Here is a 56291-nt window from a genome sequence, read left to right as displayed (position 1 = left end):
CGACCGTGACGAGGTCGACGTGCTGCTCGTCTCGCCCGAGCGACTCAACAATCCGAGCTTCCGCGACGAGCAGCTGCCCCGGCTCGTGGCGCGCATCGGGCTGCTGGTCGTCGACGAAGCGCACTGCATCAGCGACTGGGGCCATGACTTCCGGCCCGACTACCGGCGGCTGCGCGATCTCATCGCCCGCATGCCTGCCGGCGTGCCGGTCCTCGCGACGACGGCGACGGCGAACAGCCGCGTCGTCGCGGACGTCGCCGAGCAACTCGATGCGGGCCTGACGGGGGAGGACGCGGGGGTTCTGACGATCCGCGGTCCGCTGGCGCGCGCCTCCCTGCGACTCGGCGTCCTGCGCCTGCGCGATTCGCCGTCCCGCCTCGCGTGGCTGCTCGGCCACCTGAAAGACCTGCCCGGGTCGGGCATCATCTACACGCTCACCGTCGCGGCGGCGGAGGACACGGCGCGGCTGCTGCGCGAACGCGGCTACGACGTGCGGGCGTACACCGGCCAGACCGACACCGATGAGCGCGAAGAGTCCGAGGCGCTGCTGAAGGACAACAAGGTCAAGGCGCTCGTCGCGACGAGCGCACTCGGGATGGGGTTCGACAAGCCGGATCTCGGCTTCGTCGTGCACCTCGGCGCGCCGTCATCCCCGGTGTCGTACTACCAGCAGGTCGGCCGTGCCGGTCGCGCCACGGCCTCCGCGGATGTGCTCCTCCTCCCGGGGGCCGAGGACCGCGACATCTGGCACTACTTCGCCACGGCGTCGATGCCGGACTGCGAGCGGGCCGAGCGGGTCATCTCCGCGCTGGCGGAGGCGGGTGCGCCTCTGTCGACGCCCGCGCTCGAAGCGATCGTCGACATCCGCCGCACGCCGCTCGAGCTGCTGCTGAAGGTGCTCGACGTCGACGGCGCCGTCGCGCGCGTGAAGGGCGGCTGGGTCGCGACGGGCAGCGCGTGGACCTACGACGAGGAGCGCTACCGGCGCATCGCCGCCGAGCGCCTCGCCGAGCAGGACCACATGATCGAGTACGAGCAGACCGCGGGCTGCCGCATGGAGTTCCTGCAGCGCTCGCTCGACGACCAGACGGCTGCGCCGTGCGGGCGATGCGACAACTGTGCGGGCCCGTGGTTCGAGACCGCGATCGCGGCTGAGGCGACGGATGCCGCGTCCGCGGCGCTCGACCGCGTCGGTGTTCCGATCGATCCCCGCCGCCAGTGGCCGACGGGCGCCGACCGACTCGGTGCGGCGGTGCGCGGGCGGATCCCGGCGGACGAGCAGGCGAGCGAAGGCCGCGCGCTCGCGCGCCTGACCGACCTCGGCTGGGGCGGGCCGCTGCGCGAGCTGTTCGCCGCCGGCGCTGCGGATGCGCCGGTCCCGCCGAACCTCCTCGCCGCGTGCGTCCGCGTGCTCGCCGGCTGGGGCTGGGATGAGCGGCCGATAGCAGTGGTCGCAGTGCCGTCCCGCTCGCGACCACAGCTGGTGGATTCCCTCGCGCGCGGGATCGCCGAGATCGGACGCCTGCCGTTCCTCGGTTTCCTGGACACCGTCGACGGAGGACCCATGGGACAGCCCGGGGGCAACAGCGCGTTCCGCGTGGCCGGCGTCTGGGGCCGGTTCTCCGCGGCGGCGCTCGACGTCCCGTCCGGTCCCGTCCTCCTCGTCGACGACCGCGTCGACAGCGGCTGGACGCTGACGGTCGCCGCCGGGGTTCTCCGTCGCGCCGGGGCGACGGCGGTGCTGCCGTTCGCGCTGGCTCTGCGGGGCTGAAGCCGGCGATCGCGCCGGAGCCCGGGAATGCGAAGTGCGCCGCATCCGTTCGTTCCATGCGTGAGCATGCATCTCGTGGACGTCGTCGTGATCGGCGCGGGCCAGGCGGGCCTCTCGGCCGCGTATCACCTGCGCCGCCGCGGGTTCGTCCCGGAATCCGAGGGCGGCGCGCGCACGTTCGCAGTGCTCGATGCGAACGACGCACCCGGCGGAGCGTGGCAGCACCGCTGGGAGTCGCTCACGATGGCGACCGTGAACGGCATCTACGAGCTGCCTGGCATGCCCGTGCCCCCGGCGGACCCGTCCGCGGCGAGCCGCGACATCCTGCCGCCGTACTTCGCGGCGTACGAAGAGCGCTTCGCCCTCGACGTGCAGCGTCCCGTCAAAGTGAGTGCGGTGCGCCGCGCCGACGACGACCCGGACGGGCGGCTGCTGGTGGATGCCGACACCGGCACCTGGGCCGCTCGCTACGTCATCAACTCCACCGGCACGTGGACGCGGCCGTTCGTCCCCTACGTGCCCGGCGCGCAGGCGTTCCGCGGACAGCAGCTGCACGTCGCGGACTACGTCTCCGCCGAGGAGTTCGCGGGGAAGCGAGTGGTCGTGGTCGGCGCCGGGGTGTCGGCGATCCAGCTGCTCGAGGAGATCTCCCGCGTCGCCGAGACGGTGTGGGTGACCCGCCGCGAGCCCGCGTGGATCGAGGAGGACTTCGACGTCCCCGCCCGCCTCGAGGCGCTCGCCGGTGTCGAGGACCGCGTGCGCCGCGGGCTCCCGCCCGGGAGTGTGATCTCCGTCACAGGGCTCCACTGGACGCCGTGGGCGCGCGAGGCGCAGGCTCACGGCATCCTGAACCGCCATCCGATGTTCACGGCCATCGAGCCCGACGGCGTGCGCCTGCCGGACGGTTCCTTCGTCCGCGCCGACGTCATCCTCTGGGCGACGGGGTTCCGGGCCGCGATCGACCACCTCGCGCCGCTGCGCCTGCGGACGTCCGCCGGAGGCATCCGTGTGGCCGGCGGCCGCGCGATGGACGAGCCGCGGCTCTTCCTGATCGGCTACGGGCCGTCGCAGTCGACCGTGGGTGCCAACCGCGCCGGGCGGGATGCGGTGCGCGCCATCGTCGCGGAGGAGACGGCGGTCGCCGCGTGACTCACGCGATCCGGGTGAAGAGCCGGGACCGCGTGCTCCACTAGGCTCCTGTCCATGGCTTCAACCCAGCGAAAGGAAGAACCCCACGGCGGCGTCCTCAGCGAGGACACCGGTCACTCCGGGATGTGGGGATTCCTGATCGGCATCATCGTCGCGGCGTTCATCGCCGTTCCGCTCTCGGCTGCGGTCGCGTTCGCGACCCACCCGACCACGCAGGCGATGTTCGGCGTGCATCTGAAGAACGCCAGCTCGGGCGGCTACGCGGCGTTCTGGTGGACGGTGGCGCTGTTCCTGCTCGCGCTTCCCTTCCTCATTGGGTTCGGCGTGGCGAAGCTCTCGGGGCGCACCCTCGGCATCATCGCCGGGATCGTGATCCTGTTCATCATCGCGTTCGTCATCCTCGGGCAGCTGTTCCTGTTCTGAGGCTCGGCGGCAGCTGACGTCACGCGGTCTCCACCGAGACCTCGACGCCCGCGAGTCCGCGGCGGATCCGCCCGTCGTCGGCGACGAGCAGCACGCTGCGGGCCGCCGCGGGAAGCGGCGCATCGAAGCCCGCGACGACGGATGCGGTGGCCCACACGTCCGCGACTTCGAGCGTGTCGGCCACGACGGTCGCACTGGCGACGCCGCGGACGGGACGACCTGTCCGCGGGTCGAGGATGTGCGCACCCCGCTCGGCGGTTCCCGAGGTCGCGATCGCTCCGCTTCGCAGCGGCACGGTGGCCAGTACGGTGCCCGGACGGTGCGGATCGGCGATGCCGATCGACCAGGGACGGTCGAGGTCGTCGTGGGTGAACACGAGGACGTCCCCGCCGGCGTCGATGCCGATCCCGGCGATCGCTTCGCCGTCGATGAGAGGCTCCAGATGCCGCGCAGCGGCGCGGTCGATGCCCCAGCCCTTGACGAGGCCGGTCGGATCGAATCGGCCGTTCCACGCCGCGCTGAACAGTCCGCCGGTCTCGCTCTCGTACCGCGTGCAGCGTTCCGCGACCTCCCGGACGAGCGGATGCGCGTCATCCACCGTCAACGTGCCGTCCGCGATGCGGGAGACGTCGGAGTCGACCCGGAACGGCGAGAAGATGCGGTCGATCTCGTGGAGCTCGGCGAAGAACGCCGCGAGCGCCTCGGGATGCGGGGTGCCGATCGTGTGCACGCTGACGACGGTGCCCCAGACCTCCTCCACGGCCGCGTGCGTGTTCATGCGCGCGCCTGGTCGATCGCGCTCTGCAGGGACGTCGTGTATCCCTCGCTCGTGTAGGTGGCCCCCGAGACCATGTCGATCTGCGCGCTCTGCGCCTGGATCGTCTCGGAGACGAGCTGGGGGATCGCGTACTGGTTGATCTCCTGGTCGCGCGGGTTGTTCTGCGGGTAGTCCACTGCGTCGGCTGCGGTGATCCTCCCCCCGGAGACGGTGATCTCCACCTGCACCGGCCCCCAACGGGTGTCGGTCGACTGCCCCGTGTACGTGCCGTCCTTGAGGGACGAGGATGCGGACCCGCCCGAGCCTGAGGACCCGCTCGAGCCGCTCGAGGCGCTCGAGGACGATCCGGTCGAGGAAGACCCGGTCGACGAGGACCCCGACGACCCGGTCGATGTGCCGCCGGCCGTGCCGCCGCCGGCCGTCGGCGCGACGACGTCGAGCGACGTGCGGTAGCTGAACAGCAGGACGAGCCCCGCGACGGTCGCGAGGACCGCGTACACGATGCGCTTCATGTCAGACCTCGAAGGACTCGGTGTGGATGCGGACGCGGTCCAGGCCCGCGGCGCGGAGATCGGCGGTGACGGCATCCATCCATGCGGGCGGCCCGCAGACGTACGCGTCGTAGGCCGCGAGGTCGGGTGCGACGTACGCGACGAGCTGCGGGCCCGTCCACGCGTCGTGCGTGCGGGGGAACCACGACCGTCCTCGCGGACCGTCGAGGGCGATGTGGCGCAGTCCGCGGCGGGCGACGAGCGCCCGGATCTGCGGGGCGCGCAGGGCGTCGCCCGGTCCGCTGTCGCGGGTGATCAGGACGGCGTCGCCGGGCGCGTACTGCTCCTCCTCGAGGAGCGCGACGAGTGGGGCGACGCCCGCCCCGGCACCGAGCATGAGGAGCTTCGTCCCGACGCGGGCATCCCCGGTCATCGTGCCGTACGGGCCCTCGATGTGGACCCGTGTCCCCGGCCGCAGCCGCGTCAGGCGACCCGATCCGTCGCCGGCGAAGCGGGCGCTGAGAACGAGGTCGCGGCCGGGAGCGCCCGCGAGCGAGAACGGGTGCCCGCGCGTCCAGCCGGGGCCGTCGAGGAAGCGCCACACGAAGAACTGGCCGGCACGCGCCCGTGGCGCCCCGTTCGGGCCGGCGACGCGCACCGAGACGCCCCGATCGCCGTCGCGCTCGACGGACACGACGCGCAGGCGGTGACGGGCCGACCTGATCGCGGGCACGCCGAGTCGGAAGACGAGGACGGATGCGGCCGCCGCGGCCCACAGGGCCCACCAGTACGCCGTGCCGATCGGGGAGGAGAGGAAGTCCGCTCCGGTCCAGAGCTCATGGGGCAGGGCCAGGCCGACGCCCACGTAGGCGTAGAGGTGCAGCAGGTGCCACGACTCGTAGCGCAGGCGCCGCCGCGCGCGGCGGATGCTCGTGACGACGACCAGGACGAGAAGCACGGTGCCTGCGGTCGCGAGGAGCATCGCGGGGTAGTCGACGATGAGCTCCCAGGTCTGCACGATGACGTTGATGTGGGCGGCCGCGGCATAGCCGATGACGATGAGCACGATATGGGCGAGCATCAGCCAGAACGACCAGAAGCCGACGAGCCGGTGCATCCGCGTCATCCCGTCGCGGCCGAACCCGCGTTCGAAGAGCGGGATGCGCGCCATCAGCAGCACCTGGTACAGCAGGAGGTTCGCCGCGACGAGGCCGGTGATGCGCCCGAGCGTCGTGACGCTCTCCGCGTCGAACGCGAGGAGGTCGCGGATGCCGCCGCCGGCGATCCAGAGGGCGGCGACGAAAAGGCTCGTCAGCCAGATGACCGCCACGGCGCTCAGGTGCCACGCCTCGCGCGTGCGCAGGGCCCGGGGGCGGCCGGTGAGCGTCGTCATGCGACGAGTCTCGTCGGCCGTCCTATGCGGATCCTATGGCGGTGATGCAGGCGTGCTGTACGGCGCGGCGGGCTACTGCGGCGTGATGTGGGAGGCCGTGAGCGTCTGCGCGCCCGCGTCGAAGTACACGAGCTCGACCGTGACGTCGGTGAAGGGCGGCATGGGGAAGTCGACCGGCGGCGGCGAGGAGATGTCCCAGTGCAGCGGAAGGATCCCGAAGGCCTTGCCCGAGAACGAGGCTGCATAGAAGTGGATGGGGCCCGCGACATCCAGCTGTGACGCGTCGATGCCCGCGCCGTGATGCGCGCCCGAGCCGTGCAGCCGTACGTCCTTCAGGAGGCCCGCGTCGCCGAGGATCTTCAAGGCGGGCACGGTGGTGCCGTCGGGACGGCGAAGCAGCACGGTCTCGACGTACCGGCCGTTGGTCTGCTGCAGGTAGCTCGCGGTGAGGGTCGCCGACTCCGTCGCGACGATCGGCGCGGAGCTGTCGATCGCGACGTTCGGGTCCGCGGTCTGGGGCGCGATGAGTGCCCCCGCCGACGGTGGCACGCCGGGCGGGAGTGTGGGAGTCGGTGTCGGCTGGGGGGCCGCCGCTCCCGGATCGGCGGGCGCAGGGGCCGACGGCGCGCCGGGGGATGCGGGTGCGGCGCTCGTCGCCGACGGGCTCGCGGACGGGGCCGGCGACGGGGTGCCCTCGGGCGGGCACAGGAAGCCGAGGAAGCTGGAGCAGAATCCCGATTCGGCGTGCGCGGGCTGCGCGGGCGCCACGGCGACGAGCCCCGCACCGCCGATCGCGACGGCACCCGCGAGGGCGAGGGTGCGCACGCCCCGGCGACGGGTCCGGCCGGTGTCAGCCGGCCGATCCGCGAAAGGGCGCGGCTCCGCGGGTGCCTCGTCGTCGCGGTTCAGGAGCACCGCGAGGTCGGTGTCGAGATCATCCCCTGCACCGTCGGCATCCGCCGGCGCAAGGGCTGCCTTCGACGGTGCGTCTTCGGTATCGCCATCGTCGGAATCCGCATCGGACGCGCGCGGTCGCATCCACGACAGGGCGACGACCGCGCCCGTGATGCCGAGTATCGATCCCACCATGAAGCCGCCGAGGTTGACGCCCGCGAGGGCGTAGATGGCGATCGCGAGGGTGATGACGCCGTAGAAGATGCGGTGGCCGGGGTCGGCGATCACGAGTGCTCCGAGCGCGACCAGCGCGATGGGGATGATCAGCCCCTGGAAGCCCTCGATGCCGACCTGGACGTGGATGCGCCCGAGGTCCAGCTGCGTCGACAGGAAGATCTCGATGCCGGAGATGACGATGAGCGCGCCCCCGACGAGCGGGCGCGAGCGGTAGAAGCGGGCGAAGCGGGTGCGTGCGCTGGGGTTCACGGTTCCTCGTTCGGTCATGCGGACGGACGGAGAGCGGGGCGTACCCCGCCCTCCGACCGGATCGCGAAGGTCAGTAGCACTCCTGGCCGTTGGTCAGCTGCAGGTGCATCCCCGTGAGGGTGAAGGTGCCGGCGGTCGTGCTCCACGCGGTCTGCTTGAGGTTGTCGATGTCCATCGAGGTGGCATCCTGGGCAAAGTCGCCCGCGGTGCCCTTGGCGCTCGTGATGACGGAGGATGCGTCGACCCCGATGCGGATGTTCTTGAAGGTCGCGTCGCCCTGGAGGTCGGTCATGCCGATCTGCAGATCCGAAGCGGTGGCGGGGTTGCCGCCTCCGCCCGCGTTGATGAGCAGCCCGAGCTTGCCGAGCGGGGTGTCGGCGACGACGGACTGGCAGAGGTTCGCCAGGGATGCCGAGGCGATGTTGGCGATGGCGACCGGGTGGACGGCGCCGCCCTTCTCCTGCGCGACTCCGCTGTACTGCGAGAATCCCTCGCCGTGCAGGTGGGAGGCGCTGATCTTGAACGGCGTCCCGGAGACGGCGAACGACACGGGGACGGCCCCGTAGGCGACGCCGGTCATGAGGGCGCTGACGGCGAGCGTCGCGGGCACGGCCGCGAGCGCGACCCGGCCGCCGCGGGAACGGGTGAGGCGTGACAGCTTCATCGATCTCCTTCGATCAACGGGGGATGCGGCGCGCCGTGATCGGCGGCCATTGCGAGGCTAGAGGTCTTATTGACGGAGTGTCAATAAGCAATTGGCGCGCCGCCAATACGTCGCTGGATCGAGCGACTCTATGCTCGACCCATGGGGCGCAGCAGGCTGAGTTCGGACGAGCGGAGGGCGCAGCTGGTCGCGCTGGGGGTCGCGGCGCTCGCCGACCGTCCGCTCGAGGACCTGACGACCGAGCTCATCGCCCGCGAAGCAGGCGTGTCGCGGGGACTGTTCGCCTATTACTTCGGATCGCGCGACGGATTCCATCGCGAAGTGGTGCGGACCGCGGGGGAGGCGCTCCTGCACGCGACCGAGCCGCGCGGAGAGCTCGGCCCGGTCGACCGCCTGCGCGACACGCTGCTGCGACTCGTCGCGTTCGTCCAGGAGCACCAGGGGACGTTCTTCTCGCTCGTGCGCGGTACGGCCAGCGGTGACGACGAGGTGCGCGAGATCGTGGAACGCGTCCGCGAGGTCGAGACGGAGCACGTCATGACGGTCGTCGCCGAGCTCGGCGTCCCCGACTCGACGACACTGCGGATCACCCTGCGATCGTGGGTCGCCTTCGCCGAGCAGCTGCTCATCGAGGGTGTCATCACGAACCGGATGGACAGCGGCGTCCTCGTCGACCTCCTCGTGCGCAGCCTCTTCTCACTCGTGGTCACGGTGGAGCCGGAGCAGGCCACGGCTCTCTCCGGATTCATCCACTGACGTCGGCGGCCCGCTCGGTGAGCGCCTCGTGGATGCGGCGCAGATCCTCCAGCAGTGCGCCCACCAGGAGCCAGTGCTCCGGAGGCCGGCTGACGACGAGGGGACGGGTCAGGGCGGGGTCCTCCGCCTCCACCGTGAGATCGTCAGCCGTCGCGCCCGGCAGGTCGCGCCGCACGTCGTGCGCCGCCCGGCGGAGCTGGGTCGCGATCGCGCGCAATGCGGGGTCGGCGGGCACGCTCTGCTCGTAACGGTCGTAGACGGCGCGCGTCATCCCGATGATCTGCGTGGCCATGGGGCCGTACAGGGCGAGCCGGTCCGCGGTCGCCGACAGGTCGATCCGCCGCTTCGCTCCGCGCGGATTCAGCGCGAGCGAGTCGGTCGCCGCCAGGATCGCCTTGTCCGCCGCATCCTTCATCGGACGCATGAGGCGCGCCTGCAGCAGCATCTCATCGAGCTGCACCCGCGTCTTCGCCGTGTCCAGGGCGTCGGCGAGGCGCTCGAGCGACGACGCCAGTTCGCCGCCCAGACGGTCGACGGCGTCGCGGGCGGGGGAGACCTGCAGCGGCGGCACGATCGCGATGTTGACGAGGAACCCGACGACGGCGCCGATCAACGTCTCCACGATCCTGTCCACCGCGTAGCCGGGCGTCGCGGTCCCGAGCGCCAGCACGAGCATCGCGCTGATCGCGACCTGGTTCGAGGTGCCCGGGGTCATCTTCAGCGCCCACGCGAGCAGAAGGGCGACGACGATCGACGCGAGGATCACCCACGTGCCGCCGCCGAACGCGATGCCGAGGAGCGACGCGACGAGGACGCCCGCGATGACGCCGACCGTGCGTTCGATCGCCTTGGCGAGGGACTGGTTGAGACTCGGCTGGACGACCAGCAGGGCCGCAATGGCCGCGAAGACGGGCAGTGCTCCGTGCACGAGCCACGATGCCAGCAGCCATGCGGCGATCGTCGCCACCGCCGACTTGCCGACTTGGAGGAGGGGTGCGCGCCCGGGCGCGCGGATCGCTGCGGCCATGCCCATACCGCGAGCGTACGGCGCGCGGTGGGCGCGCCGAAGAAGCTACGCGGCGGCGCGTCCGGCGCGACGTCGCGTGAGCAGGCGCGCCGCGAACCGCCAGCCCACGAGGAACACGAACAGCACGACGGATGCGACGATCACGAACGCGAGGACGACCCCCTGGCCGCTGATCGCGCGCAGCAGCATGCCGCCGGCCACGGTGACGGCCCACACCGGGATGCCGGTGCGCACGGGCGCGAGCGGTGCGCGCCACGCGAGCGAGACGAGCCATCCCACCGCGAGCGCGACGAGGAACGGCCATGCGGTCACGAAGAGCCCGGACAGCACCTCCTCCTTGTGGCTGGCCCGCCCGATCGCGGCGAACACCACCACGAGGACGGCGTCGGCGGCGAAAGAGAGGAGGACGGTGCGGAGGGGATGACGCATCCCTCCATCATCTCAACCGACGAACCGGCATCACGGCGCGCCGCGTGTCTGGCGGATGCGTCGGGGTGCACCCGGTATAAATAGAGATTGCGTTCTGGGGGGATCGCTGTGCACCGACGGGGACTCGACCGGGAAGGAACTCGCCGTGAAGATCATCAAGCGCATCGCCATCGTTTTCGTCGTCGCGTTCGCGCTGTTCTTCGTCGCGACCCGTCCGCAGGAGGCCGCAGCGGCGGTCCAGGGCGCGGTCGGCATCGTGTGGGGTGCGGGACAGGCCGTCGTGCACTTCTTCTCCTCGCTCGCGGCCTCTTGACCGAGGACGCGCGATGATCGACGTCGACCCGCGCACGCAGAAGCACCTGATCTCCGACCAGGGCGAGATCGTCATCGACGAGGTGCGCAAGCACTGGGCTGCGCTCGTGAGCGCCTGCCTCGAACTGGTGGCGGGCCTGCTGGTCGCGTGCCTCGCGCTGGCGATGCCGAAGCTCTGGTGGCTTCCGGTGCTCGCGGGCGCGGCCCTCGTCCTGCACGCGGGATGGCGCATCCTCGATCGACGGCGCGACACCTTCGTCATCACGAACATGCGGGTGTTCCGCATCCACGGGATCCTCGCCGAGCACATCGCGACGATGCCCCTCTCGCGCATCCTGGACATCTCGGTGGACAAGCCGTTCATCGGACGCATCTTCGGCTACGGTCACTTCGTCTTCGAATCGGCGGCGCAAGACCAAGGGCTGCGCGACATCCGGTACGTCGGGCGGCCCGATGAGCGGGGCCTGACGATCCAGCGGGTCATCGCGCAGGCGGGTCTGCGCGGGATGGCGGGCCGTTTCGCCGGCCACGGCACCGGAACCCCCATGGTTCCGGCCGCGACGCCTGAGCTCGCCTACGACACCACGCCCTTCGACCCGATCACGCCGTTCGAGTCGGTCAAGCCGTACGACCCCGACAACACATCGACCGATCCGATCCGCCTTCCGCGCTGAGCGCTCTCACCGCCGCAGCGGGAACATGGAAGGGGCCCGCCGGGTTCTGATAGTCTTGAGTGTCACTCGTGGCGGCGGTTCGGCGTGCGCGGGTGACGAAATCACGAAATCCACCTGCTCCGCCGTGCTGTCGTGCGCGCGCGGGGCCCGACAAAACCATCCAAGGGACTACCCACTACATGACTACCGCAACGACCGCCCCGGCCACCAAGCAGGTCGCGATCAACGACATCGGCTCTGCTGAGGACTTCCTGGCCGCGGTCGAGAAGACCCTGAAGTTCTTCAACGACGGCGACCTGATCGAGGGCACCGTGGTGAAGATCGACCGCGACGAGGTCCTCCTCGACGTCGGCTACAAGACCGAGGGCGTCATCCCCTCGCGCGAGCTTTCCATCAAGCACGACGTCGACCCGAACGAGGTCGTCAAGGTCGGCGACCACGTCGAGGCGCTGGTTCTCCAGAAGGAGGACAAGGAAGGCCGCCTCATCCTGTCGAAGAAGCGCGCCCAGTACGAGCGCGCCTGGGGCGACGTGGAGAAGATCAAGGAGAACGACGGTGTGGTCACCGGTCAGGTGATCGAGGTCGTCAAGGGCGGCCTCATCGTCGACATCGGCCTGCGCGGCTTCCTGCCCGCGTCGCTCATCGAGCTGCGCCGTGTCCGCGACCTCACGCCGTACCTCGGCCAGGAGATCGAGGCGAAGATCCTCGAACTCGACAAGAACCGCAACAACGTCGTGCTCTCGCGCCGCGCCCTGCTCGAGCAGACGCAGTCCGAGTCGCGCACCACGTTCCTCAACAACCTGCACAAGGGCCAGGTCCGCAAGGGCGTCGTCTCGTCGATCGTCAACTTCGGCGCGTTCGTCGACCTCGGCGGCGTCGACGGCCTCGTGCACGTCTCCGAGCTCTCGTGGAAGCACATCGAGCACGCTTCCGAGGTCGTCGAGGTCGGCCAGGAGGTCACCGTCGAGATCCTCGAGGTGGACCTCGACCGCGAGCGCGTCTCGCTGTCGCTGAAGGCCACCCAGGAGGACCCGTGGCAGGTCTTCGCGCGCACGCACGCGATCGGCCAGGTCACCCCGGGCAAGGTCACGAAGCTCGTTCCGTTCGGTGCGTTCGTGCGCGTCGCGGACGGCATCGAGGGCCTCGTCCACATCTCGGAGCTCTCGGGCAAGCACGTCGAGCTCGCCGAGCAGGTCGTGTCGGTCGGCGAAGAGGTCTTCGTCAAGGTCATCGACATCGACCTCGAGCGTCGCCGCATCTCGCTGTCGCTCAAGCAGGCCAACGAGTCGGTCGACCCGTACGGCACCGAGTTCGACCCGGCCCTCTACGGCATGGTCACCGAGTACGACGAGAACGGGGAGTACAAGTACCCCGAGGGCTTCGACCCGGAGACCAACCAGTGGAAGGAAGGCTTCGACGAGCAGCGCGAGAAGTGGGAGCAGGAGTACGCCGCCGCCCACGCGCGCTGGGAGGCGCACAAGGCCCAGGTCGCCAAGACCCTCGAGGCCGAGGCGAACAACGTCGGCGGCGCCGACGTGCCGTCGTCCTTCTCGAGCGACTCGACCCCGGCCGGCACGCTCGCCGATGACGAGGCTCTCGCGGCTCTCCGCGAGAAGCTCTCGGGTCGCTGAGTCCAGCCGAACCGCACAATGCGGGGCCGGAGCCTTCGGGCTCCGGCCCCGCGTCGTTCATCCGAGGCGTTGCGCGCGGTACCGTCATCCCATGACCGCGGTGACCGACCATGCAGATGCGTCCGCGCGCGCATCCGTGCGAACAGGGCGCCGACCGCCGGTGCTGCCGGATCGCACCCGCAGCCGCGCGGCCGTGCTGAATCAAGGTCTGCTCGGGAGCGTCGTGCTCGTGCTCTCCGCCATGGTGGCGTTCGGCACGTTCCCGGGGGACGGGACGCTGTTCTTCGCCGGGGCGCTCATCGTCTTCGGCGCCCTCGCCGCGGCCCTCCTCGTCCCGTGGGACCGGCTCCCGTACGGATTCATCGCCGTCATCCCGGCGATCGACGTCATCGCGATCACCGTCATGCGTGTGTCGAGCCCCTCGTCCCGGCTCGGGCTGCTCTGGGTGTTCCCCACCATGTGGATCGCGGCCGGCTTCGGACTCATGGGCATGTTCGGCGTCATCGCCGCGGTCTGCCTGCTCTTCTGGGCGACGCTCGCTCTGCAGCAGAGCGGCGATCTCACGTACGACAACGTGCTGCTTCCGCTGATCGTGCTGGCGGTCGGCGTCACGAGCTTCCTCACCGCGCGGCGCACCGCGGCGCAGCGGACGCTGCTGGCCACGCAGGCACAGCTGCTCAGCCGCGTGCTCGAACGCACCCGCCGGCAGGAGCAGGAGGTGACGGAGGTGTTGGATGCCGTCGACTTCGGCGTCGTGCGTGTCGGGGCCGACGGGTCGACGGCCGTCGCGAACGACGCCTACGGGCGGCTGACCTCCGTCGAGGCGGACGATCCGCAGGAGGACGGACCGCCCGCGTTCCGCGAGGACGGCGAGACGCCGGTGCCGGCCGGAGAGCTTCCCCTGGAGCGCGCCGTCCGCGGCGATGCGTTCGACGACGACGTGGTCTGGTTCGGAGCTGCCGGGTCCGCGCGTCGCGCGCTGAGCGTGTCGGCTCGCCGCCTGACCGACGACGCGGGCGCGGATGCGGGTGCCGTCGTCGTCTCGCGCGACGTGACCGCCGAGCTCACGGCCCTTCGCGCACGCGACGAGCTCGTGGCATCCGTATCGCACGAGCTGCGGACGCCGCTCACGTCGATCCTCGGCTACCTGGAGCTCGCCCTCGACGACGACGGGCTTCCCGGCGCCGCCCGCGGGAGCCTGGAGATCGCCGAGCGCAACGCCGAGCGGCTGCTCGGCATCGTGGGCGACATCCTCGCCGCCTCGAGCGGCTCACCCGCGACGGCGCTGTCGATCTCGCCGCGGCCACTCGATGTGTCGGACATCGCGCGCGCCTCGGCCGAGTCGCTGTCGCCGCGCGCGGGGGAGCGAGCTGTGACGCTCGACGTCGCGGACGTCGTCTCGGCGCCCGCCTACGCGGATCCGCTCCGGCTCCGTCAGGTCGTCGACAACCTCATCGCCAACGCCATCACGTACAACCGGGACGGCGGCGCCGTGCACATCGGCACGACGAGCGACGGCGTCTCGACCTGGCTCGTCGTGCGCGACACGGGGGTCGGGATCCCGGACGACGAGCAGGAACGCGTGTTCGAGCGGTTCTATCGGGCTCAGGGGATGCGCGGTCAGCGCCGCGGCTCGGGGCTCGGCCTTGCGATCAGCAGGGACTTCGTGCGTGCCCAGGGGGGCGATCTGACACTGCGCAGCACCGAGGGCGTGGGGTCGACGTTCGTCGTGCGCCTGCCCGTGGGCGCACCCACGAGCGTAGAGGAGGACGGGCGATGATCGATGCGGGTTCAGCGGCCGTGATGTCGGCGCTCGTCGTGATCGTATGCGCGGTGGTGTTCATCGCAGGCGCCCTGGTGCGCCGCGACGACCGCGCGGGGGCGATCTGGTCCGTGGCGTACATCGGCGCCGTCGTGACGACGATCTCCTATGCGCTGTGGGCGGAGTACCCGACCGTGGTCTGGCTCATCGCGGTGGGCGACGCCGCTTTCGTCGCGGGCACGGGATGCCTCTGGCTCGGCGCGTGCCGATTCAACGGCCGCTCGATGCTCTGGCGGACGGCCCTCGTGCTCATCGCGACCGGGGGCACGGTCGCCGCGGTGCTGGCCGAGCGCCCACGCGCCGACGGCTGGCAGGGCGCTCTGGTGATGTTCGCGAGTCTCATCCTGCTCGCGGCGGCGGGAGCGATCGAGAGCCTGCGCGGCGAACTGCTCCGGCGCAAGCCCGCGTGGAGTCTTGCCTTCGTCCTCGCCCTGCAGGCGCTCTACTACATCTCGCGCACGACGGCCTTCCTCGTGGTCGGTCCGGACAGTGCGCTGTTCACGCAGTGGTTCGGCACCGTGACGACGAGCGTCGTGCTGGTGATCCTCATCATCGTGGCGACGGTGTCGACCTCGGTGCTCCTGGCCGAGCGGTCGCCCGAGCGCGCCCCCCTGACCGCGGTCGGGGAGGAGGACGAGATCGTCTCTGCGGCGGCGTTCGACGCGGCTCTGCACGGCGTGGCCCGCCGCGCCTCCTGGCGCCGCGAGCTCGTCGTCGTCGTTTCGGTGCGGATCGACGATCTCGAGCAGATCTCGACGGCGTTCGGCGGAGATGTCGCGCAGGCCGTGGTGCAGGCGTGGCGCGCAGCCGTCCGCCGCTACGCACCGGCCGCGGCGATCGTCGGCGTCGACGGGGAGACGGGGATGGTGGTGGCATACGTCGCCGAGTCGGCGTCGGACGCCCGCCGCCGCGCATCCGTCGTCTACCGCGGCGTCTTCGACGAACTCGGGCGCGTGAGCGGGGGAGTGATCCCGGTGCTGGGGGTCGGGGTCGGTCTCAGCAGCGCCGCGGGCTACGACGCCGAGGCACTTGTCCGCAGTGCGCGGGATGCCGCCCGACGGGCGTCCGCGAGCGTCGAGTCCTCCGTGCTCATCGGCGGCGCGTGACGGGCACCGCCACGGCTCAGCCCGCGGAGGTGCGGTAGCCGACGCCTCGCACCGTCTCGACCCAGCGGGGGGCCGAGGGGGCGTCGCCGAGCTTGCGCCGCAGGTTCGCCACATGGACCTCGATCGCGCGCGCGTCATTGTCGCCGACATAGGCGGTGGGGTCGTCCTCGCCGCGGACGAGGAGTGCCAGGCGGGACTTCGACACCACCCGTCCGCCGGCGCCGAGCAGCTCGACGAGGATGTCGAACTCGCTGCGCGTCAGATCCACGTCCTGCCCGTCCGCCACGACGAGCCGCATCCCCGGGTTCACGCGCAGTCCGTCATGCTCGATCCACTCCGGAGCGGCGGGTGTCGCGGACGTCGCATCCGGCTGGACCCGCGGCCGGCGGAGCATCGCGTCGATGCGGGCACGGAGCTCGCGCGGGCGGAAGGGCTTCGTGATGTAGTCGTCGGCGCCGGATTCCAGCCCCTGAAGGGCATCGATCTCCTCGGTGCGCGCCGTCAGCATCACGATGTACGTGGGGCTGATCCGCCGGATGCGCCGTGCGGCTTCGAATCCGTCCATGCCCGGGAGGCCGACGTCGAGGGTCGTCACGACCGGATCGTGTGTCCGGACGAGGTCGATCGCCTCGACGGCCGTGCCCGTGCTGTGGACTGCGAAGCCCGCCTGCTCGAGCACCGCGCTCAGCAGCGATCTGATGTCCTCGTCGTCCTCCACGACGACTGCCACCCGCGCGCCGTCCACTCCCTGAGCCTCCCCGGCCGACCGAATATCCGTCATGATAGCCCGCACGGTCGGATCTCGCGGCGTGGCATGCTCGAGTCATGCCGCTCATCGCCCTCACCGGAGGCATCGCCTCGGGCAAATCGACGATCGCCCGCCGTCTCGCCGAGCACGGTGCCGTGGTCGTCGACGCCGACGGGATCGTTCGGGAGGTCCAGAGCGCAGGTTCCCCCGTGCTGCGGCAGATCGCGGCCGCCTTCGGCGACGGGATGCTGCGCCCCGACGGCGAACTCGACCGCGCTGCGCTCGGGGCCGTCGTGTTCGGCGATACGGCCGCGCTGGCGCGGTTGAACGGCATCGTTCATCCCGCTGTGAAGCTCGAATCCCATCGCCGCTTCACCGCCGCGTTCGACGCCGACCCGGGCGCCGTCGTCGTGTACGACGTCCCTCTCCTCGCGGAGGCCAGAGCCGGCGATCAGTGGGATCTGGTCGTCGTCGCGCATGCGCCCGCCGACGTGCGCGTCGAACGGCTCGTGCGCCTGCGCGGGATGACCGAGGGTGAAGCGCGTGCGCGCATCGCCTCGCAGGCCGACGACGACGTGCGCCTCGCTCTTGCGGACGTTGTGATCGACACCTCGGGGTCGCTCGCAGAGACCGTCGCGCAGACGGACGTGCTGTGGGAGCAGCTCGCACGACGCTGACGACCGCCCCGGTGTCGGTGGCCCGGCCTACGCTGGAGGACATGCAGACGACCCGATCCGTGCGCCCGTTCGAGGTCGTGAGCGAGTACGCGCCGAGCGGCGACCAGCCGCAGGCGATCGCGGAGCTTGCGGCCCGCATCAACGCGGGGGAGACGGACGTCGTCCTCCTCGGTGCGACGGGCACCGGCAAGTCCGCCACGACGGCCTGGCTCATCGAGCAGGTGCAGCGGCCGACCCTCGTGCTCGCGCACAACAAGACCCTGGCAGCGCAGCTGGCGAATGAGTTCCGCGACCTCATGCCGCACAATGCGGTCGAGTACTTCGTGAGCTACTACGACTACTACCAGCCCGAGGCGTACGTCCCGCAGACGGACACCTTCATCGAGAAGGACTCCTCGATCAACTCCGAAGTCGAGCGGCTGCGCCACTCGACGACGAACTCGCTGCTGAGCCGCCGCGATGTGGTGGTGGTGAGCACCGTGTCCTGCATCTACGGCCTCGGCGCGCCCGAGGAGTACCTGCGCAACATGGTGGCGCTGCAGGTGGGCGAGCGCTACGACCGCGACGCGCTCATCCGCCAGTTCATCGCGATGCAGTACAACCGCAACGACGTCGACTTCTCGCGCGGCAATTTCCGCGTGCGCGGCGACACGATCGAGATCATCCCGGTCTACGAGGAGTTCGCGATCCGCATCGAGCTCTTCGGCGACGAGATCGAGGCGCTGTACATGCTGCATCCGCTCACGGGCGACGTCGTGAAGAAGCTGGATGCCGTCCCGATCTTCCCCGCGTCGCACTACGTCGCCGGCACCGATGTGGTGCAGCGCGCGATCGGAACGATCGAGACCGAGCTCGCGGAGCGGCTCGCCGAGTTCGAGCGGCAGGGCAAGCTTCTCGAGGCGCAGCGGCTTCGCATGCGCACGACGTTCGATCTCGAGATGCTCCAGCAGCTCGGCTTCTGCTCCGGCATCGAGAACTACTCGCGCCACCTCGACGGCCGTGAGGCCGGCGAACCGCCGCACACGCTGCTCGACTTCTTCCCCGACGACTTCCTGCTGGTGATCGACGAGTCGCACGTGACCGTCCCGCAGATCGGGGCGATGTACGAAGGGGATGCGTCGCGCAAGCGCACGCTCGTCGAGCACGGGTTCCGGCTGCCGAGCGCGCTCGACAACCGCCCTCTGCGGTGGGACGAGTTCAAGAACCGCATCGGCCAGACGGTGTACCTGTCGGCGACCCCCGGTCGCTACGAGATGGGCATCGCCGACGGCGTCGTGGAGCAGATCATCCGTCCCACCGGCCTCGTCGACCCTGCCATCGTCGTGAAGCCCTCGAAGGGCCAGATCGACGATCTGCTCGAGCAGATCCGCATCCGGGTCGAGCGCGATGAGCGCGTGCTCGTGACGACTCTCACGAAGAAGATGGCCGAGGAGCTCACCGACTTCCTCGGCGAGCACGGCGTGCGCGTGCGGTACCTGCACTCGGATGTCGACACCCTGCGCCGGGTCGAGCTGCTCACCGAGCTGCGCGCCGGGGTCTACGACGTCCTCGTCGGCATCAACCTGCTGCGCGAGGGACTCGACCTCCCCGAGGTGTCGCTCGTGGCGATCCTGGACGCCGACAAGGAGGGGTTCCTCCGTTCGGGCACGTCACTCATCCAGACGATCGGGCGCGCGGCCCGCAACGTATCGGGCGAAGTGCACATGTATGCCGACACGATGACCGACTCGATGCGCAACGCCATCGAAGAGACCGAGCGTCGTCGTGAGAAGCAGATCGCCTACAACACGGCGAACGGCATAGACCCGCAGCCTCTGCGCAAGCGCATCGCCGACATCACCGAGGTCCTGGCGCGCGAGGCGTCCGACACCGACCGCATGATGCGCGGTCGAGACGCATCGAAGAACAAGAGCGGCAAGGGCAAGAGCCCGACGCCGCGGCTCGGCACAGGCATCGCCGCCGAGGGCGCCGCTCAGCTCGAGGCGACCATCACCGATCTCTCCGACCAGATGCTGGCCGCCGCGGGAGAGTTGAAGTTCGAACTCGCCGCGCGCCTGCGCGACGAGGTGCAGGACCTCAAGAAGGAGCTGCGCGCCATGGAGCGCGCCGGGCACGTGTGAGTCGGGCGCTGCCGCTCACGGGCAGTGCATGAGGGGCTTCGGACCCGATCGATCGAACTCGTGCTTCGACATCGGAGCCCCGCACAACGGGCAGGGACGCTCGATGCGCTCCGGCTCGGGGTCCGTGTCGTACGGGCCGACGGCCGCAGGTCCCGCGAGCCGGATGAGCCTCGAATTCAGCCACGCGTACCAGCCGCCGGCCTCGCGGACGCGCGTGCGCAGGGAGGACGGGGATGATCCGGAATCAGTCATAGTCCTTAGTGTACTAACTATTGGTGGACGTAGGATGTGAGACATGGATCCGCGGGACGACTATCTGAAGCTCGACAACCAGCTGTGCTTCGCCCTCGTGACGGCTGCGCGCAATGTGGTCGCGATCTACCGGCCGATCCTCGAGCCGCTGGGACTCACGCATCCGCAGTACCTCGTCATGCTGGCGCTGTGGGAGCAGTCGCCGCGGTCGCTGCGCGACCTCGCCGACGCGCTCGCGCTCGATCCTGCGACGGTGTCGCCATTGCTGAAGCGACTCGAAGCGCAGGGCCTCATCACCCGTGCCCGCCGGGAGGACGACGAGCGCATCCTCGACGTCGGGCTGACTCCCGCGGGTGCACGACTGCGGGAGCAGGCATTGGAGGTCCCGGTGCAGGTGATGGCGGCGACGGGGACGGATGCGGCGTCCCTCGCCGCTCTGCGCGATGCCTTGAAGCCGTTCGCCGGCGCGCTGAAGGAGACGGCCCTTCTCAAACCGTTATAGGTGTGTTCATCACTTGCTCTAGGCGAATCTTCAGCCTTCTCTTAGGCTCGTGAGGTGGCGCGTTCGAGCCATCCCCGAACCCGGGCCCGATCGAGATGCGCCGCTTTCTGCCCGCACGAGAAAGAAGCACGCCATCATGCGCTCCGGTCCGCGTTCCGCACCCCCATCCACCCGTCGAGGCGTCGCTCTCGGAGCCTCCGCGCTGACGGCGTTCGCGCTCGTCACGGGTGGCCTCGTCGTCGCTCCCGCCGCCCACGCGGCCACGACCGACGTCCAGATCCTCGCCACGAACGACCTCCACGGTCGCATCCTCGACAACACGTCGAATGGCGAGGCGGGTGCTGCGGTCCTCGCGGGTGCCGTCGAGCAGCTGCGCGCCCAGAACCCGAACACGGTGTTCGCCGCGGCCGGCGACCTCATCGGCGCGTCCACGTTCGAGTCGTTCATCCAGCACGACAAGCCGACCATCGACGCGCTCAACGCCGCCGGACTCGAGGTCTCGGCGGTGGGCAACCACGAGCTCGATCAGGGATACAACGACCTCATCAACCGCGTCCAGGCGCCCTACGACGCCACGACCAACCCGTACGGCGGTGCGCAGTGGCGCTACATCGCCGCGAACCTCAAGATGAAGTCGACGGGTGACCCTGCGGTCCCTGCGACGTGGCTCAAGGACATGAGTGGCATCAAGGTCGGGTTCGTCGGCGCGGTCACGGAGGACCTGCCGACGCTCGTCAGCCCGGGCGGCATCGCCGACATCGCCGTCGGGGACATCGTGACCTCGGTCAACGCCGCGGCCGCCGATCTCGTCAAGAACGGTGCGAACGTCGTCGTCATGCTCGTCCACGAGGGCGCAGCCGTGCCCGACTGCACGCAGGCCGCCGCTGCGGGCACGACATGGGGCCGCATCGTCAGCGGCGTGTCGCCGCAGGTCGACGCGATCGTCTCGGGTCACACGCACCTCGCTTACAACTGCAAGTACCCGGTGAAGGCGTGGAGCGACGAGGGTCGCGCGGTCACGCAGCGCCCTGTCGTCTCGGCGGGCCAGTACGGAACGAACCTGAACCAGCTGGTGTTCTCGGTCGACGGCGCCGGCAAGATCGCCGGCGTGACGCAGAAGATCCTGGCGCTGGAGCACTCGGTCACGGTCGGCACGACCACCACGTGGGTCGCCGACTACCCGGCCGACCCGGCGGTCGACGCGATCGCGCAGGCGGCGAAGAAGAAGGCCGACATCCTCGGCGCGCAGCCGCTCGGCCAGATCGGCGGCGCGTTCAACCGCGCGAAGCTCGCGAACGGCAGCACCGAGAACCGCGGTGGCGAATCCACGCTCGGCAACCTCGTCGCGGAGGCCCAGCGCTGGGCGACCGAGAAGCCGGAGTCGGGTTCGGCTCAGATCGCATTCATGAACCCCGGTGGCCTGCGTCAGGACATGGCGGGCAGCAACGCCGCGGGCTATCCCGCCACGCTCACCTATCAGCAGGCCGCGGTGGTGCAGCCCTTCGCGAACACCCTCGTCAACATGACGCTCACGGGTGCGCAGATCAAGACGGTGCTCGAGGAGCAGTGGCAGCGCGACGCGCTGAACCGGCTCGCCACGCGCCCGTTCCTGCGCCTCGGCGTCTCCGAGGGCTTCACCTACACGTACTCGCAGAAGAACGTGACGGAGTTCCAGAAGGACGACCCGAGCACGCCCGCCGATGAGTCGACGATCTCGTACACCGCCCCGAAGGGCACGATCACCGGGATGTGGCTGAAGGGCGTGCCGATCGACCTCGCCGCGACCTACTCGGTCACGGTGAACTCGTTCCTCGCGACCGGCGGCGACAACTTCTTCGAACTCGCCGACGGCACGAGCAAGCGCGACACCGGGAAGGTCGACCTCTCTGCGATGGTCGACTACATGGCCGCCTTCGCCGCGTCCGCTCCGCTGCCCGTCGACTACGCGCAGCACGCGGTCGAGGTCGGCTTCCCGGCCGATGCGCCGAACGCGTACGACCCGGGCGCAGCCGTCTCCTTCGGCGTGAAGTCGTGGGCCATGTCGACGGCGGCCGACGTGAAGGACACCGAGATCACCGTGTCGCTCGACGGCAAGACTCTCGGTTCTCTCCCCGTCGACAACACGATCGGCACCGCGGTGTACGACGACTACGGCACCGCGTCGGTGTCGGTCGCACTGCCGGCGACGGTGACGCGCGGGACGACGGTCGAGCTCACGCTCACCGGCGCCCGGACCGGCACGTCGATCGTCGTCCCCGTCGCGATCGACAAGGCCGACAGCAAGACCGTCGGCACGCCGAACAAGACGTTCGCGAACTCGAACGGCAACGGCGTCATCCAGTATGCGGCGACGGTCACGACGGAGGACGGCACCGCGGCCCTCGGCACGGCGACGATCTACGACGGCGACAAGGCCATCTCGGCCGTCACGCTGACCGCGTCGAGCAAGGGCTCGTTCCAGATCAAGCTGCCGAAGCTCGTCAAGGGCACGCACCCGCTCTCGGTCGTGTACGGCGGCAGCGACACGGTCAAGCCGTCGACGAGCGCGACGGTGACGGTCGAGGTCAAGTGACCGTACGCTGAGTCGGAACGAGGGATGCCGCGGCGCACAGCGCGCCGCGGCATCCCTCTTTCGCGGTCGGCGTGGCGCTGTCGAACGGGTGTCCGATCCGGTGTCGGAGGCCCCGCCTAGACTTGTCGGGTGCCCATCGTCCCCCTCGCCAGTGCCGGAATGACCAACGGAAGACTCAGTGTTCGCGGGGCCCGCGTCCACAACCTGAAGAACGTCGACCTCGACATCCCTCGCGACTCCCTCGTCGTCTTCACGGGCATGTCGGGCTCCGGCAAGTCGAGCCTCGCGTTCGACACGATCTTCGCGGAGGGTCAGCGCCGTTACGTCGAATCGCTGAGCTCCTACGCCCGCCAGTTCCTCGGTCAGGTCGACCGGCCCGACGTCGACTTCATCGAGGGTCTCTCGCCGGCGGTGAGCATCGACCAGAAGTCGACGAACCGCAACCCGCGCTCCACGGTCGGCACGATCACCGAGATCCACGACTACATGCGCCTGCTCTGGGCGCGCATCGGGGTCCCGCACTGCCCGGTGTGCGGAGAGGTCATCCAGCGTCAGACGGTGCAGCAGATCGCCGATCAGCTCATGGAGCTGCCCGAGCGTACGCGCTACCAGATCGTCGCTCCTGTGGTCACGCAGAAGAAGGGCGAGTTCGTCGACCTCTTCAAGGAGCTGAGTGCCAAGGGCTATGCGCGCGCCGTCGTCGACGGCGAGCTGATCCAGCTCGCCGAGCCGCCGACCCTCAAAAAGAGCTACAAGCACGACATCGCCGTGGTCGTCGACCGGCTCGTCGCGAGCCCTGACATCCTCGGGCGCGTCACCGATTCCGTGGAGACGGCGCTCGGGCTCGCGGGCGGCGTCATGCAGGTGAACTTCGTCGACGAAGAGGGGGATGCCGCGTGGCAGTCCTTCTCCGAGAAGCTCGCGTGCCCGAACGGCCATCCTCTGCAGCTCACGGAGATCGAGCCGCGCACGTTCTCGTTCAACGCGCCCTTCGGCGCGTGCCCCGCCTGCTCGGGCCTCGGCACCCGCATGTCGGTCGATGTCGAGCTGATGCTGGGTGACGAAGACCTGTCGATCGCCGACGGTGTCATCATCCCGTGGACCACTCAGGGCAAGGGCCTGTTCCAGTACTACGAGCGGCTCCTGCAGGGGCTCGCCGACGACTTGGGCTTCGGGCTCGACACGCCCTGGCGCAAGCTGCCGCACGAGGTAAAAGAAGCGGTGCTCCGCGGCGAGAACTACAAGGTCACCGTCCGCTGGAAGAACCGGTACGGGCGCGAGATGCGCTATTCGTCGGGCTTCGAGGGCGTCGTCCCGTACATCGAGCGCCAGTACATGCAGGCCGAGTCCGACGCGCAGCGTCAGCGCTGGGCCGAGTATCTGCGCGAGGTGCCGTGCCCCGTCTGCAACGGCGCCCGTCTGAAGCCGGAGGTGCTCGCGGTCAAGGTGCACGGGCACTCCATCGCAGAGGCCTCGAGCCTCAGCCTTGCGGACGCGCAGCGCTATTTCGCCGAGCTCCAGCTCACCGATCGCGAGGCCAAGATCGCGGCGCAGGTGCTGCGGGAGATCCGGCTGCGGCTCGACTTCCTCATTCAGGTCGGTCTGAACTACCTCAACCTCAGCCGCTCTGCCGGTTCTCTGTCCGGCGGCGAGGCTCAGCGCATCCGGCTCGCGACCCAGATCGGGTCGGGGCTGACGGGCGTGCTCTACGTCCTCGACGAGCCGTCGATCGGCCTCCACCAGCGCGACAACCGCCGCCTCATCGAGACGCTCGTGACGCTCCGCGACCTCGGCAACACCCTCATCGTCGTCGAGCACGACGAAGAGACGATCCACGCCGCCGACTGGGTCGTCGACATCGGGCCGCGGGCCGGCATCGACGGGGGAGAGGTGGTCCACTCCGGTCCGCTGTCGTCCCTCCTCGCCGACGAGGACTCGATCACGGGCGACTACCTCGCCGGGCGTCGCAGCATCCCCACTCCGAAGAAGCGCCGGCGCATCGACCGCCAGCGCATGCTGACGGTCGTCGGGGCGCGCGAGAACAACCTGCGAAACGTCACGGCGGACTTCCCGCTCGGCGTCATGACCGCGGTCACCGGCGTGAGCGGCTCGGGGAAGTCCTCGCTCGTCAACGACATCCTGTACGAGGTGCTGGCTTCGCGGCTCAACGGAGCGCGCACGGTCCCCGGCAAGCACACGCGCGTCACAGGTCTCGACAACCTCGACAAGGTGGTGCACGTCGATCAGGCTCCGATCGGCCGCACGCCGCGGTCGAACCCCGCGACGTACACAGGCGTGTTCGACCGCATCCGGACGTTGTTCAGCGAGACGCCGGAGGCCAAGGCGCGTGGCTACCTCCCCGGCCGGTTCAGCTTCAACGTCAAGGGCGGCCGCTGCGAGGCGTGCGCCGGCGACGGCACGATCAAGATCGAGATGAACTTCCTGCCCGACGTGTACGTCGACTGCGAGGTCTGCCACGGCAAGCGGTACAACCGCGACACGCTCTCCGTCCACTACAAGGGCAAGAACATCGCCGAGGTGCTGGAGATGCCGATCTCCGAGGCGGCGGAGTTCTTCGAGCCGATCCAGGCGATCCACCGCTACATGAAGACGCTCGTGGATGTGGGCCTCGGATACGTCCGACTCGGTCAATCGGCCACGACGCTGTCCGGCGGTGAGGCACAGCGTGTCAAGCTCGCGACCGAGCTCCAGCGCCGGTCGAACGGCCGCAGCGTCTATGTGCTCGACGAGCCGACGACGGGCCTCCACTTCGAAGACGTCCGCAAGCTCCTCGAGGTGCTCAACGGGCTCGTCGACAAGGGCAACACCGTCATCGTGATCGAGCACAACCTGGACGTCATCAAGTCGGCCGACTGGATCATCGACCTCGGTCCGGAGGGCGGATCGGGCGGCGGCCAGATCATCGCGACCGGCACTCCGGAGAAGGTCGCGCGCGCCGAAGGCTCGCACACCGGTGCGTTCCTCGCCGAGGTCCTCGGGCTCGCGCACAAGCCCGCTCAGGAGCTCGCGCGCAAGGCCGGCTGAGATGGCGGATCAGCTCCCGTACAAGCCGAAGCAGGGGGAGATCCCGACCGATCCGGGGGTCTATCGGTTCCGCGATCGCGACGGCCGCATCCTGTACGTCGGCAAGGCGAAGAACCTCCGCGCGCGGTTGTCGAACTACTTCGCCCCGCTGCGGACGCTCCACGAGCGCACGCGGCGCATGGTGACGACGGCCGCGTCCGTCGAGTGGACGGTCGTCGGCAGCGATGTCGAGGCGCTCCAGCTGGAGTACATGTGGATCCAGGAGTTCTCACCGCCCTTCAACGTCCGCTACAAGGACGACAAGTCGTATCCGTTCATGGCGATCACGCTGGCCGACGAGGCGCCGCGCGTCATCGTGACCCGCAACCGCCGCATCCCCGGGGCGAAGTACTTCGGGCCGTACCCGAAGGTGTGGGCCGTCCACGACACGATCGACCTCATGATCAAGGTGTTCCCGATCCGCACGTGCAGCGACGCGTCGTACAAGCGCGCCATGCAGACCGGGCGTCCGTGCTTCCCGGGCCAGATCGGCCGATGCGGCGGGCCGTGCTCGATGAAGGTCACGATCGAGGAGCACCGCGCCATCGTCGACGACTTCGTCGCGTTCATGTCGGGCGGCGATGAGCGGTTCTCGCGCGAACTGACCAAGCGGATGCGCGAGGCGTCCGCCGCGATGGACTACGAGTCCGCCGCGGTCTACCGCGACAAGCTGCAGTCGATCGACGCGGTCCTCAGCCGCAGCGCGCTGGTCCTCTCCGACGACGCCGAAGCCGACCTGTTCGGCATCGCCGAGGACGAACTGTCCGCGGCCGTGCAGCACTTCGTCGTGCGCGGCGGACGCGTGCGCGGGGTGCGGGCGACGACGGTCGACAAGGAGATCGACATCGCCGGCCCCGAGCTGGTCGACCAGGTGCTGCAGCGCGCCTACGGCAACGCGGCGCCTGCCGACATCCCGCGCACCGTGATCGTGCCGCAGCTGCCGGACGACGCCGAGGAGCTCGAGCAGTGGCTGCGCGAGAAGCGCGGCAAGGCGGTCTCCCTGTCCGTCGCGCAGCGCGGGCAGAAGGCCGATCTGATGCGCACGGCGACGATCAACGCCCAGCAGGCTCTCATGCTCCACAAGACGCGTCGCACGAGCGACTACGTCGCCCGCACCCAGGCGCTCACCGATCTGCAGGAGGCGCTGGGGCTCTCCGAGGCGCCGCTGCGCATCGAGTGCTACGACATCTCGCACCTCTCGGGGACGAACGTGGTGGCATCCATGGTCGTCTTCGAAGACGGCTTGCCGCGAAAAGACCAGTACCGCTCGTTCTCGATCGCCGAGACGACCGATGACACCGACTCGATGCATCAGGTGCTGATGCGCCGTCTCGCCTATCTCGACAGGCCGGAGGAGCCGGAGCCTGAACCGGAGCCGACGGCCGACGGCGAGGTCGTGACGACACGCAGGAGGGCGCGCTTCGCGTACCGACCGCAGCTGCTCGTGGTCGACGGCGGACAGCCGCAGGTCGTGGCGGCGCAGCGGGCGCTCGAGGATGCCGGGCACCCGGAGATCGCGCTCGTCGGGATCGCCAAGCGGCTCGAGGAGGTGTGGCTGCCGGGAGACGACTATCCGGTCATCCTGCCGCGCACGTCCGAGGCGCTGTATCTCCTGCAGCGTCTGCGCGACGAGGCGCACCGCTTCGCGATCACACATCAGCGCAAGCGTCGGCGTCGCGACATCACGACGGTCCTCGCGGAGGTCCCGGGCCTCGGAGATGCGCGCATCAAGGCGCTCCTGCGCCATTTCGGGTCGGTGTCCGCACTGCGGGACGCCACGCCGGATCAGATCGCGGAGCTCCCCGGCATCGGCCCCAAGCTCGCCGCCTCCGTCCACACGCACCTCGCCACTCGCTAGGCTGGGCGCACGGGGCCGGGGGACCGCGGATCGACGGTCTCCTCGAGATGAGGGAGCGCAGGGGGATGACGGACGCCGGCGAGATGCTGATCGTCACGGGGATGTCCGGGGCCGGACGATCGACGGCGGCGAACGCCCTCGAGGATCTGGGCTGGTACGTCGTCGACAACCTGCCCCCGCAGATGCTGAAGCCGCTGCTGGAGCTGACGCAGTACGCCGGCTCGGCGCTGCCGAAGGTCGCCGTCGTGGTCGACGTCCGCGGGCGCGACCTGTTCACCGAGCTTCCCGATGTGACGCGCGCGCTGCGCGACGCGCGCCAGCAGCTGCGGGTGCTGTTCCTGGATGCATCGGACGAGGTCCTCGTCAGGCGCTTCGAGGCGGTGCGGCGCCCTCATCCGCTGCAGGACGGCGGGACCATCCTCGACGGCATCCGCGTGGAGCGCGAGCGACTGGGGGCGATCCGCGAGGGCGCCGACATCGTCATCGACACCTCCGCCTTCAACATCCACCAGCTCGCGACCGCCGTGGTCGACATGTTCTCGGAGCAGGGCGCGGCCAGGCACATGCTCACGATCGTGAGCTTCGGCTTCAAGTACGGCCTTCCGCCGGACGCAGACCTCGTGGCTGATATGCGCTTCCTCCCGAATCCGTTCTGGATCGAAGACCTCCGCGCGCTCACCGGCGAGGACGACGCCGTCCGCTCCTTCGTCCTCGACGCCCCCGGCGCGCGCGAGTTCATCGACGCGTACGAGCAGGCGCTGCACCCTGTACTCGAGGGCTACCAGCGGGAGAACAAGCGGCATTCGGTGCTCGCGATCGGATGCACAGGCGGCAAGCACCGCTCGGTCGCCGTGGCGCGCGAGCTCGCGCAGCGGCTGACGACGCTCCCGGGCGTGTCCGTGCGGGTCGCGCACCGCGACCTCGGTCGTGAGTGACACTGGCGCGCGCGACGCGCGCGGCCCCGGTAGGCTGGACGATCGTCCCGACCGCCGATCCGCAAGGAGTGCCGTGCCCCTGACCGCCGACGTGAAGGCAGAGCTGATCGCGCTGCGCGATCCCCGACCGAGCGCGCGCGCCGCCGAGCTGACGGCGCTCCTGCGATTCTCGGGGGGACTCCACTCGATCGCGAACCGCGTGGCCGTGGAGGCCGAGGTCGACTCCGAGATCCTCGCGCGCCGCACCGCGCGCGACCTCATGGAGCTCTACGGTGTGCGCCCCGAGCTCGTGCAGGTGCAGGGATCGGGCCCCAACGCACCGAGCCTGTACGCCGTGCGCGTCATCGAGGGCGGCGAGACGCTCGCCCGTCAGACGGGCCTGCTCGATCAGCGCCGTCGCGCCGTGCGGGGGCTCCCGAACCGGCTGACGACGGGCAATCGCGCCGACCTCGCGGGCCTGTGGCGGGGGGCGTTCCTCGCATCCGGCACGCTGTCCGACCCGGGCCGGTCCGCGGCTCTCGAGATCACCTGCCCCTCCGGCGAGGCGGCCATGGCCCTCGTCGGCGCGGCGCACCGCATCGGCATCGCGGCGAAGGCGCGCGAGGTCCGCGGCGTGCCCCGCGTGGTCGTCCGGGAGACGGATGCGATCCGCACGGCGCTGCAGGCGATGGGCGCTGCACGCACTGCTGCGCACTGGGACGCCCTGCGCGAGCGCCGCGAGGTGCGTGCGGGCGTCAACCGGCTCGTGAACTTCGACGACGCGAACCTGCGCCGCTCGGCACAGGCCGCCGTCGCGGCATGCGCGCGTGTCGAGCGCGCGATGGAGATCCTCGGAGACGAAATCCCGGACCATCTGCGCGAAGCGGGGGAGCTGCGTCTCGCGCACCGCGACGCGAGCCTCGACGAGCTGGGGCACCATGCCTCGCCGCCGTTGACCAAGGACGCCGTGGCGGGCCGCATCCGCCGCCTCCTCGCGATGGCCGACAAGAAGGCCGCTGCCGAAGGCGTCCCCGGGACCGCTGTCGGCGTTCCCGGCTCCTGAGTCCGGGCCGATCGTCACAGGCGGAAGCATCCGCCGGTGCGCGGCGTTGCCGCTCAGTAGGATGAACACGTCACCCTCGCTGCGCCGGGGAGCCTCGGCGCGGCGCCGATAGGAAGAAGCGAAAATGGCGAAGTACACGCTGCCCGACCTCCCTTACGACTATGCGGCTCTCGAGCCGCACATCAGCGCGACCATCATGGAGCTGCACCACGACAAGCACCACGCGGCCTATGTCGGCGGTGCGAACACGGCGCTGGAGCAGTTGGCCGAGGCGCGTGATTCGGGCAACCTCGCGAACGTCAACAAGCTCGAGAAGGACCTCGCGTTCAACCTCGGCGGCCACACCAACCACTCGATCTTCTGGACGAACCTCTCGCCGGACGGGGGCGACAAGCCCACCGGCGACCTCGAGTCCGCCATCGACGACCACTTCGGCTCGTTCGACAAGTTCCAGGCCCACTTCACGGCGGCCGCCCTCGGCGTCCAGGGCTCGGGCTGGGCGGGTCTGTTCTGGGACTCGATCGGCGAGAACCTGATCATCCAGCAGTTCTTCGACCAGCAGGCGCAGTTCGCAGCGGGCACCGTCCCGCTCCTGCTCCTCGACGTCTGGGAGCACGCGTACTACCTGGACTACAAGAACGTCCGCGCCGACTACGTGAAGGCGTTCTGGAACATCGCGAACTGGCAGAACGTCCAGCAGCGGTTCTCCGTCGCCCGCGAGCAGTCCTCGGGCCTCCTGGTACTGTCATAGCGTGCAGGCGTCCCGGTAGGGTACGCCCTGCCGGGACGCCGTTGTCCATCGTCTGGAATCCAACACGCGCCTCGGCGCACAAACACCCCTCTGGAGACCTTCCGTGACAGTAAAGATCGGAATCAACGGCTTCGGCCGTATCGGACGCAATTTCCTCCGCGCAGCCCTCGCGCAGGGAGCAGACCTGGAGATCGTGGCGGTGAACGACCTCACCGATCCCAAGGCCCTCGCGGACCTTCTGAAGTACGACTCCGTCGGCGGGGTCCTCGCTGCCGACATCTCCCACGACAGCGATTCGATCACGGTCAACGGCAAGCGCATCAAGGTCCTCGCGGAGCGCGACCCCGCGAACCTCCCGTGGGGAGACCTGGGCGCGGAGATCGTCGTCGAGTCGACCGGCCGCTTCACGAAGGCCGAGGATGCTGCCAAGCACATCGCGGGCGGCGCGAAGAAGGTCATCATCTCGGCTCCCGCGACGGGCGCCGACGGCACGTTCAACATGGGCGTGAACGAGGAGACCTACGACCCGGCGACGATGAACGTCATCTCGAACGCGTCGTGCACGACGAACGCGCTGTCGCCGCTCGCGAAGGTGTTCTCCGACGCCTTCGGCATCACGCAGGGCTTCATGATGACCGCCCACGCGTACACCGCGGACCAGAACCTCCAGGACGGCCCGCACAGCGACCTGCGTCGCGCGCGTGCGGCCGCGATCAACATCGTCCCGGCCTCGACCGGTGCCGCGAAGGCGATCGGCCTCGTCTTGCCCGAGCTCGACGGCAAGCTCTCCGGCTCCTCGTACCGGGTCCCGGTTCCCACGGGGTCGATCGTCGACCTCACGCTCGTGACCGAGCGCGACGACCTGACGGTCGACGAGATCAACGCCGTGTACCGCGCGGCGGCCGCCGAGGGACGTCTCGCCGGCATCCTCGCCTACAACGAGGACCAGATCGTCTCCAGCGACATCCAGCTCAACCCGCACTCGTCGATCTTCGACTCGACGCTGACGCACGTCGCCGGCAGCCTCGTCAAGGTCTCGAGCTGGTACGACAACGAGTGGGGCTACTCCAACCGTCTCGTCGACCTGACCCTGTACGTCGCCGAGCGTCTCTAAGTCCATCGCCATGGCTCTGCGCACCCTCAGCACCCTGGGTCCGCTGGCCGGCAAGCGCGTCATCGTCCGTGCTGACCTCAACGTTCCTCTCCAGGACGGGGTTATCACGGACGATGGCCGTGTGCGGGCCACGCTCCCCACGCTCAACGCCCTGATCGACCAGGGCGCCCGCGTCGTCGTCTGCTCGCACCTCGGCCGCCCCGACGGCGCGCCCGATGCGAAGTACAGTCTCGAGCCGGTCGCGCAGCGACTGTCGGAGCTGCTCGGCAAGCCGGTCGCGTTCGCCCGCGACACCGTGGGGGAGTCGGCCCATGAGGCCGTCGCCGCCCTCGAAGACGGCGACATCGCCGTCATCGAGAACCTCCGTTTCAACGCAGGGGAGACCGCCAAGGATGACGCGACGCGTCGCGCATTCGCAGAAGAGCTCGCCGCCCTCGGCGACGTGCTCGTCTCGGACGGCTTCGGCGTCGTGCACCGCAAGCAGGCGTCGGTCTACGACCTCGCCGAGATCCTGCCGTCGGCCGCCGGCTACCTGATCGAGAAGGAGGTCGACGTCCTCGACCGCCTCACCGAGAACCCCGAGCGCCCCTATGCGGTCGTCCTCGGCGGTTCGAAGGTCAGCGACAAGCTCGGTGTCATCGCGCACCTCCTGCCGCGCGCCGACAAGATCCTCGTGGGCGGCGGCATGCTGTTCACGTTCCTCGCTGCGCAGGGCCACCAGGTCGGCAAGAGCCTCCTCGAGGTCGACCAGATCGACACCGTGAAGGGCTACATCGCGGATGCGGCCGAGCGCGGCGTCGAGCTGATCCTCCCGGTCGATGCGGTCATGGCCTCGGCATTCGCCGCGGACGCCGACCACGTCGTCGCTCCCGCGGACGCCCTCGAAGACACGCCGTTCGGCGCCGACGGACTCGGCCTCGACATCGGCCCGCAGACGGCGGAGCTGTTCGCCGCCGCGATCCGGTCGTCGACGACGGTCTTCTGGAACGGTCCGATGGGCGTGTTCGAGATGCCTGCGTTCGCCGCAGGAACCAAGGCGATCGCCCAGGCGCTCACCGCCGTCGAGGGCCTTTCGGTCGTCGGAGGCGGGGATTCCGCTGCCGCGGTCCGCCAGCTCGGCTTCGCGGACGATCAGTTCGGCCACATCTCGACAGGTGGCGGAGCGAGCCTCGAGTTCCTCGAGGGCAAGAAACTCCCCGGACTGGAGGTCCTCGGATGGCAGCAGTGACCCGTACGCCGCTCATCGCCGGCAACTGGAAGATGAACCTCGACCACCTGCAGGCGGTCGCCTTCATCCAGAAGCTGCACTGGACGCTGCGCGACGCGAAGCACGAGAACGGCAGCGTGGAGGTGGCGGTCTTCCCGCCGTTCACCGACCTGCGCACCGTGCAGACGCTCCTCGACGCCGACAAGATCCCGTTCGCCCTCGGCGCGCAGGACCTGTCGGTGCACGACTCGGGCGCGTACACGGGCGAGGTGTCCGGGGTGTTCCTCGCGAAGCTCCGCTGCCGCTACGTGATCATCGGTCACTCCGAGCGCCGCGAGTACCACGCGGAGTCCGACGACGTCGTCGCGGCGAAGGTCCGTGCCGCGCTGCGGCACGAGCTCGTCCCGGTGATCTGCGTCGGCGAGACCGCGGAAGATCTCGAGGCGCACGGCGCGAGCGCCGTCCCGGTGGCACAGCTCAAGACGGCCCTCGACGGCCTTCCAGCAGGCACCGAGATCGTCGTGGCGTACGAGCCGGTCTGGGCCATCGGCTCCGGACAGGCCGCGACGCCGGAGCAGGCGCAGGATGTGTGCGCGAAGCTCCGCGCCGTCGTGGCGGACGCCCTCGGCGCGGACGCGGCTGCGGCCACGCGCATCCTCTACGGCGGTTCCGTGAAGGCGGCGAACATCGCCGGCTTCATGCGCGAGCCCGATGTGGACGGTGCTCTGGTCGGCGGTGCGAGCCTGCTCGTCGACGAGTTCGCGGCGATCGTCCGCTACCAGAAGCACGTCGGCGTCTGACAAGCCGCGCGAGTCCCCGGCCTCCGGGCCGGGGACTCGTATACTTGATCCTTGTGTGCGCCCGACGGGCGGCATGGAAAGGCTTTCCGTGGTTGACATCATCCAGTTCGTCCTCGAGGTGCTGCTCGGCATCACGAGCCTCCTGCTGACGCTGCTGATCCTGCTCCACAAGGGCCGCGGCGGCGGCCTCTCGGACATGTTCGGCGGCGGCATGTCGTCGGCTCTCGGGTCGTCCGGCCTCGCCGAGCGCAACCTCAATCGCTTCACGGTGGTGCTCGCCCTCGTGTGGTTCGTCGCGATCGTGGCCCTCGGCCTGATCACCAAGTTCCAGGGACTCTGATATGGCAACGGGCGGAAACGCGATCAGGGGCACGCGCGTCGGCGCGGGCCCGATGGGCGAACAGGACCACGGCTATCACGCCGACCGCGTGGCGATCTCCTACTGGGACGCCCTCGGCAACGAGACCGTGCGCTACTTCGCGGCCGGCATCCCGGACGAGGAGATCCCCGACATCATCGACTCGCCGCACTCGGGCCTTCCGGCCGGGCGCGACAAGCAGAACCCGCCGGAGCTCCCCAAGACGGAGCCGTACAAGACGCACCTCGCCTACGTGAAGGAGCGCCGTACGGAGGAGGAGGCCGAGCAGCTGCTCGACGACGCCCTCCAGCAGCTGCGGGAGCGCCGCGGCCAGGCCTGAGCGACACAGACAGACGAAGAGAGCGGATGCTGCGCAGCATCCGCTCTCTTCGTCTGTCCGCGGGTTTCGTCTCGCGGAGACCCGCACTGAGCGAGCGCCAGCGAGTCGAAGTGTCGCTCAACCTCGACCCGGCTCGCATCAACGCTCGCTGGCGCTCGCATTGACCCGCGCCGCGTCAATAGTCGGGGTCGATGAGCTCCGGCGGCACCTTGCCCGCGGCGGCCTCGTCGACGAAGAAGACGGTGCGCTTCGTGCCCTTCGCGCCGGCCGCCGGCACGCTCGGGTAACTGGCTCCCGCGAGGGCGAGGCCGAGAGCCGACGCCTTGTCGGCGCCCGTCATCACGAGCCACACGCGGCGGGACGAGTTGATGACGGGACGCGTGAGCGTGATGCGATCGGGCGGCGGCTTCGGCGAGTTGCGCACGGGAAGGGTGACGCGGTCGGTCACGAGGATCTCGGGGCGGTCAGGGAACAGCGAGGCGATGTGCCCGTCAGGTCCCACGCCCAGGAAGCAGACGTCGAACGACGGCCACGGCGTATCCGCGGTGCCGAAGCGGGCGAGCTCGGCCGCGTACGCCTCGGCCGCCGCATCCAGGTCCAGAGTGCCGTCGGAGGCCCCCATCGCGTGGATGTTGCCCGGCGGGATGTCGAGGTGATCGAGGAGAGCCGCCCGCGCCTGGACGTCGTTCCGGTCGGTGCTGCCGGCTGCGACGAACCGTTCGTCGCTCCACCAGAAGTGGACGGTCGACCAGTCGACGTCGGCCGCCCGCGCGTCCTCACGGACAGCCGCGAGGACCGCGCCGCCCATCGAGCCTCCGGTCAGAGAGACGTGTACGGGCCCCGTCCCATCCGGACGCTTGGTCAGGCGCTGTACGAACCTGCGCGCGACGGAATCCGCCAGGGTGGCCGGGTCGGCGCGCACGACGACGCGCTTCTCCGTGGTTGCCTCAGCCATTCGTCTCCTATGACGCCTCGTGCGTGGTCGGCTCCAGAAGAGCCCACCCCTCCGTGATGACCCGACCATACAAGAGGTCGGGGTCGAGGCGTCGCAGCTCTTCGGCGAGGCACTCACGGAGGGTCCGGCGCGGGAAGGCCAGATCGTGCGACGGCTGCCCGGGCTGGGTGAGGATCGCGACGCCCGGTGACGGGCGCTCCAGGAGCGTGTCGCCGCTCGGACGGATGAGACGCACCGACTTGATGCCGCTGGCCCATTCGTCGGCGTCGAGGTATTTCCAATCCACGGGGACGTCGAGCTTCAGCCGCAGCCAGGCGGCGAGGAGAACCGTCGACGGGGAGTCGGCACCGCCGCGGACCTCCACGGCCGTCACCGGCTCGTACGGAGGCTGGTCGAGCACCGCGGCGAGCTGCTCGCGCCACCGCGTGAGCCGGGTCCACGCGAAGTCCGTGTCGCCGGGCGCGTAGTGCGTGCCGAGCGCGGCCACCCAGGCGGCGGGATCCGGCTGGGTCGCGGCATCCGTGATGCGGCGCTGCGCGATGCGTCCGATCTCGGATCGCGAGGGGGTCGCCGGGGTCTCGCGGGGCCACCAGGCCACGACCGGTGCGTCCGGGAGCAGGAGTCCCGTGACGAGGCTCTCCGCGTTGGAGCCGGCGAGCCCGTACGGGTGGAGCACGACGACCTCGCTCGCCCCCGCGTCGCCGCCGACGCGGATCTCCGCGTCGAGGCGGGCATCGGCCGCGGCATCCCCGAACATCACGACGATGACGCGCATCGGATGCTCGCGAGACGCGTCGTTCGCGGCCTCGATCACCTCTTCCGCGGTCTCGTGCGTCGCGACGATGATGAGGGTCAGCACGCGGCCGAGAGCCACGGCGCCGCCCTCCTCGCGGACGTTGACGAGTGCCTTCGAGATCTTGCTGACAGTGGTGTCGGGAAGATCGATGATCACGGGCGCCTCCACGTTCGGCCGTCACGGGCGAGGAGCTCGTCGGCGGACGACGGCCCCCACGATCCGGGGGAGTACTGCTCGAGCGGCCCGCCCTGCTGCGTCCAGAACTCCTCGATCGGGTCGAGGATCTTCCAGGAGAGCTCGACCTCCTCGTGGCGCGGGAACAGCGGCGGGTCGCCCAGGAGGACGTCGAGGATGAGCCGCTCGTACGCTTCGGGGCTCGCCTCGGTGAACGCGTGCCCGTAGCCGAAGTCCATCGTGACGTCGCGCACCTGCGTGCCCGCTCCCGGCACCTTCGACCCGAAGCGGATCGTCACGCCCTCGTCGGGCTGCACGCGGATGACGAGCGCATTCTGGCCGAGCCCGGAGGTCTGGTTGCGCGAGAAGAGGTGTTCCGGCGCACGCTTGAAGACGACTGCGATCTCCGTCACACGACGGCCGAGGCGCTTGCCCGTGCGGAGGTAGAACGGCACATCGGCCCACCGCCGGGTGTTGATCTCGAGCTTGACGGCCGCGTAGGTCTCGGTGGTGGACTGCGGGTCCATCCCCTCCTCCTCGAGGAAGCCGACGACCTTCTCGCCCCCCTGCCATCCGCCCGCGTACTGTCCGCGCGCGGTGGCGAGGGACAGATCGTCGGGGAGGGACACCGCGGCCAGGACCTTCTCCTTCTCGGCGCGCAGGTCCTGCGCGTTGAACGAGATGGGCTCCTCCATGGCGGTGAGCGCGAGGAGCTGAAGGAGGTGGTTCTGGATGACGTCGCGTGCCGCGCCGATGCCGTCGTAGTAGCCCGCGCGGCCGCCGACGCCGATGTCCTCGGCCATCGTGATCTGCACGTGGTCGACGTAGTTCCGGTTCCAGATGGGCTCGTACAGCTCGTTCGCGAAGCGCAGCGCCAGGATGTTCTGCACCGTCTCCTTGCCGAGGTAGTGATCGATGCGGAAGATCGAATCGGCCGGGAAGGCGGTGCGCAGCGCCGCGTTCAGCTCACGCGCGGACTGGAGGTCGTGACCGAACGGCTTCTCGATGACGACGCGCCGCCAGCGGTCCGGCTTGTCGGCCGTGTCGTCGACGAGGCCGGACTCCTTCAGCTGCTCGGCGACGATCGGGAAGTCCTTCGGCGGGATCGACAGGTAGTACGCATGGTTGCCCATCGTGCCGCGCTCGACGTCGAGCTTCTCGATCGTCTCGCGCAGTCGCCGGAAGGAGTCGGGGTCCTGGAACTCGCCCGGGACGAAGCGGATGCCCTGCATGAGCTCCTGCCACGTCTCCTCGCGGAACTCCGTGCGCGAGTTCTCACGGACGGCGTCGTAGACGACCTGGGCGAAGTCCTCGTCCGCCCAGTCGCGCCGCGCGAAGCCGACCAGCGCGAAACCCGGGGGCAGAAGCCCCCGGTTCGCGAGGTCGTACACAGCGGGCATCAGCTTCTTGCGCGAGAGGTCGCCCGTGACCCCGAAGATGACGAGCGCGCTCGGACCCGCGATGCGGTTCAGGCGTCGGTCGTCGGGGTCGCGCAGGGGATTGTTCTCCCGCGAGATGTCGACGGTCATGTACCGGATTCTCCTACTGCGCTGCCTCGAACAGCGCCAGCACCTCGGGCTGCGGATCGGTCAGGGTGATGGTGACGACGGGCCGCCCGTGGCCGTCGGCCAGGACGCTGGCATCGCCGGCGGCCTGGGCGTCGATCAGCTGCCCGAACGTGAACGGACGACCCGGGATCTCGAGGTCGACGTCGCTGCGCTCCGTGATCTGCAGGAACACGCCGTCGGCGGGACCGCCCTTGTGGTACTGACCCGTCGAGTGCAGGAAGCGCGGACCCCAGCCGAACGTGGTCGGACGGCCCGAGTCGGCCGCGACCATCTCCCGCAGGCCCTCGAGCTGGGCGAGTTGCAGGCGATCGACGTATGCCTGGATCGCCACATACCCGCCCTCCGGGATCTGCGACCACAGGGCGTCGAGAACGCCCGCGACGGTGCCGGATGCGGCGAGCGCCGGGTCGGAGACGCGCACTTCCACGCCCGCGGCCGTGAACGCCGGGGCGCTGGGCTCAGGTCGGGCGTCGAGGAGACCGCGCGTCGCGGCCTTTGCGGACTCGACGTCGGGCTGGTCGAACGGGTTGATGCCGAGCATCTGCCCGGCGATCACCGTCGCGTACTCCCACACGATGAACTGCGCCGCGAGCGAGCCGCTGACCAGCACCTCGCCGGTGTGGTGCTCGAAGAGGTGGAACTTGTTCGCGTCGTCGACGAAGCGCACGACCTGGAGGTCGGCGGGCTTGTTCGCGACCTCCGGCGAGACGGGGAGCAGCACGACCGGGAGGATGCCCGTGCCCTGCTTGCCCGTCGACTCGGCGACGAGCTGCTCGATCCAGTCAGGGAGCCCCACGATGTGGGTGCCGTCGGTGACGAGCCCCAGCTTGTCCTTGCGCGGGGTGCCGCCGGCGATCGCCGAGGCGAGCACGAGGGCGGGGTTGGACGGGCTGTCGATCGCGACCTCGAGGAGCGTCGCGTCCGCCTCATCCAGCAGTTCGGCGATGTCGACACCGGCGAGCCCCGTCGGAACGAGGCCGAACGCGGTGAGCGCCGAGTATCGGCCGCCGACGTTCGGGTCCGCGTTGAAGACGCGGTAGCCGTCGGCCCGTGCCGACTGGTCGAGCGGCGAGCCCGGGTCGGTGACGACGACGATGCGCTCGGCCGGGTCGATGCCGAGGTCCCGGAACGCGGCCTCGAAGGCGCGTTTGGCGGAGTCGGTCTCGACCGTGGAGCCGGACTTGCTCGACACGACGAGGACGGTGCGGTCGAGGCCGCCGCTCTCGGGGTCGCCGTCGATCGCGGCCAGCACCTGGCCGGGCGCGGTGGAGTCGAGGATGACGAGCGGCACCCCGGCCGTCTGCGCGATGACCTCGGGCGCGAGCGAGGAGCCGCCCATGCCGGCGAGGACGACGCGCGAGACGCCCTTCGCGAGCAGTTCGCGGTGCAGCGCCTCGATCTCCGCGACGAGCGGGCGCGACACGCTGACGGCGTCCACCCAGCCGAGCCGGATGGATGCCTCGGCCTCGGCCTCGGGGCCCCAGAGGGTCGCGTCGCCCGCGGTGATGCCGGAGGCGATCAGGCTCGAGACGAGCCCGGGAAGCGTCTCGTCGACGACGCGTTTGACGGGACCGGAGAGATGGATGTCGAACGTCATCGCGCTGCCTCCTCCAGTGCCTTGGCGACCGTCTCCTTGACGTCCTGCCACGAGGCGATGAACTTCGCGACGCCTTCGTCCTCGAGCAGCTGCGTCACGTCGGCGAAGTCGACGCCGACCGCGGCGAGATCGTCGATCACGGCGTGGGCATCGGCGTAGTTGGATGTGACGGTGTCGCCCGTGATGACCGCGTGGTCGAACGTGGCCTCGAGGGTCTTCTCCGGCATGGTGTTCACGGTGGCGGGCGCCACGAGCTCCGTGACGTAGAGCGTGTCGGGAAGGGACGGGTCCTTGACACCCGTCGAGGCCCAGAGCGGGCGCTGGACCGTTGCGCCGGCGACGGCGAGATCCTTCGCCCGGTCGCTTGCGAACGCCTCTTCGAACAGCTCGTAGGCGAGACGCGCGTTGGCCACGCCGGCCTTCGACTTCAGCGCGGCCGCGGCATCCGTCGCGATGACCGCGAGCCGCTTGTCGACCTCGGTGTCCACGCGGGACACGAAGAACGACGCGACCGAGTGGATCTGTGAGACGTCGTGACCCGCGGCCTTCGCCTGTTCGATTCCGGCGAAGAACGCGTCGATGACCTCGGCATAGCGCTCCAGGCTGAAGATCAGGGTGACGTTGACCGAGATGCCCTTGGCGAGCGTCGCGGTGATCGCGGGCAGACCCGCCTTCGTCGCGGGGATCTTGATGTGGACGTTCGGGCGGTCGACGATCGTCCACAGCTGCTCCGCCTGCGCGATCGTCCCCTCGGTGTCGTGCGCGAGGTCGGGGGAGACCTCGATCGAGACACGGCCGTCGACGCCGCCCGTCGCGTCGTAGACGGGACGGAGGATGTCGGCGGCGTCGCGGACGTCGTCGGTCATCGCCGTGACGATCGCCGCCTCGACGGGTGCGTCGGCCGAGGCGAACTCGGCGAGCTGCGCGGCGTACTCGTGGCCGCCGCCGCTGATGGCGTTCTGGAAGATCGTCGGGTTCGTCGTGACGCCGCTGACATTGCGGGTGCGGATGAGCTCGGACAGGTTGCCGGACGTGATGCGTCCGCGCGAGAGGTCGTCGAGCCAGATGCTCACGCCGGCGGCGGAGAGCTGTTCAGTGGGGGTGCTCATGATGCTCCTCGGTGGTCTGGTGTTCGATGTTCAGCGCTCGGATGCGGTGACGGCCGCGAGCGACTCGCGTGCGGCCGCGACGACCGCGTCCGCGGTGACGCCGAACTTCTGGAACAGGGTCTTGTAGTCGGCCGACGCACCGAAGTGCTCGATCGAGACCGAGCGGCCGCGGTCGCCGACGATTCCGCGCCAGGTGAGGGCGATGCCCGCCTCCACGGACACGCGGGCGGAGACGGATGCCGGAAGCACGTACTCGCGGTACGCGGCATCCTGCTCGGCGAACCACTCCAGCGACGGCGCGGAGACGACGCGTGCGCCGATCCCCTCCGCTCCGAGCGTGTCGCGCGCCGCGACGGCGAGCTGCACCTCGGAGCCCGTGGCGATGAGGATGACGTCGACCGTGCCGGTCGGAGACTCCGCGAGCACATACGCGCCCTTCGCGGTGTTCGCCGCCGATGCGAACGTGTCGCCGGCCGCCTCGCCGTCGCCGCGCGCGAACACCGGGATGTTCTGGCGCGTCAGCGCGATGCCGACGGGTCCGCCGTGGCGGCGGAGCACCTCGAGCCACGCGTGGGCGGTCTCGTTGGCGTCCGCGGGGCGCACGACCGTGAAGTTCGGGATCGCGCGCAGCGTCGCCAGCTGCTCGATGGGCTGGTGGGTCGGGCCGTCCTCGCCGAGAGCGACGGAGTCGTGCGTCCACACGAACGTGCTGGGGATGTTCATGAGGGCGGCCAGCCGCACCGGCGGGCGCATGTAGTCGCTGAAGATCAGGAACGTCCCGCCGAACGGCCGCGTCGGGCCGTGCAGCGTGATGCCGTTGACGATCGCGCCCATCGCGTGCTCGCGGATGCCGAAGTGCAGCACGCGCCCGTACGGGTCGCCGGACCACTCGTGGGTCGACCACTCCTCCGGGATGAACGACTTCGCGTCCTTGATCGTGGTGAGGTTCGACTCGGCGAGGTCGGCCGAGCCGCCCCACAGCTCCGGCAGCTCGGCGGCCAGCGCGTTGATGACGGCGCCGGATGCGGCGCGGGTCGAGACGTCCTTGCCGGGCTCGAACACCGGGAGCGCCTCCTCGATGCCGTCCGGAAGCGTGCGCGCCTCCAGACGGTCGAGCAGCGCCTTGCGGTCGGGGTTCGCGGCTGCCCACGCGTCGAACGACGTCTGCCATTCGGCGTGGACGGCGGCTGCGCGTGCGCCCAGCTCGCGGGTGTGGGCGATGACGTCGTCGGCGACCACGAAGCTCTTCTCCGGGTCGAAGCCCAGCACCTTCTTCGTGGCGGCGAGCTCATCTCCGCCGAGGGCCGAGCCGTGGATCTTGCCGGTGTTCTGCTTGCCGGGGGACGGCCACCCGATGATCGTCTTCAGGATGATGAGGGACGGCTTGGCGGTCTCGCCCTTCGCCGCCTCGATCGCGGCATACAGCTCCGCGACATCCTCGACGTACTGGCCGGTCCGCTTCCAGTCGACTGTCTGGACGTGCCAGCCGTAGGACTCGTAGCGCTTCTGGACGTCTTCGGTGAAGGCGACGTTCGTGTCGTCCTCGATCGAGATCTGGTTCGAGTCGTAGATCGCGATCAGGTTTCCGAGCGCCTGGTGCCCGGCGAGCGACGACGCCTCGCTCGTCACGCCTTCCTCGAGGTCGCCGTCCGAGCAGATCACGTAGATGTGGTGGTCGAACGGGCTGGTGCCGGCCGGCGCATCCGGGTCGAAGAGCCCTCGCTCGTAGCGAGCGGCGTAGGCGAAGCCGACCGACGAGGCGAGTCCCTGGCCGAGCGGGCCGGTCGTGATCTCCACGCCCTTCGTGTGTCCATACTCCGGGTGCCCCGGGGTGAGGGACCCCCACGTGCGCAGCGCCTCCAGATCGGAGAGTTCGAGGCCGAAGCCGCCGAGGTAGAGCTGCACGTACTGGGTGAGCGACGAGTGGCCCGCGGAGAGGATGAAGCGGTCGCGGCCCAGCCAGTGGGTGTCGGCCGGGTCATGCCGCAGCACGCGCTGATAGAGGAGGTAGGCCGCGGGGGCGAGGCTCATCGCCGTTCCGGGATGACCGTTGCCCACCTTCTCGACCGCATCCGCCGCCAGTACGCGAGCCGTGTCCACGGCGCGTCGATCGATCTCTTCCCACTGCAGTTCCGACACGGGACCGCCTTTCCTGGAGGGCGCCCGGTCGACCCCTCGGCGCACGCCGCATCGGTGCGGAGGGGGGTGGACGTCGACGCATGGGCGCGCGCGTGGTCTCAGCATAGCGAAGGCGCATTCCGGCCCGGCGATGCGCGACGGACTGTGACGATAGACTCAAGGGGGGCCCGATCGGTGCGCACGCGCGCGGACGGGCGGAGCACTGGGGACATACAGACTGAGGGGCCATGCAGACGACGGCAGGGATGACGGCAACCGTTTCGCGTGAGCGATCCCTCGGCCGGACGATCAGCGCGTACGTCACTCTCACGAAGCCGCGCGTGCTCGAGCTCCTGCTCGTGACGACGGTGCCCGTCATGATCCTGGCGCAGGGCGGCCTGCCGAACCTGTGGCTCGTCGTGGCGACCGTCATCGGCGGCTCGCTGAGCGCCGGCTCCGCCGCAGCGTTCAACATGTACCTCGACCGCGACATCGACGCGCACATGCAGCGCACCGAGAACCGCCCGCTCGTGACGGGCGAGGTGTCTCCGCGCGGTGCGCTCATCTTCGCGTGGACCCTCGCCGTCGCCTCGACGTTCTGGCTGTGGCTGACCACGAACTGGCTGGCCGCCGTGCTGTCCGCCGTCGCGATCTTCTTCTACGTCGTGATCTACACGATGATCCTCAAGCGCCGCACGGAGCAGAACATCGTGTGGGGCGGCATCGCGGGCTGCTTCCCGGTGCTGATCGGATGGACCGCGGTCACTGGCTCCCTCGCGTGGCCCCCGGTCATCCTCTTCGTCCTGGTGTTCCTGTGGACGCCGCCGCACTACTGGCCGCTGTCGATGAAGTACAGCGATCAGTACGAGGGCGTCGACGTGCCGATGCTGGGCGCCACCCGCACCGGCTCCCAGGTGGGCCTGCAGGTGATCCTGTACGCGTGGGCGACGGTCGCCTGCTCGCTGCTGCTCATCCCCGTCGCGCACATGGGGCTCGTCTACACGGCCTCGGCGCTCGTCTTCGGCGGGTGGTTCATCTACGAGTCGCACCGGCTGTACAACCGCGCCGTGCGTGGCACCGAGCCGCGGCCGATGCGCGTGTTCCACGCGTCCATCACCTACCTGACGCTCCTGTTCGTCGCGATCGCGATCGACCCGCTCCTGCCGTTCTGAGTCCGCTGTCGATTCGGGAGCCCTCTCGTTCGTCGGTTGGATGAGGGGCACAATGCCTCTCGACGACGAAAGAGAGCAGACATGGCTCAGTATCTGATCCTGATCTACGGCGATGAGGCGCGGTGGGATGCCGTCACCGATGCGGAGATGGCCGAGATCGACGCGGGCCACCGAGCGTTCTGGGCGCGCGGGGCAGAGGCCATCCGCGCCTCCGGGCAGCTGGAGCCGTCGCGCATGGCGACGACGCTGCGGGCCGGCGGCGACCGGCCGCTTGTGACCGACGGGCCGTTCTTGGAGACCAAGGAGGTGCTCGGCGGGTTCTACGTCGTCGACGTGCCCGATCTCGATGCCGCCCTCGAGCTCGCCGGCCTTCTCGGCGAGGTCCGTCAGAACCACAGCGGGGTGCAGGTGCACCCGCTCGTCGACCACGGCTGATCGGCGGTCCCGATGTCCCGATCCGGCCACGCCGCGCGCGTCTCAGCGGCGATCTCCGCCGCGCACCGCGACGAGTGGGCGGCTGTGCTCGCCTCGACCGCGCGGTTCGCCGGCGACCTGGACCTCGCGGAGGAATGCGCGCAGGAGGCGTTCGCGAGGGCCGTCGAGGTGTGGCCGGAACGCGGCATCCCCGAGCGGCCGGGTGCATGGCTGACGGCCGTCGCCGCAAATCGCGCCCGCGACATCCTGCGGCGGCAGACGGCGCTGCGGCGCCGTCTGCCGCTCCTCGTGCGCGACGAGACCGGGCAGGACGACGGCTGGCGCTCTGACGACCGCCTCCGGCTGATCTTCACCTGCTGCCACCCGGCCATCGCGCGCGACGCGCAGGTCGCGCTGACGCTCCGGCTCGTGTGCGGAGTGCCGACCGGCGACATCGCGGCGGCGTTCCTCGTGAGCGAGCCGACCATGGCCGCGCGGATCACGCGGGCGAAGCGCAAGATCCAGGCGGCACGCATCCCGTTCCGCGTCCCGGATGTGCGCGAGCTGCCCGCACGAGTGGAGGCCGTCTGCGACGTCCTGTACCTCGTCTTCACCGTCGGCCACGCGCCGCCGTCCGGCGACGCCGTGGTGCATGACGAGATGGTGGATGCCGCGATCGGGCTGACTCGCATGCTGCGCGATCTCCTCCCGCGGGATCGTCAGGTCGCGGGCCTCCTCGCGCTCATGCTGCTCATCGACGCGCGTCGCGACACGCGAGACGAGCTCCTGCCCGATCAGGACCGTTCACGCTGGGATCGGGCGCGCATCCAGGAGGGCCTCGCGCTGCTGGAGACCGCGGCAGCCGGACCTGTGGACCGCTATGCGATCTCGGCCGCGATCGCCGCAGCCCACGCGCGGGCGCGCTCCTGGGCGGATACGGACTGGGCGCAGATCGTCGACCTGTACGGCGCGCTCGGCACGGCGTGGCCGAGCCCTGTCGTCGAACTCAACCGGGCGGTCGCGATCGGGATGCGCGACGGCGCCCAGGCCGGCCTGGCGGCGGTCGACGCGATCGCGGGCGACCCGGCACTCGTGCGCTACGCCTATCTTCCGGCCGCGCGAGCCGCGTTCCTCGCCGATCTCGGGAGGTGGGGAGAGGCGGCAGATGCGTATGCGGAGGCCGCGGCGCTCGCCGGCAGCGAGCCCGAGCGCGTGCGGCTGGAGGCGCAGACGACGAAGGCGCGGTCCCGGATCTGAATCCGGAACCGCGCCTTGACGCGTCGGCGAGGACTCAGCCCTCGGTCTTCTCCGCAGCGGGCGCGTCGCCGTCAGCGGTGGGCTCGGCGGCCGGGGCCTCCGGGACGGTCTCCGCGGCCGGAGCGGCCTCGGTGAAGGGCGAGGCGGCGACCGGCGCCACAGCGGCCGGAGCCGGCTCGACGGCCTCGACCTGGGCGGCGGGCGCGAAGCGCGTGAGCACGCCGAGGAACAGCGCGGCCACGAGGCCCACGAGGCCTGCGCCGACGAAAGCGGCGCCGAGGACGATCCAGGACTGGCTGCTGTACACATCGATCACGGCGGTCTGCGCACCCGACTTGATCGCCGTGGTCATGGCCGTGATGTTGGTCGAAACGAACACGACGCCGAAGGCCGTGCTCGCGAGCGATCCGATGAACAGGACCCAGAACGGGATGCTGCGGGCAAGGCTGGGACGGGTGAGCATGCTGATCTCCTGGAGGGGATGGCGGGGGATGCCGCGACGATGTGCCGCGCGTATCAAGTCTGCCTCAGAAGCGTCTGCGGCGCCGACGCATCTCCTATGAGGATTCTTTGCAGCTCAGGCCTCGGCCGCCGCGGAGACGGGTGAGGCCACCTCGGAGTCCGCGGGCATCGGCTCCTTGAGGTTCAGCACCACGGCCGTCATCGCCGCGGCCGTGAGCGCGGCGAGGATCATGTGGATGCCGACGAGCAGCGGGGGCAGTTCGGTGCGCGCCTGCAGGACCCCGACGCCGATCTGCACGACCTCGAGGCACACGAGCACGGTCAGCCAGCGCTGGACGCGCAGGCGCTTCACCCACGCGGTGAGGAAGAGGATCAGGGTCAGCCCGAAGAGGGCGTATCCGGGGAACGAGTGGATGTGGGCCATCAGCGTCGCGTCGAAGCCGTGGCGGATGACGTCGGCGTCGCCGGAGTGCGGCCCGCTCGCGGTGGTGAGCACGCCGAAGACGAGGGCGAGCGCCAGGACGAACGTCGTGATGTGCGTCAGGATGGCGAACCAGCGCGGCACGGCGAGCCGGCGCGGGCCGGGTACGGTGTGCATGCGGACGAGGAAGGCCGCGGTGACGCAGACGAGGACGACGGACGCCACGTAGTGGAAGGCCACGATCCCGGCGTTCAGGTCGGTGCGCACCGTGATGCCGCCGACGATCGCCTGGAGCAGGACGCCGAGCACGACCGTGAGTGCGAGCCACCAGAGGTCGCGGCGGGTGCGTCGCATCCGCCACACGAGGATGAGGACCACGAGCGCGAGGATCCCGACGACGCCGCTCATCATCCGGTTGCCGAACTCGATGAACGAGTGGATGCCCATCGCAGGGGTCGGTGCCAGGGAGTCCGGGGTGCACAGCGGCCATGCGCATCCGAGCCCCGAATCGGTGAGGCGAACGGCGCCGCCCGTGCCGACGATGATCACCTCGGCGAGGAACGACAGCCACCCGAACACGCGGACCCGCGCGTCGACCGCATCCGGGAGCCAGGCAGCGAAGCGGTGGAGAACACCCGGTCGCTCGGCGGATCGCGGGTTCGCGGACATCGTGTCGCCTCCTGGGCAGGTCCGGCGTCGCGGGGCGTCATGCCGCCCGCGGGGCGCGACGGAACCTATAGAATCGGTGGGGTAGGGATGCGGCGCGCGAGCGCACGCACCACTGACAGTGTAGGCGCGCACATTGTGCGGCTACTGATCTGGCCCGCAGGCGGCTTTCCCCCTCCGTGACTCCGCGAAGGCCGATGGAATGCCGGGACGGATGACACCGTTGCGAGCTTGAAGGAGAGTGACGTCATGTCCGATGTGCTGATCGATCGGCCCGAACTCGACGGGCTGGGGGTGTACGAATTCGGCTGGCACGACGCCGACGCCGCGGGCGCGAGCGCCAAGCGCGGTCTCAACGAGGCCGTCGTCCGTGACATCTCGGGGCTGAAGAACGAGCCCGAGTGGATGCTGAAGAACCGCCTGAAGGGCCTCCAGCTCTTCGGCCGCAAGCCGATGCCGACATGGGGAGCCGACCTCAGCGAGATCGACTTCGACAACATCAAGTACTTCGTCCGGTCCACGGAGAAGCAGGCGCAGTCGTGGGAGGACCTCCCCGAGGACATCCGCAACACGTACGAGCGCCTGGGCATCCCGGAGGCAGAGCGCCAGCGTCTCGTCGCCGGCGTCGCCGCGCAGTACGAGTCCGAGGTCGTCTACCACCAGATCCGCGAAGACCTCGAGGCGCAGGGCGTCATCTTCATGGACACCGACACGGCGCTGCGCGAGCACCCCGAGTTCTTCGAGGAGTACTTCGGCACCGTCATCCCCGCCGGCGACAACAAGTTCGCGGCGCTGAACACCGCCGTGTGGTCGGGCGGCTCCTTCGTGTACGTGCCGAAGGGCGTGCACGTCGAGATCCCGCTGCAGGCGTACTTCCGCATCAACACCGAGAACATGGGCCAGTTCGAGCGGACGCTGATCATCGCCGACGAGGACTCCTACGTCCACTACATCGAGGGCTGCACGGCGCCGATCTACAAGAGCGACTCGCTGCACTCGGCGGTCGTCGAGATCATCGTGAAGAAGAACGCCCGCGTGCGCTACACGACGATCCAGAACTGGTCGAACAACGTCTACAACCTCGTCACCAAGCGCGCGATCGCGCACGAGGGCGCGACGATGGAGTGGATCGACGGCAACATCGGGTCCAAGGTCACGATGAAGTACCCGTCGATCTACCTGATGGGCGAGCACGCCAAGGGCGAGACGCTCTCCGTCGCCTTCGCCGGTCCCGGTCAGCACCAGGACGCCGGCGCGAAGATGATCCACATGGCGCCGTACACGCAGTCGTCGATCGTCTCGAAGTCGATCGCCCGCGGCGGCGGCCGCGCCGGCTACCGCGGCGAGGTCCGCGTCGACCCGAACGCGCACCACGCGGCCAACACGGTCCGCTGCGACGCGCTGCTGGTCGACACGATCTCGCGCTCCGACACCTACCCGGCGATCGACATCCGCGTCGACGACGTGCAGCTCGGCCACGAGGCGACCGTGTCGAAGGTCAGCGAGGAGCAGCTGTTCTACCTGCAGTCGCGCGGTCTCCCGGAGGACGAGGCGATGGCCATGATCGTCCGCGGCTTCATCGAGCCGATCGCCCGCGAACTGCCCATGGAGTACGCCCTCGAGCTCAACAAGCTCATCGAGATGGGCATGGAAGGATCGGTCGGCTGAGTATGACCACCGTGTACACCGAGACCGAGCCTGCCTTCATCCCGGTCCAGACCCGGTCGGAGCGTCCGCATTCGTACGACCCGTCCGATTTCGAGCGGCCCACCGGCCGTGAGGTCAACTGGCGCCACACGCCGCTCGACGCGCTCGCGCCGCTGTTCGACGTCGACGCCGCAGCCGGCGACCTCGACGTGACGGTGACGGATGCCGCGGCATCCGCGCTGCGGGTCGGCGACGCCCCGCGCGGGTCGGTCTTCCGCCCCGAGGACCTCCCCGCCGCCGTCGCCTGGGTCCGCGCCACCGAGGCCGACCACGTCGTCCTGGAGGGCGAGCGGGACGAGCCCGTCTTCATCGAGGTCACCGGCCGTGGCGGCGTCGCCCACGCGCACCTCGTCATCGAGGCGCGCCCGAACGCGCACGCGACGGTCGTCCTGCGTCACCGCGGCTCCACGACCCTTGCGCAGAACGTCGAGATCATCGTCGGCGACGGCGCGCACCTCGAGCTCGTGAGCGTCCAGGAGTGGAACGGCGGCAGCGTGCACGCCGCATCCCACCAGGCCCGGGTCGACCGCGACGCGACGCTCCGTCACGTGGTCGTGAGCTTCGGCGGCGCGGTCGTGCGGGTGAATCCGAGCATCGAGCTCGCCGGCACCGGCTCGCGCGCCGAGCTGTACGGCCTCAGCTACTCCGACTCCGGCCAGCACCTGGAGAGCCAGGTGTACCTGTACCACAAGGGCGCCGAGACCACGGGGGATGTGCTGTACAAGGGCGCCCTCCAGGGTGCGGGAGCGCGCAGCGTGTGGATCGGCGACGTCCTCATCGGTCCGGATGCCACCGGCACCGACTCCTATGAGGCCAACCGCAACCTGGTCCTGACCGACGGCGCCCGCGCCGAGTCGATCCCGAATCTCGAGATCGAGACCGGAGACATCCGCGGAGCCGGCCACGCGAGCGCGACGGGCCGCTTCGACGACGAGCAGCTGTTCTACCTGCAGGCCCGGGGCATCCCGGAGCCCGAGGCGCGTCGCCTCGTCGTCCTCGGATTCCTGAGCGAGATCGTCCAGCGCATCGGCGTGCCGTCGCTGGAGGACGAGCTCACCGAGCTCATCGAGCGCGAGCTCGCGCAGGGCATCTCCGCAACCGTCTCCGAAGGGGCATCCGCATGACCGCGACCCGTGTGTGCGCACTGAGCGAGCTCGAGCAGGACGCGGCGCGCCGCGTCGTCGTCGACGGCGTCCCGATCGCCCTTGTGCTCGACTCGGCCGGTGACGTGCACGCGATCGGCGACACCTGCACGCACGGCGACATCTCGCTGGCGGAGGGCTTCGTCGAGGGCGACACCATCGAGTGCTGGGCCCACGGCTCCGCGTTCTCGCTGCGCACCGGGCGCCCCCTCAACCTCCCTGCGTACGAGCCCGTCCCGGTCTACGCCGTCCAGCTCGACGGCGACGACGTGCTCATCGATCCCACCGTGATCAAGCCGGCTTCCTGAGCCGCGATCCGCGAAACACCCTGTGAAGGAAAACATGTCTGTCCTCGAGATCCGCGACCTGCACGTGACGGTCGAGACGGATGCCGGCACCACGCCCATCCTCAACGGCCTCACGCTCACGATCCGCACCGGCGAGACCCACGCGATCATGGGCCCGAACGGCTCCGGCAAGTCCACGCTCGCCTACACGATCGCGGGCCACCCCAAGTACACCGTCACGAGCGGCTCGATCACGCTCGACGGCGAGGACGTCCTCGCCATGACCGTCGACGAGCGCGCCCGCGCGGGCCTCTTCCTCGCGATGCAGTACCCCGTGGAGATCCCCGGCGTGACCGTCACCAACTTCCTGCGTACGGCGAAGACCGCCGTCGATGGCGAGGCGCCGTCCATCCGCACGTGGACCAAGGACGTCAAGCAGGCCATGAAGGACCTGCGCATGGACCCGAAGTTCGCGCAGCGCAACGTCAACGAGGGCTTCTCCGGCGGCGAGAAGAAGCGCCACGAGATCCTGCAGCTCGAGCTGCTGAAGCCGAAGCTCGCGGTGCTCGACGAGACCGATTCCGGCCTCGATGTCGACGCGCTGAAGATCGTGTCGGAGGGCGTCAACCGTGCGAAGGCGGAGACCGACCTCGGTGTCCTCCTCATCACGCACTACACGCGCATCCTCCGCTACATCCACCCGGACTTCGTCCACGTCATGGTCGCCGGTCGCATCGTCGAGGAGGGCGGGCCCGAGCTCGCCGAGCGCCTCGAGGACGAGGGCTACGACCGCTTCGTCGGCGCATCCGAGCCGGCGCTGGAAACCGAGGCGTAGAGTCGAGTCATGACCGCGACTCTCAGCCCGGAGAAGTTCGACGAGGTCACCGAGGCTCTCAAGGATGTCATGGACCCGGAGCTCGGGATCAATGTCGTCGACCTCGGACTCATCTACGACTTGGCCTGGGATGACGAGAACGACGCTCTCGTCATCCACATGACGCTGACCTCGGCCGGCTGCCCGCTCACCGACGTGCTCGAGGAGCAGACGGCGCAGGCGCTGGACGGGATCGTCGAGCAGTTCCGCATCAACTGGGTGTGGATGCCGCCGTGGGGCCCCGAGCGGATCACCGACGACGGCCGCGACATGATGCGCGCGCTCGGTTTCGCGATCTGACCACATTTCGTCGCAATGCGGCCCCCGGCTCCGGGGGCCGCATTGCTGTTCATGGCACGGTCGGGCCGGACGGGGCGCTTCGGAGCCGTAGGCTCGAACGGTGACAGTGACCCCGCTTGAAGCCCTGCCCATCGACGAGCTCCGCGAGCGGTCGAGCACGAAGTGGCGCCGGTATCCCGCGGACGTGCTGCCGCTCTTCGTCGCCGAGACCGACTTCCCCCTCGCGCCCGCGATCACCGCGCGCCTCGCTCGTGCCGTCGAACTGGGGGACACCGGCTACACGCCGCCGGATCCCGGCATCCGCGACGCCTTCGTCGGATTCGCGCGCCGCCGGTTCGCCTGGGAGGTCGAACCGCACCGCGTGCGCACCACGTGCGACGTCATGATGGGCGTCGTCGAACTGCTGCGTCTCGTCACGAAGCCCGGAGATCGGGTGGTCGTGACCCCCCCGGTGTATCCGCCGTTCTACGACGGCGCACCGGAGGCGGGGTGTGAGATCGAGCGCGTCCCTCTCATCGAGACCGAGGCGGGCTGGGAGCTCGACCTCGCCGGCATCGACGCGGCCTTCGCCGGCGGTGCGACCGCCATGCTGCTGTGCAATCCGCACAACCCGACCGGTACCGCCCACACGCAGGAGAGCCTCGCGGCCCTCGCCGAGATCGCCGAGCGGCACGGCGCCCACATCATCAGCGATGAGATCCACTCGCCGCTCACCCAGCCCGATGTCGAGTTCACGCCGTTCCTCGCCGCCTCGGACGCTGCAGCGCGCGTCGGGTTCGCCGTGACGAGCGCGAGCAAGGCGTTCAACCTCGCCGGCCTGAAGTGCGCCCTCATGGTGACCGCGTCCGACCGTATGACCGCGCTCGTGGATTCGCTGCCCGAGGAGGTCGAGTGGCGGACCGGCCTGTTCGGAGCCATCGCCGGGGTCGCGGCCTTCGCGCCGGAGAGCGACGTGTGGCTCGACAGTCTGCTCGCAGCCTTGGACGAGAATCGGCGCCTGCTCGCCGACCTGCTCGCCGAGCACGTGCCGGGCGCGCGGTATCGCATCCCGGACGCCGGCTACCTCGCGTGGGTCGACCTCACGGCGCTCGGCTGGGGTGACAACCCGGCGGTCAAGATCCTCCGCGATGCGAAGGTCGCGCTGCACTTCGGCCCGATGTTCGGCGTCGAGGGCAACGGGCACGTGCGCATCAACATCGGGTGCTCGCCCGATGTGCTGCGGCATGCGATCGAACGCATCGGGAAACTCGTCGCCGCTCCCGACCCGGCGGCCGCGACCGCCCCGTGACGGGCGCGACCGGAATCCGGGAGAGCGTCTGGGGGCCGGGCTATCTCGCCGTGACGATCGGCGCGCTGTCGCTCGTGTTCCTCGCGGCGATCGAGTCGCTCGCCGTCACGACCGTCATGCCGATCGTCAGCCGCGAGCTCGACGGTGCCCTGCTGTACGCCGCGGCGTTCGCGGGGACGCTCGCGACGAGCGTCATCGGGATGGTGGCTGCGGGAGCGTGGTGCGACCGTGCGAGTCCGCTCGGCCCGCTGACGGCCGCGGTGAGCCTCTTCGTCGTCGGACTCCTCGTGGCGGGTCTCGCGGTGTCGATGCCGATGCTCGTCGTCGGGCGGCTGTTGCAGGGACTCGGCGTGGGCGGCCAGGTCGTCGCCCTGTACGTCGTGGTGGCGCGCGTATACCCGTCTCCGCTGCACGGCCCGCTGTTCGCGGCGTTCTCCGCCGCGTGGGTCGTGCCCTCGCTCATCGGGCCGCTCGTGGCGGGAGCCGTCGCCCAATACCTGCACTGGCGCTGGGTCTTCATCGGCGTCGCGGTGCTCACGGCCGGAGCGTTCATCCTCGTCGTCACCCGCCTCCGCGGGCGCGATCTGGCGACCGAGGACCCGTCGACCGCCAGGGTCGCACCGCGTCTGTGGTGTGCGGCGGCGGTGGCCGCGGGCGTGCTGGGTCTCAGTCTCGCGGGCGAGGCCGGGCCGTGGTCGCTCGTCGTCGTCGCGGCATCCGTGGTGGTGATCCTCACGGCCGTCCGGCCGCTCATTCCGCCGCGCACCCTCCGCGCCGGCCGCGGGCTTCCGAGCGTCGTCCTCATGCGGGCCCTCATCGCGGGGACGCTGTTCGGCTCCGAGGTGTACCTGCCGTACCTCCTCATCGACGGGTACGGGTTCACGCCGACGTGGGCGGGTCTCGGGCTCACGGCGAGCGCCGTCGCCTGGGCGGCGGGTTCGGCCGTGCAGGGCCGATACGGCGACCGCCTCGGCAACACCCGCATCACCCTCCTCGGGGTCGCGCAGCTCCTGCTGGCGACCCTCATCGCGACAGCGACGGCGATGTGGCATCTGCACCCCGCGGTCATGATCGTCGGCTGGCTCTTCGCCGGCGGCGGCATGGGGCTGATGTACCCCCGCCTGACGGTCCTGACGCTGGCCTACTCGACGCCGCAGAACCAGGGGTTCAACTCGTCCGCGCTGTCGATCCTCGACTCCGTCGGCTCCGCCACGACGATCGCCGTCATGGGGCTGGTGTTCACCTCGCTGGCGACGACGGATGCCGGCTTCCCCGTGGTGTTCGGAATCGGTGCGGTGCTCGCGATCCTCGCGCTGATCCCCGGCCTGCGGCTGGGACATGCGCACGAGGCGCAGGCCGACGGATGACGAGAAGGGGATGCCGCGGCATTCGGCCGCGGCATCCCCTGTCCTGCGATCGACGTCAGTCGTTCTTGCGGGCGTCCAGCGCGCGGACGCCGCGCCAGGCGAGCGGGATCGCGACGGCGGCGATCGCGGCCTTGATGAGCCCCCCGAGGAGGAAGGGCGTGACGCCGAGCTCGAGGACCTGGGCGACCGTGACGTGCATCCCGAACACGTTCGAGAGGATCAGCGCCATGTACGGCACGCCGATGAGGAACGGCACGATGCTGGCGGCGGCGAAGCCGAGGAAGGCGAGAGCGGGGCGACGGTCCCACGCGCGCTCAGCGAACCAGCCCGCGACGTAGGCCGAGAAGATGAAGCCGATGATGAAGCCGAAGCTCGGCTTCAGGACCGAGGCGGGGCCTCCGGTGAACTCGGCGAACACCGGGAGTCCGGCGAGCCCGACGAGCATGTACGTGATGAGGGCGAGCGCACCGCGGCGCGACCCCAGCGCGGCGCCGACCAGGATGACGCCGAGCGTCTGTCCGGTGATCGGCACGGGCCACAGGGGCACGCTCACCTGGGCGAGGACGGCGACGAGGGCGGCGCCTGCGACCACGAGGCCCGCATCGACGGCGAAGGCGCCGGCGCGAGTCGAGGGACGTGCAACCACATCGCCGAGGACACGGTGGGAGGAGACTGCTGCGGAGGTTGACATGATGCTCAGCCTATGGGCTCGGTCGACGGGGATCTTGGACGGCGTCCACAATGCCGTCGCGATTTCATTGTGGTTGTGGACGATCATGCGTGGACGACGAACCCGGGCGCGGGCGCGGGCCGCGTGGACATCCTGAGGGACGCGAGAAGGAGCGCGACGGAGACGACGGCGGTGCCGGGGCTCGTTCCCACGACGAGCAGCAGCGCCACGGCCGTGACGCCGACAAGCACGGACACCGCGAGTCGCCCGGCGCTCCCGGAGAGCGGGGGAACCGGCATCGACTCGAACCGAGTCAGACGGATCGCGACGAGCGCGGTGCCTCCGAGCGCGGCGGCGAGCCAGATAGGCCGGCTGAGCCACCACTCCGCCCCGCCAGGCGCGGGAAGAGCGATGCCGGTCGCCATCGCGACGAGTGCGCTGATGCCGGCGAGAGCCAGCAGCACCGGCATGTGCCACAGGTAGATCGTCATCGCCCGAGCGGAGACGAAGCGCGTGACAGCGGCGGGGAGAGGCCGCTCCGCGAACCGGGCGATCCGGCCGCGGACCAGCGAGAACACCGCGGTGTGGGCGACTCCGACGAGGACCAGCGCGGTCGTGGGCGGATTGATGTTCGCGATGAGATCGGGGGAGTAGACGCGCGCTCCGAAGGCGGCGGCGAGGAGCGCGACGGCGACGATGGCGATCACGACTCGGGCGCGGACGGGGATGCGGTCGATCGAGCCGTCCGCCAGGAAGAACCCGATCTGCTGGAGCGCGAGCCACACGAACAGCAGATCGACGAAGCCGATCGCGTCGATCCCGGTGACTGCGCGCACGACGTCGACGGCGACAGCCGCCGCGACCAAGACGGCGAGCGTGCGCAGGGGCGCACGGTCGTGGTTCTTCAGCATGACCGGCAGGAGTGCCTGGCACAGCAGGAAGACCCCGAGGAACCACAGCGGCTGCGCGTAGCGCCAGCCGGCGAGCTCCACCAGAGAGGCGGGGACACCGGCGCTCGAGAGCACGGCCAGGAGGGCTCCGGCCGTCCCGATCGTCACCGCCGCGGGCAGGAGCAGGCGGCGGATCCGCCCGCCGACGAAGGCCGCTGCATCCTCACCGCGCGCCCTCATACGACGCAGGGCGGTCGCTCCGGAGAACCCGCCGATCACGAAGAACAGGGGCATCACCTGGAAGACCCAGCTGAGCGGAACGATCCACCACGAGCCGTCACTGGCGTTGACGAAGGACGGACCGGCCGCCGACACGGTGACCCCCACCATGAGGGCGTGGAGCGTCACGACCCCGATGATGCACAGGGCCCGCACGAGGTCGACGGCACGGTCCCTGCCCGCCGTGGCGGGCGGGCTGGTCACGATGGATACAGCGGTCACGGGTTCCTCCTCGGGACGATGTCCCGGGGAGGCTATGGACGCGATGACGCGAAGGGCATCGCCCCGTGGTGCGGTTCTCGATCACCCCGTGGTGGGATGCAGGGGGGCGTTCAGGATGCGGGCTCGACGAGTCCCGCGTCGTACGCGAAGATGACGGCCTGGACGCGATCGCGCACGCCGAGCTTCGCCAGCACCTTGCCGACATGCGTCTTGACCGTCTGCTCGGAGATGAACAGATCGCCGGCGATCTCCGTGTTGGAGCGGCCGCGACCGATCAGGGTCAGCACTTCGCGCTCCCGGTCGGTGAGCTCGCCCAGGCGCACGTCGGCGGGGCCTGTGCGCGGGCGGCGGGCGGTGAAATGCTCGATCATCCGCCGCGTGACGCTCGGG

At 69.9% G+C, this 56291-nt stretch carries 53 protein-coding genes (2 of these 53 cut by a window edge); 33 read left to right on the top strand and 20 right to left on the bottom strand.

Features of this window, described 5'->3' with window-relative positions:
* The 3 genes from QSV35_RS11415 to QSV35_RS11405 all read left to right on the top strand — a co-directional run.
* Positions 1 to 1771: the 3' portion of a RecQ family ATP-dependent DNA helicase gene (locus QSV35_RS11415; RefSeq protein WP_286288875.1), read on the top strand. The gene continues 344 nt to the left of window position 1, outside the view; the window shows 1771 of its 2115 coding nt (coding positions 345–2115); its start codon lies off the left edge, out of view; it ends in the stop codon at positions 1769 to 1771.
* A gap of 66 nt (positions 1772 to 1837) precedes the next feature.
* Positions 1838 to 2920, top strand: a complete 1083-nt coding sequence (locus tag QSV35_RS11410) for an NAD(P)-binding domain-containing protein (RefSeq protein WP_286289103.1) — start codon at positions 1838 to 1840, stop codon at positions 2918 to 2920.
* Positions 2921 to 2974: 54 nt separating this feature from the next.
* Complete coding sequence (locus tag QSV35_RS11405) at positions 2975 to 3343, top strand: hypothetical protein (RefSeq protein ID WP_286288874.1); 369 nt, start codon at positions 2975 to 2977, stop codon at positions 3341 to 3343.
* A gap of 19 nt (positions 3344 to 3362) precedes the next feature.
* Here QSV35_RS11405 and QSV35_RS11400 read toward each other — a convergent pair whose 3' ends face one another.
* The 5 genes from QSV35_RS11400 to QSV35_RS11380 all read right to left on the bottom strand — a co-directional run bounded on the left by QSV35_RS11400 (position 3363) and on the right by QSV35_RS11380 (position 8049).
* On the bottom strand, positions 3363 to 4121 hold the full coding sequence (locus QSV35_RS11400) for an FAD:protein FMN transferase (protein ID WP_286288873.1): 759 nt from the start codon (positions 4119 to 4121) through the stop codon (positions 3363 to 3365).
* Positions 4118 to 4633, bottom strand: coding sequence for an FMN-binding protein (locus QSV35_RS11395; protein ID WP_286288872.1), 516 nt, complete (start codon positions 4631 to 4633; stop codon positions 4118 to 4120). The genes QSV35_RS11400 and QSV35_RS11395 overlap by 4 nt, the downstream gene beginning before the upstream one ends.
* A gap of 1 nt (position 4634) precedes the next feature.
* Positions 4635 to 6005 (bottom strand): ferredoxin reductase family protein, encoded by a 1371-nt coding sequence (locus QSV35_RS11390; RefSeq protein ID WP_286288871.1) that lies wholly within the window; start codon positions 6003 to 6005, stop codon positions 4635 to 4637.
* Between the two features lie 72 nt (positions 6006 to 6077).
* Complete coding sequence (locus tag QSV35_RS11385) at positions 6078 to 7385, bottom strand: DUF6114 domain-containing protein (RefSeq protein ID WP_286288870.1); 1308 nt, start codon at positions 7383 to 7385, stop codon at positions 6078 to 6080.
* A gap of 70 nt (positions 7386 to 7455) precedes the next feature.
* Positions 7456 to 8049, bottom strand: a complete 594-nt coding sequence (locus QSV35_RS11380; RefSeq protein WP_286288869.1) for a DUF6230 family protein — start codon at positions 8047 to 8049, stop codon at positions 7456 to 7458.
* A gap of 141 nt (positions 8050 to 8190) precedes the next feature.
* On the opposite strand from QSV35_RS11380, the gene QSV35_RS11375 reads away from it, so the two are divergent.
* Positions 8191 to 8805 carry a TetR/AcrR family transcriptional regulator gene (locus QSV35_RS11375; RefSeq protein ID WP_286288868.1) on the top strand — a complete coding sequence of 205 codons (615 nt, stop codon included), beginning with the start codon at positions 8191 to 8193 and terminating at the stop codon, positions 8803 to 8805.
* On the opposite strand, the gene QSV35_RS11370 is transcribed toward QSV35_RS11375, so the two are convergent.
* Together QSV35_RS11370 and QSV35_RS11365 are read right to left on the bottom strand one after the other, a co-directional pair.
* Positions 8795 to 9838, bottom strand: coding sequence for an FUSC family protein (locus QSV35_RS11370; protein ID WP_286288867.1), 1044 nt, complete (start codon positions 9836 to 9838; stop codon positions 8795 to 8797). The genes QSV35_RS11375 and QSV35_RS11370 overlap by 11 nt on opposite strands.
* 39 nt (positions 9839 to 9877) lie before the next feature.
* Entirely contained in the window at positions 9878 to 10261 is a 384-nt protein-coding gene (locus tag QSV35_RS11365; protein WP_286288866.1) for a DUF3054 domain-containing protein, read from the bottom strand.
* Positions 10262 to 10406: 145 nt separating this feature from the next.
* Between QSV35_RS11365 and QSV35_RS11360 the strand changes: the two genes are divergently transcribed.
* The 5 genes from QSV35_RS11360 (at position 10407) to QSV35_RS11340 (ending at position 15806) form a co-directional block, all read left to right on the top strand.
* Positions 10407 to 10574 carry a hypothetical protein gene (locus tag QSV35_RS11360; RefSeq protein WP_286288865.1) on the top strand — a complete coding sequence of 56 codons (168 nt, stop codon included), beginning with the start codon at positions 10407 to 10409 and terminating at the stop codon, positions 10572 to 10574.
* Between the two features lie 13 nt (positions 10575 to 10587).
* On the top strand, positions 10588 to 11247 hold the full coding sequence (locus tag QSV35_RS11355; protein WP_286288864.1) for a PH domain-containing protein: 660 nt from the start codon (positions 10588 to 10590) through the stop codon (positions 11245 to 11247).
* Positions 11248 to 11426: 179 nt separating this feature from the next.
* Positions 11427 to 12878, top strand: a complete 1452-nt coding sequence (gene rpsA / locus QSV35_RS11350; RefSeq protein ID WP_286288863.1) for a 30S ribosomal protein S1 — start codon at positions 11427 to 11429, stop codon at positions 12876 to 12878.
* Positions 12879 to 12969: 91 nt separating this feature from the next.
* Positions 12970 to 14658: a sensor histidine kinase gene (locus tag QSV35_RS11345; RefSeq protein WP_286288862.1), complete on the top strand. Its 1689-nt coding sequence runs from the start codon at positions 12970 to 12972 to the stop codon at positions 14656 to 14658.
* Complete coding sequence (locus QSV35_RS11340; protein WP_286288861.1) at positions 14655 to 15806, top strand: hypothetical protein; 1152 nt, start codon at positions 14655 to 14657, stop codon at positions 15804 to 15806. The genes QSV35_RS11345 and QSV35_RS11340 overlap by 4 nt, the downstream gene beginning before the upstream one ends.
* A gap of 16 nt (positions 15807 to 15822) precedes the next feature.
* Here the strand turns inward: QSV35_RS11340 and QSV35_RS11335 are convergent, their stop codons facing one another.
* Positions 15823 to 16551, bottom strand: a complete 729-nt coding sequence (locus tag QSV35_RS11335; protein WP_286288860.1) for a response regulator transcription factor — start codon at positions 16549 to 16551, stop codon at positions 15823 to 15825.
* Between the two features lie 80 nt (positions 16552 to 16631).
* Here QSV35_RS11335 and coaE point away from each other — a divergent pair, with 80 nt between their 5' ends.
* Together coaE and uvrB are read left to right on the top strand one after the other, a co-directional pair.
* On the top strand, positions 16632 to 17231 hold the full coding sequence (gene coaE / locus QSV35_RS11330) for a dephospho-CoA kinase (RefSeq protein ID WP_286288859.1): 600 nt from the start codon (positions 16632 to 16634) through the stop codon (positions 17229 to 17231).
* A gap of 41 nt (positions 17232 to 17272) precedes the next feature.
* A complete protein-coding gene (uvrB, locus tag QSV35_RS11325; protein WP_286288858.1) occupies positions 17273 to 19351 on the top strand; it encodes an excinuclease ABC subunit UvrB in 2079 nt (692 codons plus the stop codon).
* Between the two features lie 15 nt (positions 19352 to 19366).
* Here the strand turns inward: uvrB and QSV35_RS11320 are convergent, their stop codons facing one another.
* Positions 19367 to 19603, bottom strand: a complete 237-nt coding sequence (locus QSV35_RS11320; RefSeq protein WP_286288857.1) for a hypothetical protein — start codon at positions 19601 to 19603, stop codon at positions 19367 to 19369.
* Between the two features lie 43 nt (positions 19604 to 19646).
* Here QSV35_RS11320 and QSV35_RS11315 point away from each other — a divergent pair, with 43 nt between their 5' ends.
* From QSV35_RS11315 to QSV35_RS11260, 12 genes are all read left to right on the top strand, one after another.
* A complete protein-coding gene (locus tag QSV35_RS11315) occupies positions 19647 to 20105 on the top strand; it encodes a MarR family winged helix-turn-helix transcriptional regulator (protein ID WP_286288856.1) in 459 nt (152 codons plus the stop codon).
* 136 nt (positions 20106 to 20241) lie between these two features.
* On the top strand, positions 20242 to 22677 hold the full coding sequence (locus QSV35_RS11310; protein WP_286288854.1) for a 5'-nucleotidase C-terminal domain-containing protein: 2436 nt from the start codon (positions 20242 to 20244) through the stop codon (positions 22675 to 22677).
* Between the two features lie 129 nt (positions 22678 to 22806).
* On the top strand, positions 22807 to 25722 hold the full coding sequence (gene uvrA / locus QSV35_RS11305; RefSeq protein WP_286288853.1) for an excinuclease ABC subunit UvrA: 2916 nt from the start codon (positions 22807 to 22809) through the stop codon (positions 25720 to 25722).
* A 1-nt stretch (position 25723) separates the two neighbouring features.
* A complete protein-coding gene (gene uvrC, locus QSV35_RS11300; RefSeq protein ID WP_286288852.1) occupies positions 25724 to 27619 on the top strand; it encodes an excinuclease ABC subunit UvrC in 1896 nt (631 codons plus the stop codon).
* 65 nt (positions 27620 to 27684) lie between these two features.
* The gene (rapZ, locus tag QSV35_RS11295) at positions 27685 to 28554 is read left to right on the top strand and encodes an RNase adapter RapZ (RefSeq protein WP_286288851.1); all 870 of its coding nucleotides are present in this window, start codon (positions 27685 to 27687) and stop codon (positions 28552 to 28554) included.
* Between the two features lie 73 nt (positions 28555 to 28627).
* Entirely contained in the window at positions 28628 to 29596 is a 969-nt protein-coding gene (whiA, locus tag QSV35_RS11290; RefSeq protein ID WP_286288850.1) for a DNA-binding protein WhiA, read from the top strand.
* 124 nt (positions 29597 to 29720) lie between these two features.
* Entirely contained in the window at positions 29721 to 30347 is a 627-nt protein-coding gene (locus QSV35_RS11285; RefSeq protein ID WP_286288849.1) for a superoxide dismutase, read from the top strand.
* A gap of 103 nt (positions 30348 to 30450) precedes the next feature.
* Positions 30451 to 31461 (top strand): type I glyceraldehyde-3-phosphate dehydrogenase, encoded by a 1011-nt coding sequence (gene gap, locus QSV35_RS11280; protein WP_286288848.1) that lies wholly within the window; start codon positions 30451 to 30453, stop codon positions 31459 to 31461.
* A 10-nt stretch (positions 31462 to 31471) separates the two neighbouring features.
* Complete coding sequence (locus QSV35_RS11275; RefSeq protein WP_286288847.1) at positions 31472 to 32689, top strand: phosphoglycerate kinase; 1218 nt, start codon at positions 31472 to 31474, stop codon at positions 32687 to 32689.
* Positions 32677 to 33468 (top strand): triose-phosphate isomerase, encoded by a 792-nt coding sequence (tpiA, locus tag QSV35_RS11270; RefSeq protein ID WP_286288846.1) that lies wholly within the window; start codon positions 32677 to 32679, stop codon positions 33466 to 33468. The genes QSV35_RS11275 and tpiA overlap by 13 nt, the downstream gene beginning before the upstream one ends.
* A 73-nt stretch (positions 33469 to 33541) precedes the next feature.
* Positions 33542 to 33808, top strand: a complete 267-nt coding sequence (gene secG / locus QSV35_RS11265; protein ID WP_419956836.1) for a preprotein translocase subunit SecG — start codon at positions 33542 to 33544, stop codon at positions 33806 to 33808.
* 1 nt (position 33809) lies between these two features.
* A complete protein-coding gene (locus tag QSV35_RS11260; protein ID WP_286288844.1) occupies positions 33810 to 34166 on the top strand; it encodes an RNA polymerase-binding protein RbpA in 357 nt (118 codons plus the stop codon).
* 175 nt (positions 34167 to 34341) lie between these two features.
* On the opposite strand, the gene pgl is transcribed toward QSV35_RS11260, so the two are convergent.
* Genes pgl through tkt form a run of 6 tightly spaced genes read right to left on the bottom strand, consistent with a single transcriptional unit; the run spans position 34342 to position 42504 of the window.
* Positions 34342 to 35121 carry a 6-phosphogluconolactonase gene (gene pgl, locus QSV35_RS11255; RefSeq protein WP_286288843.1) on the bottom strand — a complete coding sequence of 260 codons (780 nt, stop codon included), beginning with the start codon at positions 35119 to 35121 and terminating at the stop codon, positions 34342 to 34344.
* A 7-nt stretch (positions 35122 to 35128) separates the two neighbouring features.
* A complete protein-coding gene (locus QSV35_RS11250) occupies positions 35129 to 36073 on the bottom strand; it encodes a glucose-6-phosphate dehydrogenase assembly protein OpcA (RefSeq protein ID WP_286288842.1) in 945 nt (314 codons plus the stop codon).
* Positions 36070 to 37620, bottom strand: coding sequence for a glucose-6-phosphate dehydrogenase (zwf, locus tag QSV35_RS11245; RefSeq protein ID WP_286288841.1), 1551 nt, complete (start codon positions 37618 to 37620; stop codon positions 36070 to 36072). The genes QSV35_RS11250 and zwf overlap by 4 nt, the downstream gene beginning before the upstream one ends.
* 13 nt (positions 37621 to 37633) lie before the next feature.
* Entirely contained in the window at positions 37634 to 39256 is a 1623-nt protein-coding gene (locus tag QSV35_RS11240; RefSeq protein ID WP_286288840.1) for a glucose-6-phosphate isomerase, read from the bottom strand.
* Complete coding sequence (gene tal / locus QSV35_RS11235; RefSeq protein WP_286288839.1) at positions 39253 to 40365, bottom strand: transaldolase; 1113 nt, start codon at positions 40363 to 40365, stop codon at positions 39253 to 39255. Before tal ends, QSV35_RS11240 begins: the two co-directional genes overlap by 4 nt.
* A 30-nt stretch (positions 40366 to 40395) precedes the next feature.
* Positions 40396 to 42504 carry a transketolase gene (gene tkt, locus QSV35_RS11230; RefSeq protein ID WP_286288838.1) on the bottom strand — a complete coding sequence of 703 codons (2109 nt, stop codon included), beginning with the start codon at positions 42502 to 42504 and terminating at the stop codon, positions 40396 to 40398.
* A gap of 227 nt (positions 42505 to 42731) precedes the next feature.
* Between tkt and QSV35_RS11225 the strand changes: the two genes are divergently transcribed.
* The 3 genes from QSV35_RS11225 (at position 42732) to QSV35_RS11215 (ending at position 45326) form a co-directional block, all read left to right on the top strand.
* Complete coding sequence (locus QSV35_RS11225; RefSeq protein WP_419956835.1) at positions 42732 to 43655, top strand: heme o synthase; 924 nt, start codon at positions 42732 to 42734, stop codon at positions 43653 to 43655.
* An 81-nt stretch (positions 43656 to 43736) separates the two neighbouring features.
* Positions 43737 to 44090, top strand: a complete 354-nt coding sequence (locus tag QSV35_RS11220) for a YciI family protein (protein ID WP_286288836.1) — start codon at positions 43737 to 43739, stop codon at positions 44088 to 44090.
* Between the two features lie 12 nt (positions 44091 to 44102).
* Positions 44103 to 45326, top strand: coding sequence for an RNA polymerase sigma factor (locus QSV35_RS11215; protein WP_286288835.1), 1224 nt, complete (start codon positions 44103 to 44105; stop codon positions 45324 to 45326).
* Between the two features lie 34 nt (positions 45327 to 45360).
* On the opposite strand, the gene QSV35_RS11210 is transcribed toward QSV35_RS11215, so the two are convergent.
* Together QSV35_RS11210 and QSV35_RS11205 are read right to left on the bottom strand one after the other, a co-directional pair.
* Positions 45361 to 45789, bottom strand: a complete 429-nt coding sequence (locus QSV35_RS11210) for a dinucleotide-utilizing enzyme (protein WP_286288834.1) — start codon at positions 45787 to 45789, stop codon at positions 45361 to 45363.
* A 114-nt stretch (positions 45790 to 45903) separates the two neighbouring features.
* Entirely contained in the window at positions 45904 to 46878 is a 975-nt protein-coding gene (locus QSV35_RS11205) for a COX15/CtaA family protein (protein ID WP_286288833.1), read from the bottom strand.
* 246 nt (positions 46879 to 47124) lie between these two features.
* Here QSV35_RS11205 and sufB point away from each other — a divergent pair, with 246 nt between their 5' ends.
* The 7 genes from sufB (at position 47125) to QSV35_RS11170 (ending at position 53840) form a co-directional block, all read left to right on the top strand.
* Entirely contained in the window at positions 47125 to 48543 is a 1419-nt protein-coding gene (sufB, locus tag QSV35_RS11200) for a Fe-S cluster assembly protein SufB (RefSeq protein WP_286288832.1), read from the top strand.
* 2 nt (positions 48544 to 48545) lie between these two features.
* On the top strand, positions 48546 to 49706 hold the full coding sequence (sufD, locus tag QSV35_RS11195) for a Fe-S cluster assembly protein SufD (RefSeq protein ID WP_286288831.1): 1161 nt from the start codon (positions 48546 to 48548) through the stop codon (positions 49704 to 49706).
* The gene (locus tag QSV35_RS11190; RefSeq protein WP_286288830.1) at positions 49703 to 50032 is read left to right on the top strand and encodes a non-heme iron oxygenase ferredoxin subunit; all 330 of its coding nucleotides are present in this window, start codon (positions 49703 to 49705) and stop codon (positions 50030 to 50032) included. Before sufD ends, QSV35_RS11190 begins: the two co-directional genes overlap by 4 nt.
* 34 nt (positions 50033 to 50066) lie before the next feature.
* On the top strand, positions 50067 to 50846 hold the full coding sequence (gene sufC, locus QSV35_RS11185; protein WP_286288829.1) for a Fe-S cluster assembly ATPase SufC: 780 nt from the start codon (positions 50067 to 50069) through the stop codon (positions 50844 to 50846).
* A gap of 9 nt (positions 50847 to 50855) precedes the next feature.
* On the top strand, positions 50856 to 51185 hold the full coding sequence (locus tag QSV35_RS11180; protein ID WP_286288828.1) for a metal-sulfur cluster assembly factor: 330 nt from the start codon (positions 50856 to 50858) through the stop codon (positions 51183 to 51185).
* A 100-nt stretch (positions 51186 to 51285) separates the two neighbouring features.
* Positions 51286 to 52473 (top strand): MalY/PatB family protein, encoded by a 1188-nt coding sequence (locus QSV35_RS11175; RefSeq protein ID WP_286288827.1) that lies wholly within the window; start codon positions 51286 to 51288, stop codon positions 52471 to 52473.
* Positions 52470 to 53840, top strand: a complete 1371-nt coding sequence (locus tag QSV35_RS11170) for an MFS transporter (protein ID WP_286288826.1) — start codon at positions 52470 to 52472, stop codon at positions 53838 to 53840. Before QSV35_RS11175 ends, QSV35_RS11170 begins: the two co-directional genes overlap by 4 nt.
* 55 nt (positions 53841 to 53895) lie before the next feature.
* On the opposite strand, the gene QSV35_RS11165 is transcribed toward QSV35_RS11170, so the two are convergent.
* From QSV35_RS11165 to QSV35_RS11155, 3 genes are all read right to left on the bottom strand, one after another.
* Entirely contained in the window at positions 53896 to 54531 is a 636-nt protein-coding gene (locus QSV35_RS11165) for a biotin transporter BioY (protein ID WP_286288825.1), read from the bottom strand.
* Positions 54532 to 54614: 83 nt separating this feature from the next.
* Positions 54615 to 55901 carry an acyltransferase family protein gene (locus tag QSV35_RS11160; protein ID WP_286288824.1) on the bottom strand — a complete coding sequence of 429 codons (1287 nt, stop codon included), beginning with the start codon at positions 55899 to 55901 and terminating at the stop codon, positions 54615 to 54617.
* 110 nt (positions 55902 to 56011) lie between these two features.
* A protein-coding gene (locus QSV35_RS11155; protein ID WP_286288822.1) for a response regulator crosses the window boundary here: on the bottom strand, positions 56012 to 56291 show its final stretch. It continues 392 nt past the right edge of the window; 280 of the gene's 672 nt are visible here — the last part of the coding sequence; its start codon lies beyond the right edge, outside the window — the gene reads right to left on this strand; the stop codon is at positions 56012 to 56014.

Origin of the sequence: Microbacterium candidum (assembly GCF_030315975.1) — a bacterium.
Taxonomy (GTDB): domain Bacteria; phylum Actinomycetota; class Actinomycetes; order Actinomycetales; family Microbacteriaceae; genus Microbacterium; species Microbacterium candidum.
This window is presented reverse-complemented; position numbering and strand designations above follow the sequence as displayed.

What these genes read in the sequence shown, in the direction of transcription:
- QSV35_RS11410 (WP_286289103.1), top strand. Translation starts at nt 1,838, where the DNA reads ATGCATCTCGTGGACGTCGTCGTGATCGGCGCGGGCCAGGCGGGCCTC.
- QSV35_RS11405 (WP_286288874.1), top strand. Translation starts at nt 2,975, where the DNA reads ATGGCTTCAACCCAGCGAAAGGAAGAACCCCACGGCGGCGTCCTCAGC.
- QSV35_RS11400 (WP_286288873.1), bottom strand. Translation starts at nt 4,121, where the DNA reads ATGAACACGCACGCGGCCGTGGAGGAGGTCTGGGGCACCGTCGTCAGC.
- QSV35_RS11395 (WP_286288872.1), bottom strand. Translation starts at nt 4,633, where the DNA reads ATGAAGCGCATCGTGTACGCGGTCCTCGCGACCGTCGCGGGGCTCGTC.
- QSV35_RS11390 (WP_286288871.1), bottom strand. Translation starts at nt 6,005, where the DNA reads ATGACGACGCTCACCGGCCGCCCCCGGGCCCTGCGCACGCGCGAGGCG.
- QSV35_RS11380 (WP_286288869.1), bottom strand. Translation starts at nt 8,049, where the DNA reads ATGAAGCTGTCACGCCTCACCCGTTCCCGCGGCGGCCGGGTCGCGCTC.
- QSV35_RS11375 (WP_286288868.1), top strand. Translation starts at nt 8,191, where the DNA reads ATGGGGCGCAGCAGGCTGAGTTCGGACGAGCGGAGGGCGCAGCTGGTC.
- QSV35_RS11370 (WP_286288867.1), bottom strand. Translation starts at nt 9,838, where the DNA reads ATGGGCATGGCCGCAGCGATCCGCGCGCCCGGGCGCGCACCCCTCCTC.
- QSV35_RS11365 (WP_286288866.1), bottom strand. Translation starts at nt 10,261, where the DNA reads ATGCGTCATCCCCTCCGCACCGTCCTCCTCTCTTTCGCCGCCGACGCC.
- QSV35_RS11355 (WP_286288864.1), top strand. Translation starts at nt 10,588, where the DNA reads ATGATCGACGTCGACCCGCGCACGCAGAAGCACCTGATCTCCGACCAG.
- rpsA (WP_286288863.1), top strand. Translation starts at nt 11,427, where the DNA reads ATGACTACCGCAACGACCGCCCCGGCCACCAAGCAGGTCGCGATCAAC.
- QSV35_RS11345 (WP_286288862.1), top strand. Translation starts at nt 12,970, where the DNA reads ATGACCGCGGTGACCGACCATGCAGATGCGTCCGCGCGCGCATCCGTG.
- QSV35_RS11340 (WP_286288861.1), top strand. Translation starts at nt 14,655, where the DNA reads ATGATCGATGCGGGTTCAGCGGCCGTGATGTCGGCGCTCGTCGTGATC.
- coaE (WP_286288859.1), top strand. Translation starts at nt 16,632, where the DNA reads ATGCCGCTCATCGCCCTCACCGGAGGCATCGCCTCGGGCAAATCGACG.
- uvrB (WP_286288858.1), top strand. Translation starts at nt 17,273, where the DNA reads ATGCAGACGACCCGATCCGTGCGCCCGTTCGAGGTCGTGAGCGAGTAC.
- QSV35_RS11320 (WP_286288857.1), bottom strand. Translation starts at nt 19,603, where the DNA reads ATGACTGATTCCGGATCATCCCCGTCCTCCCTGCGCACGCGCGTCCGC.
- QSV35_RS11315 (WP_286288856.1), top strand. Translation starts at nt 19,647, where the DNA reads ATGGATCCGCGGGACGACTATCTGAAGCTCGACAACCAGCTGTGCTTC.
- QSV35_RS11310 (WP_286288854.1), top strand. Translation starts at nt 20,242, where the DNA reads ATGCGCTCCGGTCCGCGTTCCGCACCCCCATCCACCCGTCGAGGCGTC.
- uvrC (WP_286288852.1), top strand. Translation starts at nt 25,724, where the DNA reads ATGGCGGATCAGCTCCCGTACAAGCCGAAGCAGGGGGAGATCCCGACC.
- rapZ (WP_286288851.1), top strand. Translation starts at nt 27,685, where the DNA reads ATGACGGACGCCGGCGAGATGCTGATCGTCACGGGGATGTCCGGGGCC.
- QSV35_RS11285 (WP_286288849.1), top strand. Translation starts at nt 29,721, where the DNA reads ATGGCGAAGTACACGCTGCCCGACCTCCCTTACGACTATGCGGCTCTC.
- QSV35_RS11275 (WP_286288847.1), top strand. Translation starts at nt 31,472, where the DNA reads ATGGCTCTGCGCACCCTCAGCACCCTGGGTCCGCTGGCCGGCAAGCGC.
- tpiA (WP_286288846.1), top strand. Translation starts at nt 32,677, where the DNA reads ATGGCAGCAGTGACCCGTACGCCGCTCATCGCCGGCAACTGGAAGATG.
- secG (WP_419956836.1), top strand. Translation starts at nt 33,542, where the DNA reads ATGGAAAGGCTTTCCGTGGTTGACATCATCCAGTTCGTCCTCGAGGTG.
- QSV35_RS11260 (WP_286288844.1), top strand. Translation starts at nt 33,810, where the DNA reads ATGGCAACGGGCGGAAACGCGATCAGGGGCACGCGCGTCGGCGCGGGC.
- pgl (WP_286288843.1), bottom strand. Translation starts at nt 35,121, where the DNA reads ATGGCTGAGGCAACCACGGAGAAGCGCGTCGTCGTGCGCGCCGACCCG.
- zwf (WP_286288841.1), bottom strand. Translation starts at nt 37,620, where the DNA reads ATGACCGTCGACATCTCGCGGGAGAACAATCCCCTGCGCGACCCCGAC.
- QSV35_RS11240 (WP_286288840.1), bottom strand. Translation starts at nt 39,256, where the DNA reads ATGACGTTCGACATCCATCTCTCCGGTCCCGTCAAACGCGTCGTCGAC.
- tal (WP_286288839.1), bottom strand. Translation starts at nt 40,365, where the DNA reads ATGAGCACCCCCACTGAACAGCTCTCCGCCGCCGGCGTGAGCATCTGG.
- QSV35_RS11225 (WP_419956835.1), top strand. Translation starts at nt 42,732, where the DNA reads ATGCAGACGACGGCAGGGATGACGGCAACCGTTTCGCGTGAGCGATCC.
- QSV35_RS11220 (WP_286288836.1), top strand. Translation starts at nt 43,737, where the DNA reads ATGGCTCAGTATCTGATCCTGATCTACGGCGATGAGGCGCGGTGGGAT.
- QSV35_RS11215 (WP_286288835.1), top strand. Translation starts at nt 44,103, where the DNA reads ATGTCCCGATCCGGCCACGCCGCGCGCGTCTCAGCGGCGATCTCCGCC.
- QSV35_RS11210 (WP_286288834.1), bottom strand. Translation starts at nt 45,789, where the DNA reads ATGCTCACCCGTCCCAGCCTTGCCCGCAGCATCCCGTTCTGGGTCCTG.
- QSV35_RS11205 (WP_286288833.1), bottom strand. Translation starts at nt 46,878, where the DNA reads ATGTCCGCGAACCCGCGATCCGCCGAGCGACCGGGTGTTCTCCACCGC.
- sufB (WP_286288832.1), top strand. Translation starts at nt 47,125, where the DNA reads ATGTCCGATGTGCTGATCGATCGGCCCGAACTCGACGGGCTGGGGGTG.
- sufD (WP_286288831.1), top strand. Translation starts at nt 48,546, where the DNA reads ATGACCACCGTGTACACCGAGACCGAGCCTGCCTTCATCCCGGTCCAG.
- QSV35_RS11190 (WP_286288830.1), top strand. Translation starts at nt 49,703, where the DNA reads ATGACCGCGACCCGTGTGTGCGCACTGAGCGAGCTCGAGCAGGACGCG.
- sufC (WP_286288829.1), top strand. Translation starts at nt 50,067, where the DNA reads ATGTCTGTCCTCGAGATCCGCGACCTGCACGTGACGGTCGAGACGGAT.
- QSV35_RS11180 (WP_286288828.1), top strand. Translation starts at nt 50,856, where the DNA reads ATGACCGCGACTCTCAGCCCGGAGAAGTTCGACGAGGTCACCGAGGCT.
- QSV35_RS11165 (WP_286288825.1), bottom strand. Translation starts at nt 54,531, where the DNA reads ATGTCAACCTCCGCAGCAGTCTCCTCCCACCGTGTCCTCGGCGATGTG.